Here is a 57671-nt window from a genome sequence, read left to right as displayed (position 1 = left end):
CGACAGATCGAGATTGACCCACTTCTTGGTGTCACCGGTCTTTATGGCGCCCACGGTTCCGACGGCTACACCCGCGGGTCCGGACAGGGCACGGCCCGGCTCCAGGCGGAGCTTGGGGAGCGGGAAATCCAGACGCGCGGCCTCGTCCTTGATCGCCTTCGCGCACTCCCGGGCATAGTCGTCCGCAGTAGGAGCGCTGTTGTCGTCCATCTGTGAGTTGGGGCCCGTTCCGTACCACTTGCCGAAGGTCCAGCCGCCGCCAATGTCGATGGTGGGTGCCACCCAGCCCGTTTCATCACGTATATGCCCGGCCCAGGTGATCATCTCGCCGGCCATCACCGCGAAGTCGTTCGCAACGTTGGACATGCGACTCAGGTGGAAGTGGATCTCCACCAGCTTCATGTTCGACATGGATTGCGCGCGCTTCACAATCTCGACCGTCTGTTCGCGGGTCATGCCCCATTTCGTGGAGTCGCTCTGCTCCTTCATCGTTCCCGGTCCATGCATGGCGACGCCCTGGCGTTCGGCGAGGGGGTCGAGATCGAGCGCGAGGCGGATCCCAATGTCCACGTCCTTACCGAGCCGTTTAGCGACCGCGTCGATCCGGTCGAGCTCGTCCATCGCATCGATGTTGATGCACAGCCCGTTGGCAATCGCCATCTCCAACTCTTCGTCTTCTTTGTTCGAGCCGTTGAGGACGAGCGTCTTCGGGTCCGTTCCGGCCAGGAGAGCGAGATACATCTCGGTGTTCCCAAAACAGTCCCCCCCCGCCCCTTCCTGATTCATGATGTGGCGGATGGCCAACCCGTTGTTGGACTTGTTCGCGAACAGGATCTCAGAATTGGGATAGTGCTCGCGGAAGGCGTCGCGGAACGATCGATAGGTGTACCGAAGCTGATTCTCCGACATGATGAACAGCGGGCTGCCGAAGCGCTCAACCAGCTCCGCGACGTCACACCCGTCGACCCACAGGTTGCCGTTCGGGCCGATGCCGATGAACTCGCCGAAACTGGTCTCATATTCGCGCGGATCCAGCTGCGGCGCGCGCCCTGCCCTTGGAAGAGTGGGTGCACTCATCGTTGAACTCCTACGTGCTTGGGTAGTGTGATTTGGTCGTCTGATTTCATAGAAGGCCGTGGGCGGCCAGGCCTCGCTCCAGGCCCTTGAGCGGCTCGCCAGCCAACGGCTGTAACGGCGCCCGTGGACGCCCACCCCCGGGCAGTCCCTGCAGGTCCATCGCGGCCTTTGTCGCGGGGTAGAGAGTCCGCCCGCCGGTCGTGCAGAGGTCGGTGAGCTTGCGACCGCGCGCCTGGACCTCGCCGGACCTCTTCTGGTCGCCTCGGGCTGGTGCATGGAAGAGGTCGAGCGCGTCTACCCACATGTTCGGGAAGCAGTCGATGACGCCGTCCGCTCCCATCTCCACGGCAGGTACGCCGTAGATCGAGGACGGACCGCAGAAGACCCGGAGTCTCTCGTGGACTTCCAGGTACGTCGAGTAGTAGTTGTTCCAGTCGCCCGAGCTCTCCTTGATGGCCACCACGCGTTCCAGCTCCGCCAGGCGGCCTGCCAGGGATGGAGACAGCGCGTTGACGGCATTTCCGGGGATGTTGTACAGAACGATCGGAATCCCGACCGCGTCCGACACGGCCGCGTAGTGCGCAAAGATCTCGTCGTCGGTCAATTGCACGAAATAGGGCGGCAGGATCAGGACGCCATCGCAGCCCGCTTCTTCCGCTTCCCGGGTAAGCACCACGGTTTCGTCTCGCGTTATCGCTCCGGTACCCACGATGAGGGTCCCGGTACTCCCGACCGCTTCCTTTGCCAGGTGGGACAGATGTTTGCGCTCCTCATGGCTCAGCGCCCAGAACTCACCTGTGCAGCCGCCGACCACGACTCCGGTCGCGCCGCTTCCCAGCAGGCGCTCGACGTTCGACTGAAACGACTTCTCATCGATGTCGCCGTCGGCTTGAAACGGGGTTGTGACAGCCGGCATGGGGCCGGCCCAATCGACACTCGTTCGATCCATGATCCTCTAGCAGGCTGAGTACTTAGAAATGGTGTGTCACAGAATATCCTCCGGTCCGTTTCCGAGCGACCCGGGGCGGAGCTGCCCCGTCACCCGGTCTGCATACCGCCCAGCAAGAACCCTCCGTCAACAGGCAGCACGACACCCGTGATGTAGTCGGCCTCTTCAGATACCAGAAAGAGCACCGCGTGCGAAATGTCGAGAGGGGACCCGACCCTGCCCAGCGGAATTCCCTTTGCAATCCGTTCGGCTTGCTCCGGATCGGCGAGAGAATGATGCGTGCTGAGCCCGTTCTTTATGACGCCGGGGGCTACTGCATTTACCGTGATCTCGTGCGGCGCAAGCTCCAGAGCCATTTGTCTTGTCAGTACATGAACGGCTCCCTTGGATGCCGCGTAGTGTGACTCTTTTCTCGGTGGCATGATGCCCGCTATGGAGCCGATGTTCACCATCTTCCCGCCTCGCCCTTCAGCGATCATCGCACGTGCCACGATCTGACTGCACAGAAACACCCCCTTGAGATTCGTGTCGAGCGTCCGGTCCCACTCCTCTTCGGGAATTTCGAGTAGCGGCGTGATCTCCTCGACTCCCGCGTTGTTGATCAGGATGTCGACAGGACCAAGCTGCATCGTTTGTTCGACCAGAGCCTCGATGTCCGACTTTCGAGTGACGTCCGTGCGGACTGCCGCAGCCCTGCTGCCGAGCGCCTGGATTTGGGCAGCGACGGCCTGTGCGGCGGCCTCGTCGGTGTCCCCGATGACGACGTCGGCTCCCTCCTCGGCAAGACGGAGGGCGATTGCCTTGCCGATTCCGGCGCCTCCCCCCGTCACGATGGCCAGTTTTCCTTCGAGCCTCATGAGTTCTCCGTATCCGCGTTCAGGCGGCGGCCGGTGGCAGAATCGAAGACGTGGAGCCGTTCGCCCCTGAGCGAAAAACGGACCGTCTCACCTGCTTCGATCGGCGTATCTCCAGGTGCGCGCATGATCAACGGCGTGCCCTGGGCATCCAGCCGGACGATGCTCTCATGGCCCGTCCGCTCCACGAGCCCCACTGCCGCCGTGTGGTCTCCACTCCCCAGGAGAATATCCTCTGGGCGGATACCAAGCGAGATCGGGCCCGGTGCAGCCGACCGATTGAGCAGACCGGCCGGAAGCGCCACGTCCAGAGCGCCGCAGTGAACCCGGAACCGCCCGTCCCCATCAGATCCATCCGAGCCCGGACCCGTCAACTCACCGTCGACCAAAGACATGGCCGGGGAACCGATGAACCCGGCGACGAATACGTTGGCCGGGCGGTGGAAGATGTCGGCGGGCGTGGCGAATTGCTGAAGCACGCCAGCGTTCATGACGGCAATCCGCGTGGACATCGTCATCGCTTCGAGCTGGTCGTGCGTGACGTAGATCATCGTGCGCCCGATGCGTCGGTGCACTTCGATGAGCTCCGCACGCATGTGGGCCCGAAGCCGCGCATCGAGGTTGGACAGCGGCTCGTCCAACAGAAACACCTGGGGCTCGCGCACCATCGCGCGGCCGAGTGCCACACGTTGTTGCTGTCCTCCGGACAACTGCGCCGGTTTGCGGTCCAGCAGTGTCTCCAACTCCAGAAGACGTGCGGTGGCCATGACCCGCTCGGAGCGCTCCGGCTCACGAATGCCTCGTTTCTTCAACGGATAGGCGATGTTCTTCCCCACCGTCATGTGCGGATACAGCGCATAGGACTGAAAAACCATCGCGATATCGCGCTGCGCCGGCGGGACGCTGTTCACCACGCGATCGCCGATGCGGATGGTCCCTCCGCTGGGCTCTTCCAGACCCGCCAGCATTCTGAGCGTCGTGGTCTTGCCGCAGCCCGAAGGCCCGAGCAGGCTGACGAACTCGCCCTCCTCGATCGTGAGATCGAGTTCATTGACCGCGATCGTGGAACCGAACGTCTTGCGGACCTTCTCGAAAACGACCTCAGCCATGTATCACCCCTTCACCGCGCCGGCGCCGAAACCCTTGGTGAGCGTGCCCTGCAGGAAGGTGAAGATCACGATGAGCGGCAGGCTCATCATGACGGAGGCGGCCATGAGTAGTGACCAGTCGATGTTGAACGACGTGATCAGCATGTTCATGGTGCCGGCCGTCAGCGGACGTACACTGTCGGAATTCACGAGCACCAGCGCGAAGAGATACTCGTTCCAACAGAGAATGAACGTGAACAGCGCCGTCGAGACGATGCCCGGCAGAGCCTGCGGGAGGATGACATCGACGAAGGCCCCCATTCGGTCGGCGCCGTCCACGAGCGCCGCGGATTCCAGATCCACGGGGATGCTCGACATGAAGGAGCGCAGCAACCAGAGGGCATACGGCAGCGCGAATGTGGTATAGGCGATCACCAGACTCGCGAGCGTGTTGGCCAGTCCCAGCTTCGCCATCATCAGATACAGCGGGACGACCAGCACCACGGAGGGCATCAGGTAGGTGAACAGGACCAGCGTCGCGAGGGTCTCGCGCCCGCGGTACTTGAAGCGTACCAGGCTGTAGGCGCCCAGCGTACCGAGCACGACGACTACAACGGTCGTCGTCACCGCCAGGATCATCGAATTGCGGAAATACTGGAGGAAGGGCGTATCGGTCAGCAGCCGCCAGTAGTGCTCGAACGTGACAGTCTCGGGCATCAGAGTCGGCGGAATACTGAACAGCTCGGACTGCGGCTTGACCGAGGTGACGATCATCCAGATCAACGGAAAGACGACCGCGAGCACGATCGTCCAGGTGACGACGCTCCAGATCATCCTAGCGCGTGACGCGTTCATCAACCCTCCTCGATCCGGTTGGTCTGCCTGAGGTAGACCAGCGTAAACCCGAGCAGCACCAGCATCATGGCTACGGCGTAGGTAGACGCCATCCCCATGCGGTTCAGCCTGAACGCCTCCTCATAGACGAGGAGCGACAACGTCTGGGTCGCCCTCACGGGTCCGCCCCCGGTCATCAGGTAGATCAAGTCGAACTCCTTGAAGTCCCAGATCGCACGTAGGAGAACGACCACCACGAGCACGTCGCGCAATTGCGGGAGCGTGATATCGGTAAACCGCTGGAAGGGACCGGCGCCATCGATGGTGGCCGCTTCGTACAGTTGCTCCGGGATGGACTGGAGGCGCGCCAACACAACGATCACGACGAACGGGAAGTACTTCCACGCTCCGACGAGAATGATCGAGATCATGGCGTTGGGCATCTGACCCAGCCAGTTGACGGGCGCGTCGATCAATCCTGCGATCAGCAGAACGTGGTTCAGGATCCCGTAGAGGTCGTTGAAGAGCCACCGCCACACGAGGACGGCCACGACCGTCGACAGGAAGTAGGGGAAGAGGACCAAGCTCCGGGCCAACGACCGGAAAACGATGGATTGGTTGAGCAGGAGCGCCATCGCGACACCGAAGACGAGCTGCAGCATCAGCGTCCCGACTGTCCAGATCAGGGTGTTGCGTGCGGCGTTCCAGAAGTCTCCACTGGCAAGAAGGGCGGTGTAGTTGTCCACCCCTACCCACTCCCCGGCCAACGTCGGGGTGTAGATCGAAAAGAGGGAAAGATAGATCGCCGAAATGAGCGGATACAGAATGACGGCGCAGAACACCAACACCGTCGGGGCGATGAGCACCACGCCAATCCGGGCGTAACGCTTCTCGAGCGACGGTGGCGGGTCGGAGTGCATCAAGCTCAGGAACGCATGATTTCTTCCAGGCGCGTGACGGTATTGCCGACGGCGACCTGGGGATCTTCATCATTCAAGACGACCCGCTGCACCATCTCGGCAATCGCGTTCGAGGCGATGATTTCGCCCGCCTTGGTATTGGGTTGGTGGGCCGTCGTCTCGAATCCGAGGTTGTACCCCTGCGCCGCGGCGGAGGCCATGAGGTCGATTTCCTGCGGATACCTGTCGATGATCTCGTTGTCCCGGTAGGCCGGGTTCTCTGCGACCGTCTCGAGCACGGGGAGCACGTGTCCGGGGGCGGCATGTAGCTGTGGGATGTATCCAGCAGGATCGAAAAGAGACGCTGCAAACAGCTTGGCCTCCGCCTTGTTCGAGGCGGCCGAGGGGATGCACACGCAGGGGAAGTCGTTGTACGTCCAAGCCGGTATGTCCCGCGACATCCGTGGATAGAGCGCGCAGGTGATCGAATCCGCGATCTGGGGGTTCTGCGCCGCGACATTGGCCAGTACCCGGCCAGCATAAAGCCCCGTGGCCGTGGCGCCGCTCACGAAGGAAGTGACCATCTCGCCCCAGGAATACCCGGTGGCGCCCGGAGGGCAGAGCTCCAACATGGATCGGTAGAACTCAAGGGCATCGTAGGTCGCCTGCTGGTCCAGGGCGATCTCCAGATCGGGAGTGAAGACCGAGCCGCCCGCACGATGGATGAAGCCGATGAATGTCAGCGAGTTGGCCGAGTTCAAGCCATAGGGAAGAGGGGCACCATAGATGCCCCCGCCCTGCATCGCGCGACACGCTGCACGTAGCTCGTCCCAAGTTTCGGGAATCGCCTCGATCTCGGCTCGTTCCATCAGGTCACGGCGAATCCACAGCATGTCGGCTGCGGTATTTCCAATGGAGGTGCCGACATATCGGCCGTCGGCGGCGCGATAGACGTCGTTTGCCCGCGGGTAAAACTCGTCCGCGCCGATCGCTTCGATGACATCGTCGAACGGCTCGATCAGCCCGTGGGCGTAGTAACCCTGGACCGCGAACGAAGGCATGTGAGTGATGAGGTGCGGTACGTCGCCTGATGCGAAGGCGGCGGCGAGCTGGGTTGCGTACCCCTCGTCCGACATGGCCTCGAAGACGACCTTCACACCGGGGTGCGCCGCTTCGAACAGGTCGATCTGCGCCCGATAGGCCGCCCGCTGAGCGGGAGCCCCTTGGGTCGACCACCATCGTAGTGTGATGGTCCCGTCCTCGTCCGTCCCACCGCACCCTCCCACCGCGGTCGCGAGCCCGGCCGCTACGAGATGCTTGAGCGCATCACGCCTCGTAATTCTTCGACCTTCCGTGCTTAGCCAATCCGTCATGGGCAATCCGTTATGGGATGTATCCCTGCGCTACCGAAATCGACTCGGGGAGAACGGCGCCAAGTCCTCCGTAGGTCTCCGGCCGAGCACCGCGTCCGCAACCAACCGGGCAGAGAGCGGGCCAAGAGTGTACCCCGCCTCCCCCGGAATCGCCAAGAACGCGTTAGGTGCGCCGTGAATCGGGCCAAGGATGCCGGGACCGCCGGTCGGGGTGTTGATGCCCGCCCAGCTTCGGATGATCCGTAATCCGCCGATCGCCGGCACGATGTGCTGCGCGAGCGAAGTGTTTCCGATAATGCTGGACAGTCGGACCACAGCGTAGTCCTCCGAGGGGGACAAATCCGCTGGCCAACCGCCCCCGATCACCACATGACCGCTCGAGAGCTGTTTGACCGTGATCATTCGATCCGCGTGCTGCACGAGATGACCCATGAACAAATCGGTCGGTTCCGTGATGTTCATGTGCAAGGGCTCGGACTCCACCGGGAGCGTCAGGCCGAACGGCTCGGCCAGAGCAAGTGACCCTGGCCCTGCGGCGATGACGAGGGTGGCCGCCCTGACGGTACCCCGAGATGTGTCGAGCTTGAACCGCTCACCGTCACGACTCACTCGATCGACCGATGTCTCGCCAGTGACCATGACCCCGACCCTGCGGACCCACCGCCGCAGAGCCATGTTGGCCTTGAGCGCATCGAGCCGGCCCTCGGCGGCGCACAGTTCCGCGCCGACTACCGCGGGACCGAGGTAGGGAGCGATCTGACTGAGCTCGTCCCGGTCGAGGATCTTGGAGTCGAGCCCCAGACTTCGCTCGCGCTCGGCCTTCTTGGCCAGGAAGTCGAGCTGCTCCCGGCTCTCGGCCACCATCAGCCCACCGGACGCTTTGAGCCCGAAGTCGGCGTCGAGATGTCGCTGCAATTCGAACCAGAACTCGACCGCCTTCGGGTAGAGGTGGAGGCCCGATTCCAGAGCCGGTACCTGGTCGAGGTGCATTCGCATGAAGCGGCTCTGCATCTGCACGTGAAGGCTGCCGGCGTTGGTCGTCGTGCCTTCCGGACGGCCTGCGTCGATGATCGCGACCTCGCGACCCTCTTCAGCGAGAAAGCCGGCCACGCACTGTCCGAGGATCCCGCCGCCCACCACGACCGTCTGGATCTCGCGCGGGAGTGTGCCGCTCGTGTTGGGCGAGTGCACTATGCCCCGGCCGGGCTCGAGAGATCATCGACCGAAACCGGCTTGACCGGCACTCTGGGGGCGAACCCCGACGTTTCGTCCTGCGAGCGGCCGGTCTGCTCAGCTAGGAAGGTCTCGAGCGCCGGCCCACAGTACCGCGCCTGGCAAAGCCCCATCCCGAGTCGGGTCTCCTGCTTGATCTCACCCGGTGAGGTCGCTCCCTCGGCCAGCGCCGCCTCGACCTGGCCGTAGGTGACCTCCTCGCACCGGCACATCACGGTATCGCCGGTGGGCCGCACCCGCAGAGACTCATCCATTCGATACATCTGCCACAGCGCCCTCTGAAAGCGACGGTGACGGGCGGCATCAGCCGCAGCCTGCGCCTCGAGGCGGACGGCCTCGGCCGAAAGCGCGCAGCCAATAGTTCGCGCGGCAGCGAAGCCCACAAGGGTCCCCTCCGCCTGCCCAACGCGCGCACCCCCCAGGGTGGTGCAGTCGCCGAGGGCCCAGACGCCGTCCACGCTGGCCTTCCCCCGCGTGTCGCGTACCGTAACGAGCCGGCCCTGCTCGGGATCGAACGCATGCTCACATCCGAGCGCCCGCAACAGCTCGTTCGAGGGATGGAACCCGTAGCCCACACACACGACATCAACATCGAACGTGGCGGCTTCGCGCCCCGCGATCGTCGCCCGTAGACCGCCCGAGTGCGGCGTCACCGACGTCAGCACGGATCCGTTGATCAGGCGCACGCCGGCCCGGCGGCAGGTAGAGATGTAGCGCACTCCGTCCGCCACGAGACGGGGCGCATTGGCCAGCATAGCTGCGATCTCCCTCACTCGGCGCACCCCCACGGCGGGTGCCGCCTCGACAACGGCCACGACGTCGGCCCCGCCGGCGACGAGTTCCACCGCGAGCTGCAGGTTGAGCGGCCCGTTGCCAGCAATCAACACGCGTTTACCGGGTAGGCGGCGAGCCGTACGCCACAGGGTCTGGGCTGCCCCAGTCGTCATGACTCCCGGAAGGGTCCACCCGGGTACTGGCCAGCCCCGGTCGAACGCTCCGGTAGCGATGATCGCCTGCTCGGGCTGAACGAGAAAACTGCCCCCAGGCTTCGTCGCCGCGAACTCCAGCGGCCTGAAGGCTCCCCAGACCGACACATTCGACCGCACGGTCACCCCAGAACCGAGAACGTCGTCGATGAGGCGCCTGCCCTCTTGGTGTTGCGCATCGGGCGAAGCGACGTCCGCGGCGGAGCACTGCTTGAAGTACTGGCCACCCGGGGCCGATCCCTCGTCGAGCACAAGCACTTCCGCACCGGCGAGACGTGCGGCATAGGCGGCGGCCAACCCGCCCGGTCCCGCGCCAACCACCAGAACCTGCGGGCGCTCGACGGGAATCTCCTCAATGGTGATCGGAGGTCGCCCGGCCGCCGGACCTGATGCTGCAAGAGCTCGCCCGCTCCCCTCGCGTCGGACCTTCATGGGTCGGTCGACTTTCACTGTGCAGGCGCGTTGGTTCGGCTTTCCGTCGACTTCAACCAAACAGTCCTGGCACACTCCCATGCCGCAAAAAACTCCGCGTTCGGCGCCGCGTTCGGTTGTGCGAAACGAACGAATACCTTGCGCTGTGAGCGTTGCCGCGAGACTCTCGCCGGGGCGCGCCTCGAGGGCCTCGCCCTCGAACTCGATCTTCAAACTCAGATGTCCTTGCGCAGGATGGTGGCGATCGGAAGGTTCCGCAGACCAACGTCACCGCACGTCGGATGAACGGCAATGCAGCGCCAGGAGCTCGCCCATGTCTACACTGTCAGAACTTGATCGGCGGTACCTCTTCCACCCGATGACCGCGCTCGCCACACATGAGCGAAGCGGGCCGGCTCCGGTCATCGTCAAGGGCCAGGGAGTGTGGCTGGAGGATGCCGATGGCCAGCGATATATCGACGCCATGGCGGGTCTCTGGTGCGTCAACGTCGGCTACGGACGAAGGGAGATTGCGGAGGCCTTGGAGCAGCAAGCGAGCAAGCTGTCGTACTGCCACACCTTTTCCGGAGTGTCGTCCGACAAGGCGATCCTGCTCGCCCAGCGCCTCATCGAGATGGCACCTGTACCGATGTCCAAGGTGTTCTTCGGCAACTCGGGCTCGGATGCGAACGACAGCGCCGTCAAGTTGGTCTGGTACTACCAAAATGTCCGCGGTAGGCCGGAGAAGAAGAAGATCATCAGCCGCGAACGCAGCTATCATGGCGTCACGATCGTCTCGGGAAGCCTGACCGGCCTGCATGGCCCGCACGCGGGGTTCGACCTCCCGCTGCCCTTTGTGAAACACACCACGGCACCACGCCCACTGTGGGAAGGCGCGGGCCTGACCGATGCGGAGTTCGTCGCCCGACTGGTGGACGACCTGGAGCAGCTCATCCAAGCCGAGGGTCCGGAGACGATCGGCGCCATGGTCGCCGAACCGGTCATGGGCGCGGGTGGGGTAATCGTACCCCCGGAAGGGTACTTCCCGGCGATCAAAGAGGTCCTCACCCGTCACGACATCCTTCTGATCGCCGACGAGGTGATCACCGGATTCGGGCGGCTGGGTCGCCCATTCGGGACAGAGATCTTCGGGATCGAGCCCGACCTGATCGTGGTTGCAAAGGGTGTCACGTCCGGGTACACACCGCTGTCCGGCCTCATGGTGTCGGAAGAGGTTTGGAGAACCGTCGTCTCCGGGGAGGAGCGTTTCGGTGTATTCGGTCACGGGTTCACCTACACGGCCCATCCCGGTCCCGCGGCCGCCGCGCTCGCGAACCTCGACGTGATCGAGAAGGACCAACTCGTCGCCCAGGTCGCATCCCGCGGCTCCTACCTGAAAGAACGCCTCTTAGCCGCCTTCACGGACCACCCGCTCGTGGGCGACGTAAGGGGCATGGGGCTCATGTGGGGAGTGGAGTTCGTTGCCGGGCGCAACCCGGCCGTCGCGTTCGACCCATCCCTGAAAGTGGCGGGGCGCGTAGTGAGGGAGGCGTTCGCGCAGGGCGTGATCGGGCGGGCCCTGCCCCAGACCGACACCATCGCATTCTCGCCGCCGTTCATCATCTCCGAGGGAGAGATCGACACGGTGGTGAAGGCCTTCAGGGAGGCGACGGACGTCGTGGCGCAGCAGCTCCTGGACGAGGGCGTCTGGCGGCCCGAGGCGTGACGGAGACGACCCAGTGATCGACAAAGAGGTAGCGACCGTAGCGGAGGCAGTCGCCGACATTTTCGACGGTGCCACAGTGATGGTCGGAGGCTTCGGCGAGGCGGGCAGCCCGATCGAACTCATCCATGCGCTCATCGACCACGGAGCCACCGACCTGACCGTCGTAAACAACAACACCGGCACCGGCGAGGTCGGTCTGGCCGCCCTGCTCAAGGCCGGGCAGGTGTCGAAGATGATCTGTTCGCACCCGCGCTCTACGAATTCGACGGTTTTCCCCCGCCTGTACCGCAGTGGGCACACGGCGCTGGAGCTAGTGCCGCAGGGCACGCTGGCCGAGCGGATTCGGGCTGGAGGCGCCGGCATTCCGGCCTTCTACACGGCGACCGCCGTGGGCACTCCCCTGGAGGAAGGCCTGGAGCGCCGAACCTTCGACGGTCAGGACTACCTATTGGCGCACGGGCTGAAGGCCGACTTCGCGCTGATCAAGGCACGGACGGCGGATCGTCACGGGAACCTCGTCTATAACAAGACCGCCCGGAACTTCGGCCCCCTCATGGCCATGGCGGCGAAAACGACCATCGTTCAGGTCTCCTCCGTCGTTCCAGTCGGTGACATCGACCCGGAGGTCGTCATCACGCCAGGAATCTTTGTGAACCGTGTGGTGGCGGTCACCGATCCGGCGCACGAGTCCGTACTCGTGAATGAAGGGGTGTCGTACCCTTGAGCGAGCGGAGCTCTGGCGTCGGCCTCACGCGAGACGAGATGGCGAAACGCTGCGCGCTCGACATCCCCGACGGCGCGTACGTCAATCTCGGGATCGGCATCCCCGAGAGGGTCGGCGCGCACCTGTCCGAGGGGCGCGATGTGATCTTCCACGCGGAGAACGGGCTGCTCGGAATGGGGCCCCCAGCACAGGCGGGTACCGGCGACCCGGAGCTGATCAACGCAGGTAAGCGCCAGGTGACGGCGAATCCGGGGGCGGCATATTTCCACCATGCGGACAGCTTCGCGATGGTCCGCGGCGGACACCTCGACTTGTGTGTCCTCGGCGCAATGCAGGTCTCTGCGTCAGGCGACCTGGCGAACTGGTCGACTGCGGCACCGGATGCCATCCCCGCCGTCGGTGGCGCCATGGACCTCGTGGCAGGCGTAAAGACCGTCTACGTCATCACCCAGCACACCACGCATGAGGGTGAGGCCAAGCTCGTCGATTTGTGCAGTTATCCGCTCACCGGAGTCGGAGTCGTCGATCGTATCTATACCGATCTCGCCGTGATCGACGTGGTGGATGAGGGGTTTCGGATCGTCGAGCTGAGTCCAGGGGTGAGCTTCCAGTACGTGCAGGAGCGGACGGGTGCGAAGCTGTTTGGCGGAAGCGGGACGCCCTCCTAGGACGACCGACTCGCGCCCACCTTTACACTCGTGGGACGACCTTCAGGCAGGAAGCACTCGCCGGAAGCAACCGCCCAACGACGGTCTGTGGGTGCACGCGTTCTGCTCGAGGCGACCTCAAAGCGGACAGCCTGGCGGCCGTGGCGGCCCGTGATTCAAACTGTGCCAAGAACTGCGTCGACGCCCACCGGCGCCAGACAGTCGCTCCCAAAGCAGGTGCGCTACCGGACTGCGCCACGCCCGGAAGGGCCCGGAAAGGCGAGGAAAATAAAGACTATTCAGGGGTTGGGGTGCCCACATCTCCTCGCTACACCGGAACAAGGAAGGCCGCCGCCCTCATCGGGCGACGGCCTCCTTGATTACAGATAGAATGGAGCGCGGTAAGGCCAGCAGATCAGCGAATCCGCTCCGCTCGCACGTCCCGGCTCCGGGTCATGTCCAAATAGATCGCCGACACGACTCCATGGCGATCGCGCTCGAAGTCGAGGGTCAGCCCACCGGCGCTGAAGGTATCTGCCTGCGTGGCTGCAAGGCGCATCTCGCCCATGCGTAACTGACGAAACTCGAGGTACGGCTCAGCCTCTTCGCCCTCCTCCGGGTGCACGAGGACCACGTCGTAGAAGGTCTCGACCTCTTCGCTGAAGTATCGGCCCACGAAGGCCTCGAGATCCGCCACCGTCGGCTCCCACGTCTCAGGCGTCTCCTCAGACTCGTCCTCCTCGACGCGCGTGGCATGAACCTCCTGGCCGTTCTGGTACAACGTCATCCCCGGCGCGGGCTCGCCATCCTCGAATACCAGGGTGGCAGCCACTTCAATGAACTCGAAGCTGTTTCGCCCGGTGGGGCGTATCTCCAGGGCCTGCTGTCCGGTGAGCTGCCCGTAGTAGGTGCCGTCCTCGTACCAGACCCGAGCCACCATCTGGGGTGCTGGATCGAGGGTATAGGAACCTGAGAGCCGCTCGAAGTCGGCCGGATCGTAGCTCTCGAGATCGAACTCGCCCTCAGCCTCTGGAACGTCCGCTTCTTCGGCGGGCTCCATCTCGTCCCCGAAGTAGGCCGCGCCGAGGCTGAAGGCAGTACCGCCACTGTTGAACGTCGACGCATTCGACTGGACGGTCAGGCCGGCGTTGAGCTCGGGGTAGTAGACGATCATGGACCGGTGGGACACGTCGGCCCCGCCGTGGTGGACCCGACGGAGTCCTCGCTGCTCATCGATGAAGAGGCCCAGCCCGTATCCGCTGCCCTCGCCATCGGTAAGCGTGAACTCGGTCATCATGGCTTCGACCATCTCAAGGGTCCCGACACGGGGCTCGAGCAGGTTCTGGCCCCACCGCTCGAGGTCTTCCATGGAGGCATAGATGCCGCCTGCGCCTACGGCCCCACCGAGGTCACCCGGCGCGGTCCAGCCCTCACCGCCCGGCGTGTATCCGTCTGAGCGTCCAGGAATGATCGTCTCCGGCGTCATTCGGACGTAGGAATCGTTCATGCCTAGTGGCTGGAAGATCTCTTCCCGCACGTAATCGTCGAAGTCCTGCCCCGACGTCTGCTCGACGATCTGGGCGGCCAGCGAGAAGGCGGTGTTGTTGTAGTTGAACTCCGCCCCCGGCGAGTTCTGGAGGGCCGGCTGGCGCTCTACTGCCCGGAGTACGTCATCACGCGTGAGCACGCGTGTGTCCGCGCCCGTCATGGCGTAGAGGTTCAGGAACTCCCGCAGGCCGGATGTGTGGTTCAACAAGTTACGGATGGTGATCGTCTCGCCGAAGTCGGGGAAATCGGAGTCGGGCAAGTGGTCTCGGAAGTCGTCGTCCAGACTCAGGCGCCCGGCTTCTTGTTCCAGCATTACGGCGAAGGCGGTGAACTGCTTGGACGTCGATCCGATGTTGGTGGGCGTGCTGGCCTCGAATTCGATGCCGTGCGTCAGGTCCGCAAGACCGTATGTGCGAGACAAGAGCGTGCGCCCGTCGCGCCACACGCGGACCGCGCCCCCGGGGGCGCCCGGCCGGTCGTACGCGAACATGAGCTGGTCCGCGAGCCGTCCGGGGTTGTCCGACTTCTTCTCGAGTTGGAGGATCTCGACGGTGAAGTCACCCTCCTCGTCTTCGAAGGGTGCGATCCGGAGCGTGTAGGACCCCTCCCCCTGAAGCGCCCGAGAGAACGCTTCGGCGCCTCGGCCCGGGCCATCCCACTGCTGGATCTGTTGCCCTTCTGCGTTGACGAGAGAGACAACCACATCGACCGAGATCTGGTTGGCCTCACCGTAGAGCAGGAAGTCATCTTCAGCCTCGAACGTGTACTCCAGCGTGTCTCCGGTGCTCAGTGAGCCGGCCTGCATCTGTCCGGCGCGGATCGGCGTCTGCGCGAACAGAATGGAGGGAACGAGCACGAAGGTGGAGAGCAGTGGAATCGAAAGGCGCATGAGCCTTTTCATTGGAACTCCTCAGTCGAAACGGTGATGTCGGAAGAGTCGGGGACAGCCTGGATGAGCAGTCCCCGGACCTGCCTACGGTCGCACGAGCAGAAATGTTCTGGCGCAAGACAGCGGCACAGATAATCGTTGTCCCAACCGCTTCAAGAGAGCCCATCGAGGCTGACTAACGCGGGGGCCTCGAGAGCCCAACGATCCCAGCGCCCACCGGCGCTAGAACGGCATTCCCAAAGCAGGTGCGCTAGGGGACTGCGCCACGCCCCGAAGGCCCGGAAAATAAGGACTTTTCGGGGCGTGTGGTAGCCAGTCAGGGTGCCGTGTGCACAACTGTGCCATTTCGCGTCGCCCTCGAGTGCCGCCGATCGCCCAACTCGAACTCACGGTCGCGGGACCCGTCCCCACCGGCACGATCGCCGGGGGCGTTCAGCCGGGAAGTGACAGTCGTTCGACGGCGCCGCCGTATGATGCACCGCCCACGTCCAAGAACAACTGGCTGTCGGTCACCGAGAGCGCCCACTCAATGCGGCGGTCGAGACTGTCGACGAGAGAGGCCAAGAAGTCCCGGTCGATCGCGTAGATCTCGACTTCCTCCGCCTTGTGTATGCGCTGGCCCTCGTAGCTACGCATCAAGATTCGTGGCTCCTTATGTGTGTATAGCGCAACGCGCGGACTCGCCTTGCTCGCCTGGTGGAGGCGCGCAGCATTGGGGGCTCCGATCTCGACCCAACTCTTCCACGCTCCGGTGAGATCCTTGATCATGAGCGGCGGATCGTCGGGATCTGAGACGCCGCCCTTGGAGAACGTGATCCCCTCAACGAATTCGAGGCAGTAGGCGAGTAGCCGCGTCAGAAAATACTCCTCGGTCTCCGAGGGATGGCGGGCTGCCTTGAGGCTCACCTGCTCGTACACTCCACGGTCCATGTGGCTGAGGGAGACTTCGATGGTGTGCACAGTCGAGGGGAGGGCCATGTCAATCTCAGTTGGATGTCGGCGACTCCATCCATTGGGAGGATGGGGCCGTGGTCAACTTAATGGCCTCCGTCGTGGCGCCGCGTCGAGACGGGTGATGGGGTCGGGAGAGTTCACGCGGACGAGATGCGGCTCCGCTCAGGACGGCGCGAGTCCGACGATCCAAACTGTGCCAAGAACTGCGTCGACACCCACCGACACCATAAAGTCGCCCCCAAAGCAGGTGCGCTACCGGACTGCGTCACGCCCCGAAGTTGTTTTACTGCAATGCGTTACCGACTCACTACCGCCAGCCATCTTACCAAAGCGTGCCAGAATCTAATACTCCGCGGGAATACTCAAAGGAGCCCACCGCTCCTCCCCTGTAGGACCGTTCCTGAACGCTGGCAGCTCCTTGGCACGGGCTCTGAGGCCTTGCGATCCGAGTAGCGGGCTAGGGTTGGTGCGCCAGGACAGCCCCACTGGGGGAACTTCAATGGGCTCCGGCAGGTCGGGTCCAGTTCACAGTTCAACAAAGCGACCATGCCGCCGACTCACCCCACAGCACGTCAGACGCCTGACTCAGCAGCTGCGGTGGGCCAACGGACCTTGCGATCCGCGTTGCGATTCTGAGGCGAGGCCAGACCAGATCAGACCAAAAAACAATACTCCGCCCTAGAGTCGCACGACAGCGTAATTGGAAAACCGACGGAGGCACCACATCTAGGGCGTGGGGCGTCAGCCCACGTTTTCCACGCCCACCAGGTCCACGATGGCCATAGCCAGCACCCGGGTAGCGTTCACTAAGTCCTCGATGGAGCACCACTCGTCTGGCTGGTGCGCCAACTCCAGGATGCCGGGGCCGTAGGCCACGCAGTTCTCCACACCTGCGATGCGGGCCACGTGCTTGTGGTCGTAGGTGCCCGGGCTGGCCACCAGCGTGGCATCCCGACCCAATACACGGGAGATGGCAGTGCCCAGCGCTTTGACCACCGAAGCGTCGTCGGGCGTGCGCGTGGGATGCACCACCATGAGGTCCTTCAGGTTCCACTTGAACTCGGGGATCTCGTCCTTGATGCCATCCAGGAGCGAGACGATTTCGCCCCGGACGTCCTCGAACCCTTCCTCAATAAGAAACCGCCGATCGAAGACGGCGGTGCAGCGGTCCGCCACACAGGGAGACTGGATGTCACCCAGGGGCTGCCCGCCGTGCAACGCATTGATGTTCAGGGTGGCCTGGCGGGCCCCAGGGGGAACCACCGGCGCTGCCGTGGTGCGTTGGGCGAAGGTGGGAAGGAGCTCCCTGCGCATGGTGTCGATGACCGCACCCATGTGCTCGATGGCGCTGGTCCCGAGGAAGGGCATACTCCCATGTCCGATGTGGCCCATAGCTTCGATCTCGAACCAATACACACCGCGATGGCCGATGCAGATGCGGTCCACGTTCAGAGGCTCGGGGATGATCACCGCGTCGGTGCGGCCCTTGGCCAGTCGGCCCTTCTTGGCCAGGTGGGCCATACCGGCCCAACCGCCGCTTTCCTCGTCCACGGTGCCCGAGACCTCCACCGTGCCCAGGAGGCGAACCCCTGCTCGGCGGATGGCTTCCACCGCGTAGACCGCTGCCGCGATGCCGGCCTTCATGTCGGCCACGCCCCTTCCGTAGATACGCCCGTCCTTCACCTCGCCCCCAAAGGGGTCCACGGTCCAGCCATCCCCGACGGGGACCACGTCGAAGTGCCCGTTGAGATGGACCAACGGGTTCGGACGGCTCCCGTGGAGCGTGCCCACCACGTTGACCCGGGGGTGCTCCTTGGTGTGTTCCGGGCGTTCCTCAGCGGTGTGGTATTCCACCTCGAAACCGAACTGATCCAGTCGCGCGCCAATGGCCCGGGCACAGTCCTCGTACACGTCACCGGGCGGATTGACCGTGGGGATTCGGACGAGTTCGGAGGTGAAGTCCACCACCTCGTCCGTAACAGAATCGACGGCCTTGAGGATTCGGTCGACAACAGGGGCGGGCACGGAGTCCGGTGTGTTCATCAGGTACTCTCGGCGGTTCCGGATCTACGAAGGAATAGAGGGAGGATCAAATTAGCCCAATACAGAGCGGGAGTGCTTTGGTTCATCCGTCTCCGCCTGGAAGACGCGGAGCCCCCCGTCCATGCTACCGGCCGCATACCCGCGGAGAGCCGTTGCCCTCTGTGTACAGTTCTTGTTAAGCTATTCGTGTAATATACCTATTCAACTGGTGTACAATGACGAATCAATCTAGACTCCGCAGAGCCAAGGCTCTGTTCCTAACCGCCGCATTCATCTCCCTCATCCTTTCCGTGACCTTGTGGTTCACCGGAGAAACGGAGCAGGGACTCTTCGTGGGTATCTGGGTCCCGTCCATCTGTTCGGCAGGAGCCCTACTGCTGGCTGGGGGCCAAGATGCCTGAGATTACACTCTTCGCGATCGGGTGCGGCGTGACCTTTCTCTTTCTCGCGGGCGCCTACCTTGTTGTCATGAACGACTTAGGGACGAAGGAGCCCTGACTGGCCCGGCAGCCGGGGTTCGGTCACGCTACGCCCGGACGCTGAGCAGTGGACCGCCTCCTTCTGTTCGGTCAGATCCTCCAGGAACTCCCGAGTCACGTTGAAGCTTCGACCGCCGATGACCACTTCGGCGGGTCCTCGGGCCCTGATCTCATCCAGCGAACTCTGGAAGAGATGAGTGACATGCTCCGGGTCGAACGGAGCGCGCTGAGGCATTCACCCAAGGCTCCGACAAAGGCAATGTGTTCGTTCTTCATCGGGATCGATCCCCCAGGATCTGCTCCGCAGCCAGCTTCCCGGGCCCACCCGTGACACACCCACCCGGATGCGTCCCCGAGCCACATTGGTAGTACCCCGCAATCGGCGTCCTGTACTGATTCCAACCCGGTGCCGGCCGATTCAAGAACAGCTGAGATTCAAAGAGTTCGCCCGCGAAGATGTTGCCTTCGCTCAGGCCGACAATCTTCTCGATGTCGAGTGGAGTGACGATTTCGCGGTGCAAGATCAAATCGCTGAATCCCGGAAAGAACTCCTCGATTGTCTGCTGCACGGTGTCACCCAAGTTTTCTCTCTCGCTGTCCCAATCGCTCTCCGCCAAGTGATAGGGTGCGTACATGACAAAACACGACATGATGTGTTTTCCCGGAGGGCTCATGTCGGGGTCCAGTGTGGACTGAACGCAGCAATCCAGAAAAGGCCGCCGGCTGAACCGTCCGGCCTTACAGTCGGCAAACGCTTCTTCCAGGTAATCGATGGACGGGCCCAGGTTGGTGAAGCCCATGAACAGATCCTCCCGGCCCTCGAGCCCCGGAAATTCGGGGACTCCTGAGAGGGCAAAATTCACCTTGGCCGCGGTGCCCTGGAACTTGTAGTCCGATACGTGCTGCACGAGGTCTTCAGGAAGATCCGCTGGATCGACCAATCGAGTGAACGTCTGCCGGGGATCAAGAGCACTCACCACGAGATCCGCTTCGATCGTAGATCCGTCCGCTAAAGAAACGCCAACGGCGCGCCCGTCCTCGTGCAACACACGCTCCACTCCTGCATGGGTCCGAATGCTCCCACCAAAGGCCTCTAGGGCCCGCGCCAAGACCTGCGTGAAGCCGCCGTTGCCGCCCTTGTGGAAGCCCCAGTGACCCGGCTCACCGTCGTAGTCGCCCATCTTGTGGAAGAGCCAGACAAGGCCGGATTCTTTGTCCCGCGGCCCACACTTGCTGCCGATGATCCCACTCGACGCATATAGGGACTTCACAAGGTCGTTCTCGAAGTACTCGTCCAAGATTTCCGCAGCGCTGCAGTCGTAGAATTTCTGCATCAAGCCCCGCACCTCGGGGTCGAGTCCGTCCATGTAGTCGCGAAGCTCGGCGAGCTGGGCGATGTCCGCGGGATCCGAACTGCGGCTGTTGGGCGGGATACGATCCATCCATGGCTTTAGAGCCCTGGCCAGACGAGCGATCAGATGATCGAGGTCGCGAGACGCCTCTGCGTCCTCGATCGAGATCCGCGCGATCTCGTGGTAGTTCGCATCCGAGTCAGCGCCCAGGAAGAGATACTCTCCGTCCAGGCCCGGCTGGAACGTGTTGATAAGCGGCAGCACCATCATGCCGTGCTTCACGAGTTCCAAGTCCTGGACGATCTCCGGGCGCATCAGGCTGATGGCATACGAGAACGTGGTGAACTTGAAGCCCGGAATCAGCTCTTCGGTAATCGCGGCTCCCCCTACGAGGTGCCGACGCTCGAGAACCAGCGTATTCAGGCCAGCTCGAGCGAGATATCCCGCATTGACCAGTCCGTTGTGGCCACCACCGATGACGATCGCGTCATAACGCTCTGCGTTCGGCATCAGACGCCTCCCTCACTCATCAGCGCAGTCTTCCTCGACGGATTAAAGAACGGCATGCGTTCGACTCGAGCGAGAACGTTCTTCGGCTGGCGGATCACCGAGACCTCGAGATCGACCTCGGACCCTGCGGTGCACAGATCCAGGGGAAGCTTGGCGAGCGCGATCGGCTTTCTCAGCAGCGACGACGACAAAAAGCTGCTGGCATATCCGGCGTAGTCCCACTCCTTCCCTCCCCGCCGGTAGATGCTCATGGTCGATTCGGAGTAGAGCTCGTGCCGTGGAGGGACGATTCCGGCCGCGGTGTAGACGCGTTCGTAGTCGTGCCAATCGACCCCCAAACCGACGGTTTTCCACCGGCTGGTGCCGCCAGCGATCTCGGCTTCGATAGCCGAACGACCAATGAAGTCGCGGTCGTCCTGGGCCAGCTTGCTGAACATCCACCCCCACCCCAACTCGTGAGGCGTCTCACGTTCGGCATCGACCCACGCAAACCTGGAGGTGTGGAAGTCAGCACCCATCAGGAGCAGTCCCGCCTCCACTCGAACCATCTTGAGCGCCGTCGTCCCGATGGGCGTGATGTTGTGTCCCTTGCCCGCCACCATCAGCGCGTCCCAGACCGTCAACGCGTCCGCAGAGGGAATCCACAATTCGTACCCCAGGTCACCGGTGTAGCCGGTGCGAGACACCGTTACCGGGCACCCCGCGATCGTCGCCTGGGCGACTCCGAAGTACTTGAGTGGATCAGCTGCGTCGGTGAGTTGGCTGATGACGTGATGCGCCTCGGGCCCCTGAACCGCGAGAATCCCGAAGTCATTCGAAACGTCTTCAACGCTGACGTCGGCGAGCCCCATTTCGCGGCCGATGTTTCGGAAGTGTCGGAGCGAGGGTTCAGCTGCGGTAAGCCAGTACTCGCCCGCGGCCACCTGCATAACCACACCGTCTTGCAGGACGTATCCACGGGTGTCACACCAACACGTGTACTGTGCTCTCCCGACCCCACAGCCGCCGATGTCGCGCGCCATCGCCCGTCCGAGCAGCGCGCCAGCATCTGCGCCGGCGAACCGGTACTTGAACAGCGGTGACGTATCTAACACCGACACGGCGTTGCGCACGGAGTAGTACTCAGCGTTCAAGGAATACTGGTACTGTGGGGCGACCAAGTATCCGGACCAGTGCTTCCAGACGCCTGTGTGGTTCAGCGGTTCCAGGCGGGGCTGAAACGGGGTCATGCGAGGCATGTAAGATCTCGTGTGGTGTGCAGTGCGGTGCGGCGCAACTCTGTGCACTATTGTTGCCTTGGAACGTCGGACATAATAGGTGCGCCGGAACGCGGCGCGAGGATTTCGGGTTAACTCAGTAGCAGAGCTCAACTCCAGAACGATGATCACGAGACGATGAGAAGACTACTTCTCCTATTGTTCGCCATAACCGCTACTGCGGCAATCGAGGAACACACCCCACGTGACGTGGCGAATCACATCGCGCACGATGGGATTATTGCGGCTATCTCGGACAGCGTCGCACCGCTCCCTCGCCCCCTTCCCTTCTTCTACGACCTGTATTCGTTCCGGGGCGACGAAGGCAATACGACCGTGGTCGCCGCCTTCGCGGTCCCAGTCAGGCGGCTCGGCCGCGAGTGGCACGAACGACAGGCTCGGTACCGGTTCGATGTGGCGCTCGTCCTCGCGGACACAGCACGCCACACCGTGACACGTACCGACGACTCCGTATACGTCAGCGTGCCCCAGCAGCTGTCCGGGGACCACCTGCTCTACACCCACGTAGAGGTCCAGACGCTGCCCTCCAATGGAACGGTCCAACGCGTGACCATGTCTGACGCGGCACGTCCCGGGACCGGCCAGCTCTACTCGACCGAATACGTCATCCCCGATTATTCCGGGACTCACCTCATGATTTCCGACGTGGCCATGGGGCAGCCCAACCCGCGAGCGGGATGGACGCGGGACGACGTGACGCTCGCGTTGTTGCCCACCAGTCAGTTCCCGGGGAGCTCATTTGAGTTGTTCTACGAGATCTACAACCTTCCCGCAGGATCGATCTACACGACTCGAGTCGCGATCGCGCCGGTGGATGAGGGTGGCTCCTTGGTGGTCGGTGCGGACGGCGTGGTAGACGCCAGTTTCTCCGCAACTTCTGAGGCTGAGGACGGCGCCGCACAAGCGGAATTCAGAACCGTAGACGCCCGCATCCAGAAGGGCACGTATCGCATCACGATCGAGATCACGGACGAGGGAAGCGGCGAGTCTGCCACCCAGTTCAAGAACTTCGAGGTTCGGGGTCCCGGTCGGGGCGCGACCATGGTACCTGCGCTACCGTCGGAACGGTCGCGAGGCAACGGGCGACCGACTCCGAACTGACGACCTTCAGCGTGCGCGGAACTCGAAGTCGCCGTTGGCTACGCGCCCGTCTCGGTGTCCCAGAGCCCGCGCAGATACTCGAAGGTGTAGATACCGGTCGAGTGACTGTCACTCCACACGAGTTGAATCGCATACCGACCCACGTAATGGATCGCGGTCGGATACACGCTGTCGTCGATGTGCTCTGGTAGCAGGGTGCGAATCCCAGTCATTTCGTCGACACATCCCGCGCAGGGGCACAAGCGCCGGAGGGCCGGCGGCACAAAGTGAGAGACAACTCCGTCTTTCCACGAGATGCGGAGTTGGGATCCGTCATCACTCGGACCGATCTCGAGCGGATCGAAGTGGGGCTGGAGCATGCTAGCCTTCTCTCTTACCAAGACGTTGGGCCAGTTCGCGGAACGCCTTTCCGCGGTGACTCCGTTCGTTCTTGTCCCTCGCAGTCAACTCCGCAAAGCTACACCCGAGGCCGGCATCGAAGAAATACGGATCGTAGCCGAAGCCGCCATGACCTTGGGGTTCACTCAGTATGAGTCCCTCAGCCTCGCCGCGAATCGTGATCGGGTCTTGGTCCAACCCGACCAAGACAGCTGCGCACACATACCGACCTGTGCGTTTCGCCGGCTCTAAGTCACCCAGGCGTTCCACGAGATGATCGTTGTTCGCCCCATCTAGCGCCTTGCCCTTCAGGCCACGATCAGGCGCGAAGCGCTTCGAGCGTACACCCGGAGCTCCGCCCAACGCGTCTACTTCCAGACCACTGTCATCCGCAACAGTCGGGATGCCCACCTTCGCGTAGAAGTACTCAGCCTTGGCTCGAGCATTCTCCTCGAAGGTGTCGTAGATCTCGATGCCTTCTTCGTCGTCACTCTCAGGAATGCCGGCCGAATCCAGATCGATGACTTTGAGCCCCGCCACATCGCCTAAGATGCGGCGTATCTCGACCATCTTGTCTTGGCTTCGGGTGGAGACGAGCAACTCCACCTCAGTCTCCCTTCAGCGCCCTGCTCTGAGCCGCGAAAAGGCGCTCCAGCCCTGACGTGGCCAGGTCGATCAGGGCGTCGAGTTCTGCCCGTGAGAACGGGTCACCCTCGGCTGTTCCCTGAACCTCGACGAGACCGCCGCCTTCGGTGCCGACCACGTTCATGTCTACCTGAGCACTCGAGTCTTCGGGATAGTCGAGATCAAGACAAGGGACCCCGTCCACGATGCCGACGCTGACCGCCGCCACACGCTCTCGGAGTGGGCTTCGCACCGCGATTCCTTCGTTTAGCATCCATTCACCGGCCAGAGCCAACGCCACGCAAGCTCCGGTGATGGACGCAGTTCGCGTTCCACCATCTGCCTGGAGGACGTCGCAGTCGACGGTGACCGTGTTCTGCCCCATGCCTTTCATGTCCGTCACGGACCTTAAGGACCGGCCAATGAGCCGCTGAATCTCCTGCGTACGCCCCTTGGGCCCGTTGCGTTCACGTCTAGACCGCGTGTGGGTCGCTCGGGGAAGCATCGCGTACTCCGCCGTCACCCAACCGTCCCCGCTCCGCTCACGCCACGACGGAACGCCCTCGACGACCGAAGCCGTGCACAGAACGCGGGTCTGGCCGGTCGCGATGATGCACGAGCCCTCTGCATACGGGGCGACTCCGGTCTCGATGGAGATGGATCGCGGATCGTCCGGACGCCGCCCTTCACTGCGAGTAGTCACGATTGAGTGCCTTGAATTCGATGTACGAGTTCCGTTGTCGAGTAGCCCTCGACGAACGGGATCAGTTCCACACGGCCACCAGCCGCTTCAACCTCATCACGGCCGACGACCAAATGGGGAGCGTAGTCGCCCCCCTTTACCAACACATCTGGCAGAAGTCCTGACAGAAGCTCGCGGGGAGTGTCCTCGGCAAAGAGACACACTGCATCTACAGACGACAGCGCCGCGAGCACGAGAGCACGATCCCCTTCCGGAACGAGCGGGCGCCCCACTCCTTTCCCAAGTCGGCGAACCGAATCGTCGGTATTAACCGCGACAACAAGCGCGTCACCCAACGCCCGAGCCGCTGCCAAGTAGTGTACGTGTCCCGGGTGCATGAGATCGAAGCAGCCGTTCGTGAAGACGAGCGTGTTCGCCCGAGGCCGCCTATAGCGCTCCAACAACTCGGAACGCGACAGGACTTTGTCGGCTAGCCCCACGTTGCTCACGAGACCGATCCAGAAAGTACCGTAGTGAGCCCGCGCTCAATCATCTGATGGGCCACAGCCTCGGCCAGGCCCTTGGGGTCATCCAACACACCGGTCAGATCGGACCGAGTCATCGCCGAGCCGTCCTCACTCGCCGCGGCCGCCCACAGGCGGATCCAGCGACCCGTCGGCTGAGCGAGAGCGCCCAGCGCGGACCCCGCAGGCACAGACAACGCATCCACAAGCGCGAGTTCGGTTTCAAGCGCGATTCGACTGGTCTCGTGATCGACCGCGTCCAGACCTGGGAGCTTCGCGAGGTCGTGCCCACCGATCAACGCCAACGCCCCCTGCCCTGGAGCGGGAAGCCATGCCTTGGGATCGAGCACCTCCGCACCAAGCGCACCCAAACCTGCTTGGCGAGCTTCCGCGACGCCCAGGATGGCCGCGTCGGCGAGTCCAGACTCGAGGACCACTGCGGGGCTCGTCCCATTCGTGAGTGAAACCGCAACCAAGTCAGGTCTGTGCGCACGTAGAAAGGCCCTTCGACGTCCGCCCGAGACTCCGACTTTCACCCCTGGGGCAAGGGTCCGAAGCGAAGTAGGTGCGCCATCCGGCGTGACGAGCATGTCGCGCGGCTCCACTCGTATGAGCACAGCCAGAATCGGGAGTCCTTCGCGTTTCCGGAAGCGCAGCCGGGTGCCGGCCACAAGTGCCAGGTGTGCGTCGCCACGCCCGAAAGCATCCAGCGGATCTCCGGAACCGTTGGCCACGAGCGAGACGTGAACCTGTGTCCCAGCCTCGGCGAGACGATCTCGGACCCAATGGGCCTGAGTGATCGTGTCGGGAGTCGTCGCCAGCCGGTACGTCACATCGATACCTGCCCCGCCGTGGCGAGAGCGATCAGAGGTAGAAGACCAGGTAAGCGGCCAGAAGGATCGCCACCCACAAGACCATGCTGCCGGTAGGCCACGACCGCGCCAACGGACCTTCACTTCCGTGCCAACGATTTGCCGACCGCAGGACCGACCCAACGAACTCCATCACCGACGCCCGCACGTACGTGTCGACTCGCGCGACGGCGCCACCAATTGAACGCACCAGCCACGGGCCCAGTTTCCTGTAAAGCACTTCCCCGTCGATGTGCACGGCACGTTTTTCGTCCGGATAGATGCCCGTCTTCATGAGCATCACGAATCCAATCGCACCAAAACACAGCAGCTGGAGCTGCACAAGCACATGTGTGGTGTCGTAGGGATGGTAGTCCATCTCATATGGCAGCAGCGTGTAGAACTGCATCGGGAACATGCCGATCAGCACACACAACACGGCCCCGATGGACATGGCGATGAGCATGTTCTTCGGCGGCTCTTTCGTGCGAATACCCGAGTCGTGCGCGAAGAAAGCGAAGTACGGGATCTTGATGCCCGCATGCTCGAGTACACCCGCGGACGCGAAGAGCATAAACAACCAAACGATGTAGTGATGCTCCTCGATCGCAGCCACCATGATCATGGACTTCGTAACGAAGGCGCTGAACAGAGGGAACGCCGAGATCGCGGCGGCACCGAAGATGCATAACGTGGCCGTGATGGGCATCGTCTTGTAGAGACCACCCAAGTCGGTCCCCTTCGAGCGACCCGTCATCGTCAGCACGGCACCCATCGACATGAAGAGCAGGCCCTTGAAGATGACATCCGCAAAGGCGTGCGCGACGGCTCCGTTCACGGCCAACGCCGTGCCGATCCCAATACCGGCAATCATGAAGCCGATCTGGTTGACCATGGAGTAGCCGAGCACCCGCCGCAGGTCGTTCTCCAGGACCGCATAGAAGATCGGGAAGAACGTCATCGCTGTCCCTACGATCACCAACACGTCCGCGCCCGCGAAACTCCGAGCGAGTGCGTAGACCGCCACCTTCGTCGTGAAGGCACTAAGGAACACGGTTCCGGTCGGCGTGCTCTCAGGGTACGCCTCGGTGATCCAGTTGTGGGCCAACGGGAAGCCGGCCTTGATTCCGAACGCCAAGAGCAGGACCCATCCCGCGGCGCCCGCACTCTCGAGATCGATGTGCTCAAAGGCAATCGACCCCGTCGAGTGCGCAATCATTAACGCTGCGGAGAGCAGCATGACACCCGACACCACATGGATGATCAGGTATCGGAATCCAGTGGCGAACGAACGGTCTGAATCACGCGCCCAGATCAGGAATGCCGACGTGATCGCCAGGAGTTCCCAGAAAATGAAGAGCGTGATCAGATCGCCGGCGAATACCGCACCAATCGCGGATCCGGCATACAGCATCGCCGAGACGTGCTGCAGTCCGGCGCTCTTATTCCCGACAATGTCGGTTTCGCCCACCTCGTCTGCGACGGAACCGTCCGGCGTCCCGTCTCCAAGGTGGAGGGCATAAATGAAGCCGAGGAACGCCGCGAGGTGGAACAGATACCCGAACAGCAGGCTCAGCTTGTCCGCTCTGAACGGGGTGAGCGTGTACCCCATGAGCTCGAACTGGAGGTGCACACCCGGCTCTACGCCAAACCACAGGTTGAGGCCCCCAATGAGCGGGATGGCGAGCACCAGGGCCTTCCTGACAGACCCTTTGGTGAACGCGACGAGCAAAGCCCCGACGAAGAACAGTACGAACGGTGGGAGGTTATTCAGCATCTGAGTCCTCCTCGTAGCGTCCGCCGCCTTCGTAGTAGTCCTCTGAGCGGATCAGCAGCTTCCGCATGGGCCGGGCGAGCAGCACCAAGAACCAGAACGATGCGAACCCGTAGACCGCGTAGAAGAGCGGCATGCCCTCCCATGGGTGGGGGTGAGCGTTCTCGCGACCCAAAACGAACTCGGCGACGAGCAAGATCCCGGCGAGCACATACAAGACCGTGAAGAGACGCTTCACCAAGTCAGGCTTATCCATCCACCCGATCGGCTCTTTGAGCGACCCGTGGTCGTCGTGGCTCATTGCACGCCTCCCGGAATCACCATCGCCATCAGATTGAACGCCAAGTCTGGTCTTACGAAGAGTCCTACCGTCATGATCGCCGTGATGATGATGGCGATCAGGCTCGCCGTGGGAGCCTCGTGAATGCCCTCACGATGGTGGGCGTCCTCCAGCGGCTTGAAGAAGAACGCCTTCACGGGCACCTCAAGCAGATAGTACAAACCGAGAAGTGAGCTGAGCATGAGGACCATGAGCAGGCCGACCTGCCCGGCCTCGAGCGTACCCATGGCGAGGAACCACTTGCTCCAGCTTCCGCCAGCCGGGGGCAGACCAATAATGGAAAGCGACCCGACGAAGAACGCTCCAAAGGTGATCGGCATCGTGCGCCCGAGCCCATGCATACGGCTGATCTTTTTCTCGTGCGCCGCGACCATGACAGCCCCCGCAGCAAAGAAGAGCGTGATCTTCCCGAACGCATGCATCGCGATGTGCATCCCCCCACCGATGATGCCCCACTCGTTCGCCAGCAGCGCGCCGAGCACGATATAGGAGAGCTGACTGATGGTCGAGTAGGCGAGTCGCGCCTTGAGATTGTCCTTCGTGAACGCGACGAGCGACCCGAGGATGATCGTCATGGCAGCGACCCAAGCGAGCCACGGTGTGGCCGCGAGCGTCCCGAGCAGATCGATGCCGAAGACGTACACCGAGACCTTGAGCACCGTGAAGACACCGGCCTTCACGACTGCGACGGCGTGAAGCAATGCGGAAACAGGCGTAGGCGCCACCATGGCAGCCGGGAGCCACCTGTGGAACGGCATCACCGCGGCCTTACCGACACCAAAGACAAACAGCACCAAGATGGCGCTCAGCACCCCCGTTCCAGCGGTACCTGCCAGGATTCCACCGTCCGTGAAGTCCACCGTTCCCGCGAGCTGCCACGTCCAGATGATGGCAAGCAGCTGGAAGCCCACGGATGTGGTCAGCAAGATGCCAAGATAGATCCGGCCTGCCTTCTTCGCCTCCTCCGTCTGGTGATGTGTCACCAAAGGGAAGGTGCAGAGCGTCAGTACCTCATAGAACGCGAAGAGTGTGAAGAGATTCGCACTAAAGGCGACGCCCAAAGCTCCGGCAATGGCCACGGCGAAGAAAAAGAAGAACCGACTTTGATTCTCCTCGTGGTGGCCTCGCATGTACCCGATCGCATAAAGCGACGTGATCGGCCAAAGGAATGCGGCAACCAGCGCGAAGAGCATTCCAAGCGGCTCGACCTCGAACGCGATCTGAACACCCGGAACGACTTCGAAGAGATCGAGTCGCGGCCGCTCGCCAGCCTGCACCATGGGAAGCAGCTGATAGACGTGCCAGAACGTGAGACCACCCGTGAGAAGCGTCACTGTCTCACGAGCGTTCGGGTGTTTGCCCAGCATCAGGACGATGAACCCACCCACGACTGGGAGGAGCATCGCAATCGCGATCAATGTTCCGCCGCTCATGGCATTACCCCCAGCAGCGCTTCCGCAGCCTTCGTCGCAATGTCAGACGTGGTCGTCGCGTCGATGCCGAAGTAGAAGCTGGCGGCGACAAGCGCCCAGGTCGGGATCAGCAGACTGAGCGGTGCCTCTTTGATGTCGTGGTCCGGATCCGCCGTCTGGAAGTATGCGACTTCGACAACCTTCCAGACGTAGACCACAGCCATCAGCGAGCCGACCATCACCACCGCGGCGATCGGCCACATGCCTTGCTCCAACGCGGCTTGCACCAGGTACCATTTGCTGATGAAGCCCACGGTGAACGGCACGCCGATGAGGCTGAGTCCACCTCCCACGAAGGCGGCCATCGTCCACGGCATTTTCTTGCCGAGACCAGCCATCTTGTCGATGCGGACAGAGCCGATGCTGTACATGATGCAGCCCATCGCCATGAACAGCGCGCCCTTCATGAGCGCGTGGTTGAACAGGTGAATAAGCCCTGCAGTCACACCGAGTACCGACGCAAAACTGATGCCGAGCACCATGTACCCGATCTGGGCCACCGACGAGTAGGCTAGGAGCCGCTTCACGTTGTCTTGGTAGATCGCAACAAGTGACATCGTCAGAATCGCGACGACCGCGAGTGGCATCAAGACCATCTCGAGGTGCATCTGACCGAACGAGAAGTCCGCGCCGAAGATCGTGAAGAAGAACCTCAGCAGCAGATAGACGGCGACCTTGGTCATGGTCGAGGCGATGAACGCCGTAACGGCCGAGGGGGCGTACGTGTACGCGTTTGGCAGCCACAAGTGCAGCGGAAACAACGCCAGCTTCAGCGTGATGCCCACCGTCAGGAAGGTGAACGCCACCGGAATCGTGCGATTGCTCGCGACCTCGGGAATGCGCTCCGCCAGGTCCGCCATGTTGAGCGTCCCGGTCATCACGTACAACAGACCGATACCAATCACAATGAACGTGGCACCCAAGCTGCCCATGATCAGGTACTGGAACGACGCCGTGAGCGCCCTTCGATCCTGCCCCATCGCGATGAGCGCATAGGCCGACAAGGACGACACCTCGAGGAAGACGAAGACGTTGAAGACGTCGCCAGTCACCGCGATGCCGAGGAGCCCTGTCATACACAGGATGAAGGCAGAGTAGAAAAGCGCTCCGCGGTCCTCGCTTACTTCGCGTTGAACGCTGGTCCGTGCGTACAAGATCGTGACAGCGGCAATGACCGACACGATAAGCGCGACGAATGCGCTGGCCAGGTCGACACGGTATTCGATGCCGTACGGTGCAGCCCAGCCACCCATTTCGTAGTTGAGCGCTCCTTGATCCAACACGATCCTGACAAGCGAGACCGAAGCGTAGAGCGCCCAAAACGCGGCCCCGACCGCGATCACCCATGCGGCCTTCCAACGGTTCACCAACGCCGCGATCGGCGCCAGGAGCAGCGGGATTACGACGAGCAATGCGGGGAGATGCTGGCTCACAGGCTGCTATCCCGGATCTCGTCTTCTTCAATGGTCCCGTACGCTTCTTTGATCCGGACAACGAGGCTCAGCCCCAATGCCAGAGTCGCCACACCGACCACGATCGCCGTCAGCATGAGCACATGTGGTATCGGGTTGGAATACACCGCGTCCTCACCATGCTCGAGCAGGATCGGCGCAGTCCCTCCCGTCACCTTTCCGAACGAGACGTACATCATGATGACGGACGTCTGAAACAGATTCAGTCCGATGAGCTTCTTCACCAGGTTGCCCCGCGCGATGAGCGTGTAGAAGCCCACCATCATCAGGACGATCACGGCCCAGTAGTTGAACAGTCCGAGCGCCCTCAAGGATCGATTCTCCGGCGACCAGCGAAGGCGTAGAAGAGCGCGACCATCACGCCGAACACCGTGATGAGAACGCCAAGCTCGACCAAAAGAATGCCCCAGTGCTGCCCATGAAGCGGGTCATGCGCCAACACATTGTAGTCCAGGTAGTTCCCGCCCTTGAACAAGCCTACGAGACCGACCGAGATGTAGAGAAGAACACCGGATGCCCCGCACACGTAGACGGCGTGCGGCGGCAGAACCTTCACTGCATTTCCGAGCCCGTAGACCAACGCGTAAAGGACAAACGCCGCGGCGAAGATGACTCCAGCCTGGAATCCGCCTCCCGGGCCGTAGTCCCCATGGAACTGGACGTACAGGGCAAACAGAAGAATAAACGGAATCAGGATCTTGGCCCCAACGCGAAGGATTAATCGGTCATCCATCTCCGTCCTCCTCGGCGGAAGTCCCAGGAGCGCCGGAAACGTCGCCCGAAGGGTCGTCCCCTTCACTGTCCGAATCAGACTCTAGGTCTTCCCTTTTGGTGCCGGGCCTCAGCGTCATCCATCGCCCCTCGTGGAACACGCGCCGAGGGAGCGGCCCACGCGAGAGGAGAAGCAAGACCCCTACCATCGCGGTGAAGATCACCGCGGTTTCGCCCATCGTGTCGTAGCTTCGGTAAGAGGCGAGGACCGACGTGACAACGTTCGGAATGTGCCCCACCTCGTGCTCGGACTCCTCGATGTAATGAGGTGCCACGTGCAGATGGGCCGGATTGTCGGCTGCGCCGAAAGGTGGCAGCTCGGACGTCCCGTAGACGAGGATCGCACCGGTCACCAGCACCACGAAGAGCGGTAGAATCGGCGTGTGCTTGGGCTTCTGCTCCTCGTGTCCAACAAGAGCGAGCGTGCCCAGAAGGAGTACGGTCGAGATACCCGCACCCACGGCCGCTTCGGTAAACGCTACATCCACGGCATCCATCACCATGAACAATCCGGCGGAAAGCAGGCTGTAGATACCGGCCAACATCACTGCTGCGAACAGGTTTCGCTGTCGAGCTACGGCAACACCAGTCGTGGCGAGTAGGATGAGGAGAACGATGTCGACGATTTCGATCATTCTTCGTCGCCCTCCGCCACGATCAAAGGCTCTACGCCAGTTGCAATCGCAGCCCGCGCGAGGGCATGGGTCGCGATGGGGCTCGTGAACATCAGGAACGCGTAGATGAGCACGAGGCGCACCAGCACCATCCAATAGCTCGTCTCCCCGTGGATCATGCTCAGAATCGTCTGGAGTGACATTCCGAGAATGAGAAGGCCGGCACCCATCGTGTCAGTCATCCCTGCAGCGTGCAGGCGGGTAAACACGTCAGGCAAACGCAAGATGCCGATCGTCCCCACGATCATGAAGAAGAGCCCACCCCCGATGGAGACCCAGCTGGCAACGTTGAAGGCCATATCCATCAGTCGCCCTCCTGCTCTGCACGTCGCGTGAGCCCCAGATCACCGAACTCGAAGAACTTCAGAACAGCGATGGTGCCGATGAAGTTGATGAGTGCGTATGCCAGCGCGACGTCCAAGAACTCAGGCCGCTCCGCGAGAAACCCGAGTACCGCGATCAGAAGCACCGTCTTGGTACCGAACGTGTTCACCGCCATTACGCGGTCATAAACCGTCGGGCCTAGCAGCGCGCGCACCAACGCCAGCGTCATGCTGATCAGAATGCCTGCCGTGGCGGCAACAAACATCATCCACCCTCCACGTGCCTGCACCGACGATCCATCTCTTTTTCTTCGTCTTCGGACTCCAAATCGGCCGAGCTCAGGGCATGGATTTGGAATTCTTGGCCTTCGACCCCAGTAGTGATCGTTCCCGGCGTCAGCGTGATCGAATTGGCGTAGATGAACTTCCCGAGGTCGCTCTTCTGAGAACCATGGAAGACGACCATACGCGGGCTGATCGGCAATCGGGGATCCAGGATGACCTTTGCGACCGCAATGTTCGCGATCACGATCTCCCACATGAGCCACGGGACGTACATCCAGAAGCGTCCACCGACTTGCAACGGCACACCCTCATGATCCACGACGTCCATGCGCACCGCGAGGTAAACCACGAGCACGGATGATCCCGCCCCCAAGCTATTGAGCAGGGGCGTGTAGTGGCCCGAAAGAGCAAGCCAAAAGCCGAAGAGGATTGCACCTAGTCCGAAGGCTCGGAGCAACGTTACACCTAGGCTGAGGTGGGAGTTCGGAGAGAGCTTGGAGGGCCTACCCGGAGGAAACGACGGCAAAACCTACCAGTTCGACTGGGCGCCGTCTACAATCTTCTGAATGAGCAATTCGATGGCCTCAGCTCGGCCCACCTCTTCGGTCTCTGAAGCTTCCAGAAACTGCCCTTGAGCGATGACGCTGCGGGATTCCCAGAGGATGATATTTTCGACGAGATCCACGATCTCCACGGCCACCGTGATGTTCACCTGACGCTGCAAAACCTGGGCAGCCTGGCCTTCGGCCGCGGCCCGATAGTTCGGTGCCACGACGTCGTATCGTGTGATGGAGCCGCGCACGATGGCATCCGCAACGTCGCCTCCGGCCGTCCGCACCCCAAGCGCCCGGGGCAGGTTACGCAGTAGTTCGTCGTAGACCTCACCGGCCAACTCGAACCGATTGGTCTCGTTGTCGAACGGCTGCACGGCGATCGTCTTCACATGCGCCGGCGGAAACGAGCCAGCGCGGAAGGAGTAGGCGCAGCTCGTCGTTGCGAGAAGCAGCGCAAAGACGACAAATCGGCTGGTTCGCATTTTCATCGGTTCAGAACTCCAACCTGCCAATAGGATCCCAGGTGTCAGGCGCGAAGGGCTCAACTCGAGTGAGGCTCTCGCGCGTGAGCTTCAATTCACGGAACTCGGCCAAATTACGATAGGTGGCCTGAACTGGGTATCGGCCATTCTCCTCGAGATCGACCTCGACCCACTGAACGACGTCTCCGCGATCAATCAGGTCGAGACGCTTGAGGACTCCGTCCTGGACCCCATAGTGAAGCTCGGTTCCATCCGTGTAGCGGTATCTGAGCCGAGTCATTCCTCCGTCGAGTTCGTCCCCTCCAAGAAGCTCGATCCCATACTCCGGGCGGAAAACACCAAGCACACCCCACATGAGATCTAACGGAGGAAGGATGTCATCGGGCATACCGGGAGGTAGGATCATCTTCCCATTGACTAGCGCCGCCTGAAGAACCGTTTCACCGCTACCCAAGAACAGGTCGAGCCGGGCCTTGTACGGGGGCTCGATTCGGGCGACACCCCGCCCGAAGACTCGGACACCCTGCTCGTTGAGTTCCCAATCGAAGACGATGCGGAGGGGGTATTCAAGACTCGTGTGGTCCTCGAGCGCCAGCGCACGCTGCTCCGCGTCCATGGCTGGAGCTACCACCACGACACGGCGGGACGCACAACTGCTCATGGCGAGCGTCGCGGCGAGCGAGAGCAGCGCTCTCTGACGGCGTTTGTGTGTGTCGAACATGAGCATTGGGCCAAAGGTAGTCGGGCGATCCAGGCACTCCTACCCCTTCCGGGCCGCCGCTGTTCGTTGATCTTTCGCGGGTGAACTTCACCGACCCCGACAAGACCGTCCTCGTCGCCTCCGACGTCCATCTCGGCTCCATCTCGGCCGAGCAACAAGGCGCCTTCCTGTCCTGGCTCAAGCAGGCCAGCGAAGTCACGTCTCACATCGTCCTGAACGGTGATCTCTTCGACTTCTGGTTCGAGTACATCTGGGGGCACACCGCGGGGCACGACGAACCCCTCGCACTGCTGAAGTCGATCGTTAACGACGGTGTGCGCATCACTCTCATGGGGGGCAATCACGACTGGTGGGGAGGACGTTATCTCCGGGACGAAATCGGGCTGGAATACAATCAGGCGCCGATCGTCCAGAGGCTTGCGGGCTTAAACACCTTGGTCGCCCATGGGGACGGGCTCGGTAAGGGTGATCTCGGCTATCGGATGCTCAAGTTGGTGCTTCACGGCCGCCTCACGCGCTGGGCCTTCGCCTCGTTGCCCCCGGTCGTGGGCGACCTAGTGGCTCGAGGGGTCTCTGAGACGGAGCACCGTTGGACCGCACCCGGCCCGATGGAACTGAGCCGGGCGGCAGCACTACGAGAATGGGCCGTTGGTGAAATGGGCCGCCGGTCGGAACTTGATCTGGTATTGCTGGGTCATACGCACCTGCCCGAGCTTGTGCCTGTCGCCGAAGGTCGGTGGTATATGAACTCGGGGGACTGGGTGTATCACCGGAGTTACATCGTACTTCGCGAAGGCCAAGAGCCTCGACTCGAAGAGTGGGACGGAACCATCAAGTGATCGCGAGACTGCCAATCCATCGACTGGGCTCAGTGACCCTGTGCGCCTTGGCGATCGCGCTATTGAGCGTGGCCGAGGTCTCCGCCCAGAACATGGATTCCCCCGCGGCCCCAGACTCGGCTGCTGTGCGTGTGGGTGTCAGTCCAACCGGCGCCTTCCTCCGTGCAGTCTTGGTTCCTGGCTGGGGGCACGCCTCCATTGGGGCGCGTACCAGGGCCGGGTTCTACTTCGTTCTTGAGGCCACGAGTGGCTACGGGATTCTGCGGACGCGCAGGCGCATCAGCGAAGCTCGCAATCGCGCCGACTTCCGGGAGTCAGTGATACGCGCCGAGCTGGCCGACCAAGGCATCGTCGAAGTGGATGCCATTCAAGAAGTCCTCGATGCTGACCCGACGCTCGAGGACCTGACCGCACTGACCGAGTCTCGTCTGCAGCAGCAGGAGGACTGGGCTGCTTTGGGAATCTTCTTGCTCTTTTTGAGCGGTGCAGATGCGTACGTCTCGTCGCACCTAAAGGACTTCCCGGCCCCGATCGAGTTCGAGGCGAGTCCGGTCGGAAACGGCCGGATGGACGTGGGATTCAAGATCCCGGTCGGGAACTAGAGGCGCGGGGCCAAGCGGCCATAGGCTCTATCCACCGTCGTTTGACGGGAACGTGTGGGAATCGAACCCACCTACCCGGGTTCTAGCCGGGCTGCACGGTTTTGAAGACCGCCGAAGACACCAGTCTCCCTCCGCCCCCTTAGCCGCGTCCTTCACGCTGTCTGAGGACAGCTTCGCGGGGCCGGACGATAGGGCGACGCGTGCAGATCGCCAAGAGCCCGAGCTCGTTACGGACCGTCGCTCAAAGCGCCATCTACGGCAGTCTGGATCGGTTCGACAGACGTCCCGAAGCCCTACCTCGCCTAGATGACCATCCCGTCCTGTCCAATCACCACTCTGTATGGCAGTCCGCGATATCCGTAGCTGTCGCGCAGTCGATCCAGTCCCGCAGCGAGCGGATAACCCACCCCTCCGATTTCGTCCAGAAAGGCGAGAGCATCGTCGGGTGGCAGGTCCTCGTTCAACCCCAGAGCCACTACGTCATCGCCAGAGTAAGCGTCGGCCATATCTGCGAGCAGTGGCTTCTCCCTCATCACCCAAACGAATCGCAGCGCGAGGCACCTGCGCTCCTTGTGGGTGAATCCCCGATCGGGGCCCCTGGTTTCCTAGTCCGAAGCACCCTGCGAAGCGGCGGCAGCGAGACGATCCGCATTCCACGCCTGTGCCAGTTCGTCAAGTTCCTCCGCCACGTCACGCCTCAACTCAGACAAGCGGTCGCGTCCACGCGGGCTTCGAACCGCCCTACGGAAGGCTCGCAGATCTTCGCGGACCTGAGTCTGGCGATCTCTCCATGTGATCGCAGCGAGACCAACGGTCGGCATGCCGACGGTCAGAATACCAGCCGCGGTCAGGCCCCACCCGAGCCAGACACCCGCGGTCACCATCCCCCACCACAACGGAAAAGCCAAGATGCCGATCGCAATCTTGTACGTGGCGACTTGGTCGATCGCCGGTCGAAAACGTGGCGCGAGGTAGCGCGTGGCAACGAAGGGAGGCAACCAGGCGAACATCCCCACGAGCGCAACGGGGAGTACGAAGCCCAGCAGCAAGGCCTGACGAAGCGCATACACGAGCACCACCCCCATGCGATAGGTCGGAGGAATGTCACCTTCACTCGCGCCGAACAACGTCAGCAGCCTTAGATAACGACGGACCCGGGCCCGTAATGCACGGAAGCGCACAGGATCCGTCGCTCGGAGCCACCGGATACCGTCGGCGAAACGGCGAAGCCGAGGCATCCGCTCTGTCATGCTGTCCCGCTCTCTAAAGCGGGCGAACTTCTTCTCCCTCGCATACAGCCGCTCGGCAGCTTCGACGAGATCGCGGTCTTCTGGGTGATCGAAATTCAACGTCACGGCCTCGAGCCCTGCTCTGATTCGATCCGTGAGCGCGCGCACCGTCGCCCTCTCGTCCTCCACGTACGCATCACGGTACTCCCCCACGGGAAACGACTCCCCGAACATCGCAACGACCCTGCCCCTAAAGAGGTGTTTCCGTGTGTACGTCAGACCAACGGGCTGGACGTGTAGGCCGAGCTTCCAATCACGTCGCTCCTCAGCGAGCAAAGCAATACGTGCTGCGCCAGTCCGGATTGGAGTCAGAGACGGCTCAGAATGACTCTGTCCCTCAGGGTAGATCTGCACGGCCTCACCGTTGTGGAGTGCACCGATCGCAGCATCGAACGTGGTGTCGTTCAGGTGCGCCTGGCCCGGAAAGTCCTTACGTCGATAAACCGGAAGGCCACCCAGGCCGCGCAGCATCGCACCGACCAGCCACTGCTCGAAGAGAGCCGCCTTCGCCAATGTACGCGCAGGACGCCCACCCGTCCGGAAGATCACGAGGGGATCCACAAGCGCGTTCGGGTGATTCCCGGCGATGAGCACGGGACCCTCCGGCATAACGGGTCCGGTCCGTTCCACATCGTAAAATACGGACACGACCCAGCCGACGAACTTCGTGATAATCCGTGTTAACAAAACCGCCTCCGATGGGTCGCGCCGCTCCCTGGCCCCAACATGACCCCTCACAGTCGAATAGGGAAAGGACATCGGCTGTCATCGGGAAACACGCCGAGGTACCTTTGAAGCCTCAGAAAACCCTGCATCAAGACTCGTGAAGACCTCAGAATCATCCACGCGTGATCGCTCAGCGACGTACGCTTCACAAGGGGGTACGCTGCGCCCAGTCGATATGCACGAGGGCGCCCGCAATCCGGGCGCGCGCCTCGACATGGACTGGGTGAGCACCCTCCGGGTGAATCGTAGTGCGGTCGAACGTCGCGCCGCTACGCTCGGCACACGTCGCAGTGTCAAGAAGGAGTGGCAGGCGGCTTGGCTCCTCAAGGCCATTACCCTGATGGATCTGACTACCCTCGCGGGTGATGACACGGAGGAAAGAGTCCGTCGCCTGTGCGCCAAAGCTCGTCAGCCTGTCCGCCGGGATCTCTTGGAGGCGATGGGAATGCCCTCCGACGCGATTAGGGTCGGAGCTGTCTGCGTCTACCATCAAATGGTACCCGCAGCCGTCTCAGCGCTTGCGGGATCCGGAATCCGGGTCGCGGCTGTGTCGACCGGATTTCCACATGGACTGAGTCCCATCCCACAACGCATCGCCGAGATCAAAGCATCTGTGGCGGCTGGGGCCAGGGAGATCGATATCGTCGTGACTCGGGGGCACGTCCTGACCGGGAACTGGCAGGCGTTGTATGACGAAGTGCGGTCCTGCCGCGAAGCGTGCGGCGATGCACATATCAAGACGATCCTCGCGACCGGCGAACTCGCGATGCTTCGAAACGTCGCCAAAGCGAGTCTGGTGTGTATGATGGCCGGCGCTGACTTCGTAAAGACGTCCACAGGCAAGGAACGTGTGAACGCGACGCTCCCGGTAGGACTCACGATGGCCCGCACGGTGCGTGCTTATGCTGAGCGGACCGGGTATGCGGTCGGATTCAAGCCTGCTGGTGGAATCCGAACCGCGAAGGAGGCCCTCCTCTGGCTCCTCCTGATGAAAGAGGAGCTCGGCACCGGGTGGATGCAGCCTGAACTGTTCCGTTTCGGCGCATCGTCGCTCCTCGGCGATATCGAACGTCAACTCGAGCACCACGTGACCGGGCGCTACTCCGCCCACAACCGGCACCCCCTGGCATGAGCAAGGTCGCAGAGGTCTTCGATTCGCTGGAGTACGGCCCAGCCCCGGAAGCAATCGGTCAAGCGAACACGTGGCTGGACGACCACGGGCGAGCCTTCGGTCACTTCATAAAAGGGGAATGGACGGACGCGTCGGCGGGACCCTCATTCGACGTGGCCAATCCGGCAACGCGTGAGACCATCGCCAGAGTGGGACAAGCCAGCGACGCTCTGGTCGCCGAAGCTGTGGCAGCGGCACGGGCTGCGCAGGCGGGTTGGTGGGCGCTCGGCCCCCATGGGCGCGCTCGGTACCTGCACGCAATCGCTCGACGCATCCAGAAGCATGCCCGGCTATTCGCCGTCCTCGAAACCATGGACAACGGGAAGCCGATCCGTGAATCCCGCGACCTCGATATTCCGCTCGTAGCCCGGCATTTTTACCACCATGCTGGGTGGGCTCAACTCATGCCGGACGAGTTCCCAAACTCAGAACCGGTGGGGGTGATCGGACAGATCATTCCTTGGAACTTCCCGCTGCTGATGATGGCCTGGAAGATCGCTCCGGCCCTAGCGATGGGTAACACACTCGTTCTCAAGCCGGCCGAATTCACTCCGCTGTCTGCCCTGCTCTTCGCGCAGCTGTGTGAGGAAGTCGGTCTTCCAAGGGGAGTGGTGAACATCATCACTGGAGATGGCGCGACCGGTGCAGCCATCGTGGCCCACGACGATGTGGACAAAATCGCGTTCACGGGCTCGACGGATGTGGGGCGCATCATTCGAGAAGCCACCGCTGGCAGCGGAAAACGGCTCTCTCTCGAACTCGGCGGCAAGTCGCCGTTCTTGGTGTTCGAGGACGCGGATCTGGACTCAGTGGTCGAAGGTGTAGTCGACGCGATCTGGTTCAATCAGGGCCAAGTCTGCTGTGCGGGCTCCCGTATCCTGATCCAAGAAGGCGTCGCCGCGGAGTTGGAGCGCAAGCTGAGGGCGCGCATGGAGACGCTTCGTATGGGGAACCCGCTCGACAAGGCCGTCGACATGGGGGCCATCGTAGCCCCTGTCCAACTGGCGCGAATCGAGAGTCTCGTCGAACAGGGGCGCTCCGAGGGCGCCCAGGTGTGGCAGCCGTCTTGGAGCCCACCCCGCGAAGGCTGGTTCTACCCACCGACGCTGTGCACCAATGTGGCCCCTTCGAGCACGCTCGCTCAGATCGAGGTCTTCGGCCCCGTTGCAGTCCTGATGACGTTCCGAACGCCCGCCGAGGCCGTTGAACTGGCCAATGACACGCGGTACGGCCTCGCGGCCTCCCTGTGGTCCGAGAATATCAATCTTGCTCTCGATGTGGCCCCGAAGATCAAAGCGGGCACCGTGTGGGTGAATTGCACGAACCTCTTCGACGCGGCTGCCGGATTCGGTGGATACCGAGAGAGCGGCTACGGGCGGGAAGGCGGTGAGGAAGGGCTCCATGAGTACATGATGCCGACCTGGGAGCGCGACGCGCCGGAGTTGCAGAGCCTGCCCCCGACAGACGGGAGCCCCGCCGCGGCGGTCGAGGGAATACCTCCTGTCGATCGCACCGCGAAGCTGTACGTGGGAGGGAAACAGAGCCGGCCCGACGGAGACTCCAGCGTCGCGGTATACGGGCATGACGGGTCCTTCCTAGGAGAGGTCGGACGGGGGAACAGGAAGGACGTCCGGAACGCTGTGGAAGCCGCGAGCGAAGCGCAGGCGGGCTGGGCGAGTCGCACCGCCCACAACCGAGCTCAAGTGCTGTACTACTTCGCCGAGAACCTCCAAGTGCGCCGCGCCGAGTTCATCGACGGACTCGCAGCGTTCTCCGGGGACACCGACGATGCGTCAGCCGAATTCGATGCATCCATCGAGCGGCTCTTCGTGTACGCCGCTTGGGCAGACAAATGGGAAGGACGCGTGCACCACACGCCGCTCCGGAACGTGACGCTGGCCATGAAAGAGCCGATGGGCGTCATAGGGATCACGGCCCCTGCTGAGCGTCCCTTGCTCGGGTTGATCTCGGGGATCGCTCCAGCCATCGCCGTTGGGAACTCTGTCGTCGTGCTGCCGTCGGAACGGGCGTCGTTGGTCGCGACGGACCTGTATCAGGTCATGGACACATCCGACGTCCCCGCCGGAGTGATCAACATCGTGACAGGTCCACACGCGGAGACCCTCCCGACGCTCGCCGCTCACGACACGGTCGACTGCATGTGGCACTTCGGCAGCCAAGAAGACTCCAAGACCGTCGAGGCCGCTTCCACCGGCAACTTGAAACGGACCTGGGTGAGCTACGGACGCGCCCGGGACTGGTTCGACGCGCACCAAGGCTACGGAGAGGAATTTCTGCGTGAGGCGACCCAGGTGAAGAACATCTGGGTTCCCTATGGAGCGTAGCTAGCGACGCCTCAAGTAGGCGTTGCGCGGCTCACTTGGGATCATCAGGTAGATCTGCTCCCCGGGCGAGACATCCACCCTGTTGGTCTCATAATCAGCGCCGGCTAGAAACTCCATCCGTACTCGGATCTCGTCGAGTCCTCTCCAATCGACCTGGAAGGTCCGCTGAGCATTCCCGCCAACCTGACCGAGCAGCATTCTGCCTCGGGTCGTGAGCGAAAAGAGCCGAACATCGTTGAAATTCTGGTTGTCGACGTTGATTCGAATCTGGGAGGGAGCTGAGCGTTGTCCATTGAACGGATCTTCACTCGAGCGGGAACCACACCCGCTCAAGACCGCAAGCACAATCAGAACGGCGCCCCGAAAGGTCAAACGTCCGGTGGTGGTAAAGCTCCGCTGCATACAACCCCGCAAGGAAGTGTCTCGGTTCAGATTCATTTACGGTGCCATCCACTCCTCATTCCGGCAACCGTAACCATAGGACGACAAAGAGGGGGCGACGCACACAGCGCCGCCCCCTCGTCGTTGCCGTCGGGTCGGACTACGCGATCAGCTTGCTCGCGTCGATCGGCTCCATACCCAGCTCCCGCAACAACGCGTTGAGTCGGGCCAAGTCCTGCTGAATGACAAGTGTCATTTGCCCGATCTCTACGTCCAACAAGTCCGAAAGTGTGTCGAACACTTCAACGGACTGATCCGTCGGACGATTCTCCGCACCCTCAACGTGGTTCAGAAGTGCGGCGATTTTGTTGTTCAGCTTGATCGGATAGTTGAGCGGATCCTGACCCGAGCGATTCTGGATCTGGTAGATCTCACCCTCAACGCTCGTCAATCGCTCAGCAACCGTACCTGCCAACGAGGCCAGTTCTGCGTTGTCGTTCTCTTCGGTACGATCGTCAATCTGTGTCTTGATCGAGCGCATTTGCAGAACCGCCTCATTGGCCTGCGTCACACGATCCCGAATCATGATGGCGAGATCATGTCGCGCCTGGAGATCCGCCACAGTGACACCTTCGGCGAGCACCCGCGGGTTCATCTTGATCTCGAACTCTCGGCTCTGGGTTTCGCCGTCCACCGTCATGTTGACCTGATACTGACCCGGGACTACGGCCGGGCCCACAGGGCCAGCCGCCCAGAAGATGCGACCTTCGAAGTCGGTCCAGCTAGGAAGCCGCTGGTTCCACCGGAACGTTTTCGAACCGGCTGAACGAGAAGGTCGAATGGTCCCGGAGAAGCCACCGCGGCCACCCCCACGACCACCTGCCGCCGCTTCCACCGGCTCGTCATCGTCGCCACCGGCGGTTGATGTGAAGATGATGTCACCGTCGGAATCCATGATTTCTACGGTGATCTCATCCGCTGCTTCCGGCAGGTAGTACTGAACGGTGGTGGCGTTGTCGAAACCGCGCACCGGGTCCTTCGGATCGAAGAGCCACCAGTCGGAGGTGACGACCTCAGGTGTCATCTGGCGAAGAATTCCGATGTCCCGCATCACCCAGAACGACCGTCCGTGTGTCCCGATCACGAGGTCGTTGTCCTCGACCACGAGGTCCGAGACCTGCACGACGGGAAGGTTCTGGCTCAAAGGCTGCCAGTTCTCTCCGTCGTTCCATGAGACGTATACAGTCCTCTCGGTCCCCGCATACAGCATTCCGGGCCGTACGATGTCTTCCCGAGTCGCGCGCACGAAGTCGTCGTCCGGGATCCCGTTCGTGATCTTGGTCCAGTTCTGTCCGTAGTCCTCGGTCTTCCAGACATACGGGCTCCTGTCGTTATCCACCAAGTACCGAATACCAGACACATAAGCCTTGCCCGGTGTGTGCGGCGACGCCTCGATCGTGTTTATACGAACGAAGTCCGGGGCGTCCGGCGGAGTGACGTTCTCCCACGTCGGAGCGTCGCTCTGGGCGTTCCGGGTCACGGAAACGTACCCATCATCCGAGCCTGCCCAGATCACGTTCTGATCATGGTGTGACGGAGCGATCGCGAAGACGGTCGCGTACGTCTCTACACCGGTCTGATCCAGCGTGATCGGTCCACCCGACGGCCCAATGGTCATCGGATCCGCACGGGTCAGGTCACCACTAATGGCATCCCAGCTTTGACCGTCCGTAGAGGACCGCCAGACCTTCTGCGTCGCCGTGTACACGATCCCGGAGTCGTGATTGTCGAAGACGATCGGGAAGGTCCACTGGACGCGCTCCGTGATGTCTTCCGCGGACTGACCCATGGGGTTGTCAGGCCAAACGTTGATGGCCCGGGTGATGCCGGTTCGGTAGTCGAACCGGGAGAGCGCACCACCGTACGAACCCGCGTAGTAGACATCGGGGTCATCCGGATCAGACGCGATGTATCCACTCTCACCACCGCCGACCGCGAAGAAATGGCCACCGCCCCCACGGCCACCGGCCGCGGAAAGGTGGTTCCACCCACTCGACGGCATACATGCCGTCGAGTTGTCCTGCTGGGCACCGCAGATGTAGTAGGGCTCGTGGTTCGTGGTGGTGACCCGATAGAACTGCGATGTCATGAACTGCTGGTCCGTCCAACTCTGTCCACCATTAAAGGAGACGTTTCCGCCACCATCGTTGGCGTTGATCATCCGGTCCGTATCCGACGGAGCAATCCACACGTCGTGGTTGTCTCCGTGCGGCACGCTGATCGAACGGGGGAAGGTCGCTCCGCCATCTTCCGACTTGTAGAAGCCGGTGTTCACGGCATATACGACGTCTTCGTCCTGAGGGTCCGCATAGATGCGGCTGTAGTAGAAGGCACGCTGCCTGAGCTTCCGCTCGTCGTTCATGTACTCCCACGATTCACCACCGTCGTCGGAACGGTAGACACCACCGGCTTCCTTGTGCTCGATGATCGCCCACACGCGATCAGAATTCGCACCTGAAACGGCGAGGCCAATCTTGCCGATCGGCGCGTCGCCGAGCCCAACATTCGCAGTGATGTCAGTCCAGTTGTCGCCGCCGTCGGTGGACTTCCAGATTCCGGAATCCATACCGCCTGAGCTCATCCCCCAGCTCTTGCGCCAAGCTTCCCAAATCCCCGCGTACAGGACATCGGGGTTGTTGGGATCGACGACTAGGTCGTTCGCCCCGGCCTTCTCGCTCTTGAACAGCGTGTGGTCCCACGACTCACCACCGTCGCTGGTCTTGAACACCCCGCGCTCCGGATTGTCCGCGGAGTGAACGCCCCAACCTGCAACCCAAGCGACGTCGCAGTTGTCCGGATGGATCCGAATTCGCGCGATGTTCTGCGTTTCGCGAAGACCGATATGCGTCCACGTGCGACCTGCATCGGTCGACTTGTACGCGCCATCACCCTGCTGGATGTTTCCACGAATCTGCGTCTCACCCGTGCCGATATATACGACATCGGGGTCCGACTCACAGACGGCTACCGCACCAACAGACGAACTCGTGATCTGCCCGTCTGTGACGGCACGCCAGTTGTTTCCACCGTCCGTGGTCTTCCAAAGTCCACCACCGGTCGCGCCGAAGTAGTACTCCATGGGGCGAGCATCGCTACCCGCCACAGCTGTGGAACGTCCACCGCGAGCGATGCCGACGTTTGTCCACCGAAGGCCGTCGTAGATCTCTTCTGGGAATTCCTGTGCGTCCGCGGGCACGATCCAAGTCGGGAGCACGACCGCAAGGCCGAGCACTGTGCGCGCGAGGAGCCGAACGTATCTGCTCATCGTTTTGATGCCTGATTTGTGGGTGTTCGAGGGGGGGGCGTCGGTCCGGGAACGTCAGCGTAGAACAGCTGACAAAAGGAAGCAAGACAAGCGGGCCATAACAACCCAAGGAGACCAATAGCCGGCGGTGAACCTCCCGTCAGCGTCCGATCAGCTTCCAGACCAAGCCCACAAGCGAGGAACTGATGACGACCGCACCCTCCGGCATCGTCCCGTCCCCGACACTATCGTCACCCGCCTTACCATCGTCGATCGCGAGAGCCGAAATCGCGAGTGAAACGGCCGCGCTGGTGATGACGAGGCCTAGTGCGATGCTCTTGCCCGGGGAGGACTCACGCAACTCCACAGAGACCGCGCCGTCCCGTGCCACACGGAAGGTGTCGAACTGGATCATCCGGCTGAACGCGGTCAAGTCGCGACGCGTGGTCGAGGCCAAGACGATGGTATCCCCCGCTTCGAGGACGACTCCCTCGACCAGGACCGTCTGCGCCGCAGCGTTGCGATCAGCGACCGCAGATTGAAGCGGCACGGTGACCCGAGCCACCGTTCCCGGCTCGGGAGTTTCAACCGGTGTGTAGGTATAGCAACCCGCGAGGACGATTGCTGCCGTTAGAACCATCAAGGTGGAAGTCGACATTAAATCTCGACCTCGATAATGCGGGTGAGTTGACGGTTGAACATGTAGACGAACGACCATGGGGTGCCGGCGAAGACGCCGCCCGACTCGGAGACCAGGCTCCTGTTATCGACATCCACACGGACGTTGAGCTCGTATGCCCCCTCCTCCGGAGGCAAAATCAGCACCAACCACTGCCGGTCGATCGCGATGTTGAACACCGTATCGATAGGCAGTGTGTGTCGGACGGTGTCCGAAACGAAGACCGTCACGCCAGTTACGGCGTACTCATCCACTCCAGCAACGAACTGCGTGGAGTAGATGACATTCACCTCGGTTCCGGTTTCCCCATCCACTTGGAAAAAAATGTGATTCGGGGTGGGATCTTCGAACGCTCCGCATCCGAAGGCCACAACGAGCGCCACGAAACCGAGCGCGACGAGAGCTTTGTGTTTCATCATCTGATATCTGCAGGTCAGTGACTGAAAAAGACGAGGCGCACCCGCACACAAGGTACGGATGCGCCCGCCTTTCTCTACCCCTTAGCGGGGATCAACCACCGCAGCCGAGGCCGTTCAGGTGGCAGTTGGCCCGAATCTCGATGATTGAGATCGGAAGCATCTCGCCCGGACCGGACGATGTAACAGCCAAGTTAGACCAATCCGACGCTTGGATACCGAAGCGGTACATGTCCCCGAGCCGGAGCCCCTGGAGCATGACGTTCACACGACGCGTGTGCTTCAGCATATCCATGTTCGAGATCTGGCCGCTGAACAAGGTCGACCCGTCCATGGAACGGATGTGGTTGATGTGCTCTGTGAATCCAGCGTTGTTGCCGCCGGCGAGCGCATTTTCAGCCAAAATCAGATGCATCAACCGAGTGGAGGACACCGTCATGGGCTCATAAACGCCACCCTTTGACAGATAGTTTCCACCCTTCCACTGGTTGAGAATCCTGATCACCGCAGGATCCGCGACGTTGTCGATCGGATCCATGAGAGCGATGCCGTTGATGTCGTTCGCGGCATTAACCGTCACGATCGAAAGATCGATCTGGTTCTCTTTCCGGTCGTTCACCCAGCTCGCCATCGAGTTGCTGACCGTGCCGCTGGAGTACGTAAGGTTGTACGTCCAGTCAGCCGTCGCGCCACCCGCAGCGGCAATCACTGCGTTAGCGTCAGCCGCGGCAGCTGCCGCGTTGACGAGTCCGTTGCCCGAAGGCGACGGGTTGATGGCGTCCCAGATCGCACGCGACTGATGCGCGCGCGCACGTATCGCCATCGCCCTCATAGCGAGGTCAGCGTCACCGACGGCATTCGCACCGGACACCGCAGCGTCCAGGCGCGAGATCGCACCGTCGAGAACCTGGAACATGTTGGCCGGGCCAACCGGCGGCCCGTCTTCGGTCTTGTCGGAGAACGCAAAATCCTCCTGCGTCTCACCGATCAACATGTACTGAATGCCGGAGTACAAGTTGGCACGGGCCAAATCGTAAGTCATGGCCGTACTCGGGCTCTCCGCGACATGCCCGGCGAGAATCTCAACAGCCTCGTCACTCATCCACCGGGCCTGCCCCAAAGCTGGGAACGGACCGTCGATGAACTCATTGAGAGGATCGTCTACAAATCCCTGGTCCAGCGAGCCCCACGCATCGCGTGAGCCGATCCAGTACAACTCGTCAGATGCGACGAGGTACGGCTGCCAGGACTGGGAAATCGACGATGATACTAAAGCCAGTGACCCGTTCACCACGGCAGATGCTGCGGCTTCGTTACGAATCGAAGCCTCCACCAGGTTGTTGGGATTGCTGACGTCCAGCAGATCACAGCCGGTGAGGGCCACGGTCGCTGCAAGCATCACCGCGGGAGCTTTCAATTGCTTAATCATTAGTCGTCCCCCTTAGAACGTGACGCGAGTGGAAAGTGTCAGCCGACGTGGGATCGGGATCCCCCACCCTTCGGTCGAATCGAGGAAGTTACAGTTGAGTCCGCCGTTGCAGCGGCCGAGGACGTTGCCCTCGGGATCCATGCCCGTGTAATCACCAAGCATGAACATCTTCAAGTTCCGCGCACCGAGGTTGACGGTGGCGGTGGACAGTCCCCAGCCCGAAACGATGTCGGCCGGTACCCGGTACGTGAGCGACACCTCACGCAACTGGATCCAGCTGGCATCGAAGACGCCGTTCATGCCTGACATCGGCGACAGACCTTCAACTTCACGAGCCCACGAAACAGCCGCGTCGAGACGGGCCTGCGCGGACGATGCCGGGTTCTTCATGATCGACTCGAGCTCAGCCGAGCGCGGCGTGTTGCGGCCGATCACGGAGTTTGACCGACGGAACATACCCGACAGATCCTGCACCTGGTGACCAAACTTGTACTCGAACAAGGTGCTTAATTCGAAGTTGCCTGCGAAGGACATGTTGAAGCCGGCAGAACCAGCCCAAGAAGGCGACGGCTTGCCGAGATACGACTCGAGCAGGCCCTCTCCGCAGTTATTTGAAGCGAACTGACCGTTCGGATCACCGAACGTGTTGTTGGATCCGTCGTTACCGATCGCGAGCGGCTTGAAACTGCTCGGGTTGACCGGGCCCGCAAAGTACGCGAGCGCCTGGGCCAGCGACGGCTCCGTGCAGGAACCATCGAGGTTCAACGGAATCGCCACGTCCGCAATCTTGGCACCGAAGAACGCACCTGGTGTGGAACCTTCGACGAGGTAGTTGCGGTAGCGCGGGTACGAACCACCGGTCTTAAGAGCCGGTGCTCCACCCATGCTGGTGATCGTTTCCTGCAGGTACGCCGTGTTCGCAAACACGTTGAGGGACAGGCTCTCACTCTGGATCAGCGCACCACGCAGGCTGATCTCGACGCCCGAAGCCTGCATCTCACCAATGTTATCCAGCTGCGTCGACGTGAACCCACCCGTTACCGGGAACTGACGGGCTACGAGAGCGTCTGTCACCTTGCGGTTCCAGTACGTCATGTCGACCGACCACTTGTCGTTAAAGAGGCCGATCTCGGCACCCACTTCCCACTCTGTCGAAACCTCAGGCCTCAGGGCGGAGTTACCCAAGTTGCTGGGACGAACGCCAGGACCCTCAGCCGACGGCTGCGGCGAAAACGTGGTGAACTTATCAAAGGCGCCCGGCTGGAGGCCGGACTTACCCAGCGCGGAACGGATACGGAACGTCGAGACGGTCTCGCTCGTCCAATCCAGTCCCTGGCTGGGAACGATTGAGACGGAAACCTTCGGGTAGAAGGCCGTCTCAAAGTCTTCACCGAACGCGGAGTTGGCATCCCAACGTCCACCGACGGTCAAGAATACCCAGTCGTCCCAACCAAGCTGATCCTGCAGGTAACCACCAATCTGCGTCACACGGAGCCAGCTCTCACTGGAACTCTCCGACGCGAGAGCGGACAACGTCTCCAGGCCGGGGCCCGGGAAGTCGCGGCCACCACCACCAGCGCTCTGGCGCTGACGGATGAAGCCCTGTCCCCCGAAGAGAAGCGTGTTCTCCCACATGTTGGTTTGGAAGGTGTGAGAACCCTTCAGGTCCGTTGTGATCTCGCGGCTACGATTCTCCCGCACGGTCCGGCTACCATCCGGTGTAGAGCCACTGAAGCCATCGACGTTCCACGCGTACGGACGGAACGAGACAGCATCATCCGACGTGAAGTCGATACCGAACGTTCCGTCGAGACGGAAGTTGTCGGTCGGCGTGAAGCCAATGTTCGTCGAGCCCGCAAAGTGCTGCGAGTTCACGAAGTTCAGCTGGTACATGTTCTCACGACCCGTCGCAAACGCCGGGTTACCGTAGTAATTGTCGGGGGTCGCGAGGCGCAACTGCGTCATGAGCTGCGAGGAGAACACACCGTAAATGTTGTTCGAGTTGTCCGGCGTGTGGTGCTCCATGTCCGAGAAGAGCGTCGAGACGCCGATCCGGATTTTGCTGTTCGGGATGATCGTGAAGTTCGAGGTGACCGAGGCTCGACGATTCGAATCCGTCTCCGGCTCAATACCTTCCACGACCGGGAAGTTCTTCGCAGCGTCGAACGGACCATCTTCATCCGTCAGGCGACCCGACACGAAGTACTGGAAGGCATTCGAACCACCCGACACGGAGGCCGAGTAGATCTGGCCAAAACCGGCGCCGAGCATGTCAGGAATGATGTCTTCCTGGAACGGCTCGAAGAGCTGAACGTTACGACCCCAACGCGCGGCAATCCGCGCCTGGTCTGCCGCGCTCTCTGCAAAGTCAGCAACAGGGAGGATGCGGTTCGTCGGTGCGACGATGTTCGACCAGTCGGCCTGAGCCGTGAAGCGAGGCGCACCTGCGCGGCCACGCTTCGTGAAGATCTGGATCACGCCGTTAGATGCTTCCGTGCCGTACAACGTGGCAGCAGCAGCACCCTTTAGGATCTCGACCCGCTCGATCGACTCGGGCGGAATGTCGTCCAGACGGGAGGGCGAACCCTGTCCGTTGAACGACTGCACCGCCGAGCGATCCACGCGGATACCGTCCACATAGATGATCGGCTCGTTGAGCTGCGAGAGCGACGCGGAACCACGGATGCGGATACGCGCACCCTCACCGGTATAACCGGACGAAGGAAGCGACACTACACCAGGCTCACGACCCGCGATCATCTGACTGAAGTTCGCGATCGGAGCGTTATCCAGGGCGGAAGCGTCGATCGTGGCAATCGTGTTACCGAGCTTACGCTTCTCGGTAGCCACTCCAGCACCTGTAACGACGATCTCGTTGAGCGTGATGGCGGTCTGGCTTAGACCAAAATCGGCTACCGAAGACTGCCCAGCGGTCACCGTGACCGTCAAAGCACCTGAGCGATACCCTACGAGGTCAGCTGCAAGCGCATGCTCGCCGGCTGGCACATTGAGAAGCAAAAAGCGGCCTGCGGCATTCGTGAGGGCACCAATTCCGGTGCCCCCGATGTATACCTGGACCGCCTCGAGCGGACGCTGCGAAGCAGCATCTTTCACCACTCCGACAAGCGTACCCGTTGTTTGGGCAGCTACCGGAGCTGGTGACCATCCGACGAGCGCTGCAACCGCGAGCGCTACACCGAAGGTAAGGCGTGCTGACGTTGGACGCGTCATTAGTTTGTCCTCCCTTCTTGAGGTTGGGACTTAGCGAATCACCCTTACTTCTATTCTATGTACAACAGGAGCGCGTCCACGCTCCTCAGGGTGCAGTGTTACTTCTTTCTCCTACCAAACACAAAACACCACGGACGTAACAGCCCCGTGACGCATATGTTCACATAACAGTAGGCTGACATCGGCGAAGGAGCAACGCTTTGAGGCACAAAATCGTCCAATCGACTTTGGGGCCTTCAGGGCGTGGTTACGGCGTCAGTCCTCCACGCGAGCGACGCACTCGATCTCTACATCGCAGAATTTGGGCAGGGCTGCGGCCTGCACCGCGGCCCGCGCCGGGCGATGGTCGCCAAAGTGTTTTGCGTAGACCTCGTTCATCTCCGCAAAAGTGTTCATGTCGGAGAGAAATACCGTCGTTTTTACGACGCTATTGATGGAAGCACCGGCGGCCTTGAGTACATGCTCAAGATTCCTGAGGCACAAGTCGGTCTGATCTGCGACAGACCCAGTGTTCTGCTCTCCGGTCTCCGGGTCCAGCGGGATCTGACCGGAACAGAAAACCCATCCGTCAGAGACGATCGCCTGGGAATATGGACCGATGGCGGCGGGGGCGTGCTCAGTATGGACTCGCTTGAGTTCCGGCATTAATGGCTCCGTGATACGTGGGATGAATCAGATTTAGGTGATGGCGCGGGCCGCAAGCTGGCTCCGCAATTCGTTGGGCGAGACCGTAGCAACGCCCGGCTTTCCTACCTCGATCGCTGCTGCGTGGTTGGCGAGGCACGCCGCTTCCTCAATAGAACCGCCGAAGGCGAGGACGAGGGCAGTCAGAGCGGTAACCGTGTCCCCTGCTCCAGAGACGTCATACACGCCTCGCGCGACCGCTGGGACTCGTAAGGACTCCCCCTCCGCCGTCTGGAGGGCCATGCCCCGCTCCCCCATGGTGAGAAGGAGGTTCTGGCATTCCAGCCGGCTTCGGACGTCCTCCATCCATGCTGGGTCATCCGGATGAATGAATTCTCCGAGCGCGTCTTGGAGTTCATGAGCGTTCGGCTTGAGCACCGTCGCCCCCTGAAATCGAAAGAAATTTCTACGCTTGGGGTCGACGATCCAGGGAATACCGCGCACCGCCGCGACCTGCCGCACCGACTCGATCACAGCTGGAACGAGAACTCCCTTGTTGTAGTCCTCGACCACGATCGCATTAACGCCCCGCGCCAAATCGGTGATTCTGAGAACCAATTCTGACGCGACTTCCGCGCTGACGTCGTCGTGCGATTCGACATCAAAGCGGACGATCTGATGCTGACCTGCGAGGATACGAGTCTTTTCGGTGGTCGGCCGGTCACCGTCCCGGACTACGCCGTCCACACCTACCTGAAGAGCCGTTAGCGCCCCACCGAGAAGATCAGCAGCGGGATCTTCACCCACACAGCCGACGACGCTGCAGCGTGCACCGAGCGCGGTGATGTTAGCCGCGACATTGCCGGCTCCCCCGACGGCCGACTCGGACGTATCCACCCGGACAACGGGAACCGGCGCCTCCGGAGAGACCCGATTCACGTGGCCCGATACGTAGCGATCCAGCATCAGGTCGCCTACGACTAGGACCTCGATGTCGGGGGCGGCCGAAAGGAGCGCCTCTAAGCGGTCCGGACTCACCCCTCCCAGCGCCCGCGTCCGCGGCCCTCAAGTGTGAGCATCGAGTAGGTATTACCGTCAACCGCGAGTAACGCGTCCTGCAGGTTCACCGAAACGCATACGTGGTTGGGAACAATCCGGACCCTGTCTCCCACACTCGGGACCCAATCTGTCCGTGAGAGATCCAGAACACCGTGCTCTTCTGATAGACCTGCTACCCGAACCTCGGGCCGATCCAAGAGTTGGCCGTAGCCGTCACCGACCCGGCCTTCTTTCGCCAGTGCCTTGGAACCGGCATCAACGACTGCGTGCCCGGCGACCGCGGTGCTCACCACCGTAGCCAACACGGTGTAAGCAATGTCGTCTGGGCCGGCACACCCAATGTCGAGTCCTTCGCGATCATAGTAGATGCACGACCCGGATCGAACCTCGGTGAGGTGGGGCATGTCGTGGCTTCGATACAATGTCGGCGTTGAGCCGCCGCTCACGATCTCCGGCGACAAGCCCCCTTCTTCGAGAGCCCGGACCGTCTCAGAGAGAAGCGCAGATACCTCTGCGATGGGCACACCCTGGTCCGCCTCAGTCATGCGGATCTGGCCCGGATAGAACATGATGCCTCGAAATTCGACCCCGTCCAGTTCAGATGCGAGACGGGCGACTTCGAGAACCTGCGTTGAGGACTGAAGTCCCACTCTACCCATGCCCACGTCACGCTCGACCAGAACGCCCACAGTTCGGCCGGCTGCAGCTGCGGCCGACGCGAGACCTCGCAGAACCTCCTCAGAGTCGAGGGCCACCTTGAGATCGAGAGATGGACTGAGCTGAACGAGCCGGCGAAGTTTCTCGTCTCCGACCGGCGGGTAGGCGAGAAGTATGTCGTCGGTGAGCGTGGACATCACTTCGGCTTCTCGCAGTGTAGCGACCGTTAGGCCTCGAGCGCCTGATTCTAGCTGGATCCCGGCAATCTGAAGTGACTTGTGCGTCTTGACGTGCGGACGCCACCCCAAGCCGTGCCCCGCCGCGTATTCAGCCGCCCGAGCAGCGTTTGCCCGGACCCTCTGAAGGTCTACATACCCTACCGGAGTTTCGATGCGCTCTGGATCTATCAGACTCAATTCAGAGCGTCCTCAATGGCCTGAAAGAAGGCGGTGTCCGTCTCACTCACCGGGCCATACTTCATCCAAACCAGCGTGCCTTCCCGATCCAACAAGAACGTCGCAGGCAGTCCCAGGATCTGGTAAACCTCCATGCCGCGCATCTGCGAATCGTGGAGGATGGTGTACGACACACCGTACTCCTCTACGAACATCGCCACCTGGTCCGCGGCGTCCCCCGTGTCCATCGACACACCGACGATCTCGAATCCCCGTTCGTCGTATTCCTCGAACAGTTCCTGGAGAAAAGGAGTCTCGAACCGACACGGTCCACACCACGTGGCCCAGAAGTTCAGCAGCACCACCTCGCCCCGCAGAGACTCGAGCGAGACTGCCTCGCCGGCGAGCGTCGTCGCAGCATACGCCGGCGCCAGGTTCCCCATCTGAGGCATTGCCGGCATCTCGGACGCGGCGCACGCCGCAGTCGCGAGCACAGCACCGACCATCATGATCCTCTTCAGCCCCATCATCGTCTAATGCTCCAAGACCAGTCGCGTGAGTCGAACCATTGGTGTCTCGGCAGACGCGTCTGTCCATGCGACCACTAGGCTACCATCGGGTGCTTCGGCCATTCTCGGGAAACCGCTGGCTCGGGCAGACGTCGAGTTCGACACGACGACGGGATCTCCCTGCGCACCGTTTCGATCGTACCGACGGAGTCGGACTTCCGCGGCCTCTCCCCCGGTCCGCTCCAACCACGTTACGAACAGGCTCCCGTCAGGCCTGCCCAGGACGTGTACTCTCCCGGCCGGATTTCCGTCATCGACCACGAACGGCTCCCCAAAGGTCGCCCCATCATCATCGGAGAACGCGACCTTCACATGTGGGACATCGTCAGCGGCGGTAAACCAAGCGACCGCTAGATCCGAACCTGCCATGGTCGCTGCGGGACCATTCACTGGACAACCGGCGATGTTCCAACCATCCGAGTGGACCGGCATTCCATCGGTCCACGCCCCATCGATGTTCCTCGTCACGTAAATGTCCCGGATCTCGTCTTCGCTTCGGTCACGGTAGACGACGATGGGGCCCGAGGGTGTCAGCGCTGCGCTCGTCTGGCAGCAATCGCAGACCCGCGCGTCGAGGAGCGTCTCTGGGCCCCGGGTGCCGTCGGCATTCGCCGTGCGCCAACGCACAGTCATTTCCTTGGTCGCTAGGCTTCCGTCCGGACCTTCCACGGACTGGCGACCGTCGAGCCAAGAGAATCCGATCGAACCGTCCATTGCGATCGCGCTCACAAACCCGTGTTCCGTGGGCGTACCGTCTTCGTGCGGCGTCCAAGGCGCAGACCACGTTTCGCCGCCATCTCGTGAGTTCACGATGCGGACCCCATAGTCATAACCGCCCGCTTCCCCTCTCTGCAGCCAATGCGCCCACAGGGTGCCTTCGGAGTCCGGGGTCACGGAGGGGAAGTCGGCCCAATTCACAAAGAAGCCATCGCTCTCGGCGACCACAGAAGGCTCACTCCAGTCGTCTCCCACGAGTTGGGCGAACATCAGCGCGTTCGACCCTTCACTGGTTGGCTCCAGCCAACTCATGAACACCCCGTCCTCTGACGCGGACAGAAATGGCTCGCCGCTGCCATCACCAGCGGGCGATGGGAACTCTACACCGGCGTCCTCCGGCATGGCCCGCGACACATCCGCGCAGGACGCTAGGGCACATATGATGGCCGTAAAAGAAAGGGCTTTGTTCATGACAGCGTACCTAAACAAGAGGGTCTAACCGGTAGGGATTACAAAGTAAGGCACGGTGCCTGCTTGCATACCACTCCGGAAGTGGGGAGAATCTGGATCAGGTTCCCCCTGCAGGTCAACGAGAGTGGAACGGCCGGGGTACTCTGAGGGTTTACGGACGAAGGCTTAAGTAATGGACTGGTGGGTTCGAAACTCTACATGTGTGATTCGGCCGACGCCGATCGTCTAAGTGATCGGGTGGTGGCAATTCTATACAAGGCGATGATGACGATGGACTTGACGAAGCTCGCGGGGAATGTGTCTCGGGCGATACTCGGCGCCACGCTGGCACTGGTGGTCGTTGGCGCTCTGCCCCAACCGGGAAGTGCTCAGTACTTCGGACGAAACAAAGTCCAATTCGATGATTTCGACTTCAAAGTCTTGAAGACGGAGCACTTCGACTACCACTACTACGACATCGAAGAAGAGGCGGTGCTCGACGCGGCCCGCATGGGTGAGCGGTGGTATGAGCGACTCGCTCGGTCGTTTCAACACGAGTTCGAACAGTCGAAGCCTGTCATCTTCTACGCCGACCACCCCGATTTCCAGCAGACCAATACGCTCTCCGGTTCGATCGGCGAGGGGACGGGTGGTGTTACGGAGTCGCTGAAGAATCGAGTGATCATGCCCATGACCGGATCCTACTGGGATACCGATCACGTTTTGGGCCATGAACTCGTCCACGCCTTCCAGTACAACATCGCTCAGTCGCGTCGTGGCGGAGGCATTCAAGGCCTCATGTCGCTGCCGCTCTGGTTGATCGAAGGCATGGCAGAATACCTCTCGGTGGGTCGAGACGACCCACTCACGGCCATGTGGATCCGAGACGCTATTCGGCGGGACGAGCTCCCGACAATCCGCCAGATGACCCGAGAGTCGCGCTTCTTCCCCTACCGGTTCGGTCAGGCCTTGTGGGCCTACATCGGCGGAACGTACGGGGACGACGCGGTCATTCAGATCTATCGCCGGTCCCTCCGTGTTGGCTTCGAGGGCGCGATCGAACAGGTGTTGGGCCTCTCAACTGACACACTATCCGTTCGCTGGACGGAAAAGGTCGCCGAGGAATACCTGCCGATCATGGAGGGGCGGAACGCTCCCGCGGATGACGGCAACTTGATTCTCGCGCCGAGTACCGGTTCGGGTACCACCAATATTTCCCCGTCAATTAGCCCCGATGGCCGCTACGTCGCCTTCCTATCCGAGAAGGACCTCTTCTCGGTCGATCTGTATATGGCGGAAGTCGCGACGGGCCGGGTCATTCGAAAGCTCTCCAGCGCGAGTTCGGACCCGCACATTGAGGCTCTTCGTTACATCGATTCGTCAGGCACTTGGTCGCCCGACTCTCGACAGTTCGCCTATGTAGTCTCGGCCGAGGGCGACAACCAGATCGTGATCACGAACACCGACAACGGTCAGGTACAACGTCGGATCGCCTTCGATCAAATCGGAGCAGTGTCGAATCCAGCATGGTCACCGGACGGCCGGTATCTGGCGTTCTCCGGCTCTGTCGGCGGCATCAGCGACATCTTCATGTACGACCTTGAGTCCGACGAGATGATCCAGCTCACGAACGACAAGTTCGCGGACCTGCAGCCCACGTGGTCTCCGGACGGAACGACGATCGCGTTCACGAGTGATCGTGGGCCCGAGACCAGCTTCGAGCGGCTGACGTACAGCGCCTTTCAGCTTGCACTACTGGAAGTCGCCACGGGCCAGGTCCGAATTCTGCCGGTCTTCGGGAACGTGAAGCACATCAATCCGGTCTACGGTGCCGGTGGTGAGAGTCTCTACTTCATCTCCGACCAAGACGGCGTCTCCGACGTCTATGAACTGAGTTTTGATAACGG

55 protein-coding genes and 1 tRNA gene (2 of these 56 running past the window's edge) are annotated in these 57671 nt (G+C 61.7%); 10 read left to right on the top strand and 46 right to left on the bottom strand.

Features of this window, described 5'->3' with window-relative positions; all coding sequences use genetic code 11:
- The 9 genes from P8L30_00835 to P8L30_00795 all read right to left on the bottom strand — a co-directional run.
- A protein-coding gene (locus tag P8L30_00835) for a hypothetical protein (protein ID MDG2238750.1) crosses the window boundary here: on the bottom strand, positions 1-1077 show its 5' portion. The gene continues 369 nt to the left of window position 1, outside the view; 1077 of the gene's 1446 nt are visible here — the first part of the coding sequence; the start codon lies at positions 1075-1077; the stop codon falls past the left edge of the window.
- A gap of 46 nt (positions 1078-1123) precedes the next feature.
- Positions 1124-2026 (bottom strand): dihydrodipicolinate synthase family protein, encoded by a 903-nt coding sequence (locus P8L30_00830; GenBank protein ID MDG2238749.1) that lies wholly within the window; start codon positions 2024-2026, stop codon positions 1124-1126.
- 89 nt (positions 2027-2115) lie between these two features.
- Positions 2116-2883, bottom strand: a complete 768-nt coding sequence (locus tag P8L30_00825) for an SDR family oxidoreductase (protein MDG2238748.1) — start codon at positions 2881-2883, stop codon at positions 2116-2118.
- Positions 2880-3989: an ABC transporter ATP-binding protein gene (locus P8L30_00820; GenBank protein MDG2238747.1), complete on the bottom strand. Its 1110-nt coding sequence runs from the start codon at positions 3987-3989 to the stop codon at positions 2880-2882. The genes P8L30_00825 and P8L30_00820 overlap by 4 nt, the downstream gene beginning before the upstream one ends.
- 3 nt (positions 3990-3992) lie before the next feature.
- Positions 3993-4823, bottom strand: a complete 831-nt coding sequence (locus P8L30_00815) for a carbohydrate ABC transporter permease (GenBank protein ID MDG2238746.1) — start codon at positions 4821-4823, stop codon at positions 3993-3995.
- Complete coding sequence (locus tag P8L30_00810) at positions 4823-5722, bottom strand: sugar ABC transporter permease (protein MDG2238745.1); 900 nt, start codon at positions 5720-5722, stop codon at positions 4823-4825. Before P8L30_00810 ends, P8L30_00815 begins: the two co-directional genes overlap by 1 nt.
- Before the next feature lie 5 nt (positions 5723-5727).
- Positions 5728-7074 carry an extracellular solute-binding protein gene (locus tag P8L30_00805; GenBank protein ID MDG2238744.1) on the bottom strand — a complete coding sequence of 449 codons (1347 nt, stop codon included), beginning with the start codon at positions 7072-7074 and terminating at the stop codon, positions 5728-5730.
- Positions 7075-7104: 30 nt separating this feature from the next.
- Positions 7105-8265 carry an FAD-binding oxidoreductase gene (locus P8L30_00800; protein ID MDG2238743.1) on the bottom strand — a complete coding sequence of 387 codons (1161 nt, stop codon included), beginning with the start codon at positions 8263-8265 and terminating at the stop codon, positions 7105-7107.
- Complete coding sequence (locus P8L30_00795) at positions 8265-9938, bottom strand: FAD-dependent oxidoreductase (protein ID MDG2238742.1); 1674 nt, start codon at positions 9936-9938, stop codon at positions 8265-8267. Before P8L30_00795 ends, P8L30_00800 begins: the two co-directional genes overlap by 1 nt.
- A gap of 100 nt (positions 9939-10038) precedes the next feature.
- Here P8L30_00795 and P8L30_00790 point away from each other — a divergent pair, with 100 nt between their 5' ends.
- The 3 genes from P8L30_00790 to P8L30_00780 are packed head-to-tail and all read left to right on the top strand — an operon-like array spanning position 10039 to position 12822.
- Positions 10039-11430 carry an aminotransferase gene (locus P8L30_00790; protein ID MDG2238741.1) on the top strand — a complete coding sequence of 464 codons (1392 nt, stop codon included), beginning with the start codon at positions 10039-10041 and terminating at the stop codon, positions 11428-11430.
- Between the two features lie 13 nt (positions 11431-11443).
- Positions 11444-12154, top strand: a complete 711-nt coding sequence (locus P8L30_00785) for a 3-oxoacid CoA-transferase subunit A (protein MDG2238740.1) — start codon at positions 11444-11446, stop codon at positions 12152-12154.
- A gap of 38 nt (positions 12155-12192) precedes the next feature.
- Positions 12193-12822 (top strand): 3-oxoacid CoA-transferase subunit B, encoded by a 630-nt coding sequence (locus P8L30_00780; protein ID MDG2238739.1) that lies wholly within the window; start codon positions 12193-12195, stop codon positions 12820-12822.
- 394 nt (positions 12823-13216) lie between these two features.
- On the opposite strand, the gene P8L30_00775 is transcribed toward P8L30_00780, so the two are convergent.
- The 3 genes from P8L30_00775 to P8L30_00765 all read right to left on the bottom strand — a co-directional run bounded on the left by P8L30_00775 (position 13217) and on the right by P8L30_00765 (position 18235).
- Positions 13217-15250: a serine hydrolase gene (locus P8L30_00775; protein MDG2238738.1), complete on the bottom strand. Its 2034-nt coding sequence runs from the start codon at positions 15248-15250 to the stop codon at positions 13217-13219.
- 420 nt (positions 15251-15670) lie between these two features.
- On the bottom strand, positions 15671-16216 hold the full coding sequence (locus tag P8L30_00770; protein MDG2238737.1) for a YaeQ family protein: 546 nt from the start codon (positions 16214-16216) through the stop codon (positions 15671-15673).
- A 717-nt stretch (positions 16217-16933) separates the two neighbouring features.
- Positions 16934-18235 (bottom strand): acetylornithine deacetylase/succinyl-diaminopimelate desuccinylase family protein, encoded by a 1302-nt coding sequence (locus P8L30_00765; protein MDG2238736.1) that lies wholly within the window; start codon positions 18233-18235, stop codon positions 16934-16936.
- 215 nt (positions 18236-18450) lie between these two features.
- On the opposite strand from P8L30_00765, the gene P8L30_00760 reads away from it, so the two are divergent.
- Positions 18451-18636, top strand: a complete 186-nt coding sequence (locus tag P8L30_00760) for a hypothetical protein (protein MDG2238735.1) — start codon at positions 18451-18453, stop codon at positions 18634-18636.
- A gap of 76 nt (positions 18637-18712) precedes the next feature.
- On the opposite strand, the gene P8L30_00755 is transcribed toward P8L30_00760, so the two are convergent.
- The 3 genes from P8L30_00755 to P8L30_00745 are packed head-to-tail and all read right to left on the bottom strand — an operon-like array spanning position 18713 to position 21805.
- Positions 18713-18949: a hypothetical protein gene (locus P8L30_00755; GenBank protein MDG2238734.1), complete on the bottom strand. Its 237-nt coding sequence runs from the start codon at positions 18947-18949 to the stop codon at positions 18713-18715.
- Between the two features lie 37 nt (positions 18950-18986).
- Positions 18987-20576, bottom strand: a complete 1590-nt coding sequence (locus P8L30_00750; GenBank protein ID MDG2238733.1) for an NAD(P)/FAD-dependent oxidoreductase — start codon at positions 20574-20576, stop codon at positions 18987-18989.
- Entirely contained in the window at positions 20576-21805 is a 1230-nt protein-coding gene (locus P8L30_00745; GenBank protein MDG2238732.1) for an aminomethyltransferase family protein, read from the bottom strand. Before P8L30_00745 ends, P8L30_00750 begins: the two co-directional genes overlap by 1 nt.
- Before the next feature lie 165 nt (positions 21806-21970).
- On the opposite strand from P8L30_00745, the gene P8L30_00740 reads away from it, so the two are divergent.
- Positions 21971-22954 (top strand): hypothetical protein, encoded by a 984-nt coding sequence (locus P8L30_00740; GenBank protein ID MDG2238731.1) that lies wholly within the window; start codon positions 21971-21973, stop codon positions 22952-22954.
- A gap of 38 nt (positions 22955-22992) precedes the next feature.
- Here P8L30_00740 and P8L30_00735 read toward each other — a convergent pair whose 3' ends face one another.
- The 17 genes from P8L30_00735 to P8L30_00655 all read right to left on the bottom strand — a co-directional run bounded on the left by P8L30_00735 (position 22993) and on the right by P8L30_00655 (position 34881).
- Positions 22993-23313, bottom strand: coding sequence for a DUF971 domain-containing protein (locus tag P8L30_00735; GenBank protein MDG2238730.1), 321 nt, complete (start codon positions 23311-23313; stop codon positions 22993-22995).
- A 1-nt stretch (position 23314) separates the two neighbouring features.
- On the bottom strand, positions 23315-23938 hold the full coding sequence (locus tag P8L30_00730; GenBank protein ID MDG2238729.1) for a non-canonical purine NTP pyrophosphatase: 624 nt from the start codon (positions 23936-23938) through the stop codon (positions 23315-23317).
- 1 nt (position 23939) lies between these two features.
- Positions 23940-24659 carry a ribonuclease PH gene (gene rph / locus P8L30_00725; GenBank protein MDG2238728.1) on the bottom strand — a complete coding sequence of 240 codons (720 nt, stop codon included), beginning with the start codon at positions 24657-24659 and terminating at the stop codon, positions 23940-23942.
- Entirely contained in the window at positions 24656-25147 is a 492-nt protein-coding gene (gene rfaE2 / locus P8L30_00720) for a D-glycero-beta-D-manno-heptose 1-phosphate adenylyltransferase (protein MDG2238727.1), read from the bottom strand. The genes rph and rfaE2 overlap by 4 nt, the downstream gene beginning before the upstream one ends.
- Complete coding sequence (locus tag P8L30_00715; protein ID MDG2238726.1) at positions 25144-25995, bottom strand: hypothetical protein; 852 nt, start codon at positions 25993-25995, stop codon at positions 25144-25146. Before P8L30_00715 ends, rfaE2 begins: the two co-directional genes overlap by 4 nt.
- A gap of 31 nt (positions 25996-26026) precedes the next feature.
- Positions 26027-27790, bottom strand: a complete 1764-nt coding sequence (locus P8L30_00710; protein ID MDG2238725.1) for a Na(+)/H(+) antiporter subunit D — start codon at positions 27788-27790, stop codon at positions 26027-26029.
- Complete coding sequence (locus P8L30_00705; GenBank protein MDG2238724.1) at positions 27780-28088, bottom strand: hypothetical protein; 309 nt, start codon at positions 28086-28088, stop codon at positions 27780-27782. The genes P8L30_00710 and P8L30_00705 overlap by 11 nt, the downstream gene beginning before the upstream one ends.
- Positions 28085-29560 (bottom strand): proton-conducting transporter membrane subunit, encoded by a 1476-nt coding sequence (locus P8L30_00700; GenBank protein ID MDG2238723.1) that lies wholly within the window; start codon positions 29558-29560, stop codon positions 28085-28087. The genes P8L30_00705 and P8L30_00700 overlap by 4 nt, the downstream gene beginning before the upstream one ends.
- Entirely contained in the window at positions 29557-31032 is a 1476-nt protein-coding gene (locus P8L30_00695; protein MDG2238722.1) for a monovalent cation/H+ antiporter subunit D family protein, read from the bottom strand. The genes P8L30_00700 and P8L30_00695 overlap by 4 nt, the downstream gene beginning before the upstream one ends.
- On the bottom strand, positions 31029-31382 hold the full coding sequence (locus P8L30_00690) for a cation:proton antiporter subunit C (GenBank protein MDG2238721.1): 354 nt from the start codon (positions 31380-31382) through the stop codon (positions 31029-31031). The genes P8L30_00695 and P8L30_00690 overlap by 4 nt, the downstream gene beginning before the upstream one ends.
- Positions 31379-31804, bottom strand: a complete 426-nt coding sequence (locus P8L30_00685; protein MDG2238720.1) for a Na(+)/H(+) antiporter subunit B — start codon at positions 31802-31804, stop codon at positions 31379-31381. The genes P8L30_00690 and P8L30_00685 overlap by 4 nt, the downstream gene beginning before the upstream one ends.
- Complete coding sequence (locus P8L30_00680) at positions 31797-32477, bottom strand: DUF4040 domain-containing protein (protein MDG2238719.1); 681 nt, start codon at positions 32475-32477, stop codon at positions 31797-31799. Before P8L30_00680 ends, P8L30_00685 begins: the two co-directional genes overlap by 8 nt.
- Positions 32474-32821 carry a monovalent cation/H(+) antiporter subunit G gene (gene mnhG, locus P8L30_00675; GenBank protein MDG2238718.1) on the bottom strand — a complete coding sequence of 116 codons (348 nt, stop codon included), beginning with the start codon at positions 32819-32821 and terminating at the stop codon, positions 32474-32476. Before mnhG ends, P8L30_00680 begins: the two co-directional genes overlap by 4 nt.
- Positions 32821-33108, bottom strand: a complete 288-nt coding sequence (locus P8L30_00670) for a monovalent cation/H+ antiporter complex subunit F (protein ID MDG2238717.1) — start codon at positions 33106-33108, stop codon at positions 32821-32823. The genes mnhG and P8L30_00670 overlap by 1 nt, the downstream gene beginning before the upstream one ends.
- Entirely contained in the window at positions 33105-33581 is a 477-nt protein-coding gene (locus tag P8L30_00665) for a Na+/H+ antiporter subunit E (protein MDG2238716.1), read from the bottom strand. The genes P8L30_00670 and P8L30_00665 overlap by 4 nt, the downstream gene beginning before the upstream one ends.
- A gap of 72 nt (positions 33582-33653) precedes the next feature.
- On the bottom strand, positions 33654-34166 hold the full coding sequence (locus P8L30_00660; protein ID MDG2238715.1) for an LptE family protein: 513 nt from the start codon (positions 34164-34166) through the stop codon (positions 33654-33656).
- A 4-nt stretch (positions 34167-34170) separates the two neighbouring features.
- Positions 34171-34881 carry a hypothetical protein gene (locus P8L30_00655; GenBank protein ID MDG2238714.1) on the bottom strand — a complete coding sequence of 237 codons (711 nt, stop codon included), beginning with the start codon at positions 34879-34881 and terminating at the stop codon, positions 34171-34173.
- An 80-nt stretch (positions 34882-34961) separates the two neighbouring features.
- On the opposite strand from P8L30_00655, the gene P8L30_00650 reads away from it, so the two are divergent.
- A complete protein-coding gene (locus tag P8L30_00650) occupies positions 34962-35720 on the top strand; it encodes a UDP-2,3-diacylglucosamine diphosphatase (protein ID MDG2238713.1) in 759 nt (252 codons plus the stop codon).
- Positions 35717-36322, top strand: a complete 606-nt coding sequence (locus P8L30_00645; protein ID MDG2238712.1) for a hypothetical protein — start codon at positions 35717-35719, stop codon at positions 36320-36322. Before P8L30_00650 ends, P8L30_00645 begins: the two co-directional genes overlap by 4 nt.
- A gap of 45 nt (positions 36323-36367) precedes the next feature.
- Here P8L30_00645 and P8L30_00640 read toward each other — a convergent pair.
- From P8L30_00640 to P8L30_00630, 3 genes are all read right to left on the bottom strand, one after another.
- Positions 36368-36461: transfer RNA gene (locus tag P8L30_00640), tRNA-Sec, on the bottom strand.
- Positions 36462-36624: 163 nt separating this feature from the next.
- Entirely contained in the window at positions 36625-36855 is a 231-nt protein-coding gene (locus P8L30_00635) for a hypothetical protein (protein MDG2238711.1), read from the bottom strand.
- Between the two features lie 72 nt (positions 36856-36927).
- Positions 36928-38298, bottom strand: a complete 1371-nt coding sequence (locus P8L30_00630; protein MDG2238710.1) for a 1-acyl-sn-glycerol-3-phosphate acyltransferase — start codon at positions 38296-38298, stop codon at positions 36928-36930.
- A gap of 136 nt (positions 38299-38434) precedes the next feature.
- Between P8L30_00630 and deoC the strand changes: the two genes are divergently transcribed.
- Both deoC and P8L30_00620 read left to right on the top strand, forming a co-directional pair.
- A complete protein-coding gene (gene deoC / locus P8L30_00625; GenBank protein MDG2238709.1) occupies positions 38435-39469 on the top strand; it encodes a deoxyribose-phosphate aldolase in 1035 nt (344 codons plus the stop codon).
- Positions 39466-41853 (top strand): aldehyde dehydrogenase family protein, encoded by a 2388-nt coding sequence (locus tag P8L30_00620; GenBank protein MDG2238708.1) that lies wholly within the window; start codon positions 39466-39468, stop codon positions 41851-41853. The genes deoC and P8L30_00620 overlap by 4 nt, the downstream gene beginning before the upstream one ends.
- On the opposite strand, the gene P8L30_00615 is transcribed toward P8L30_00620, so the two are convergent.
- The 11 genes from P8L30_00615 to P8L30_00565 form a co-directional block, all read right to left on the bottom strand.
- Complete coding sequence (locus tag P8L30_00615) at positions 41854-42291, bottom strand: hypothetical protein (protein MDG2238707.1); 438 nt, start codon at positions 42289-42291, stop codon at positions 41854-41856.
- Between the two features lie 103 nt (positions 42292-42394).
- Complete coding sequence (locus tag P8L30_00610) at positions 42395-45559, bottom strand: hypothetical protein (GenBank protein ID MDG2238706.1); 3165 nt, start codon at positions 45557-45559, stop codon at positions 42395-42397.
- A 139-nt stretch (positions 45560-45698) separates the two neighbouring features.
- The gene (locus P8L30_00605) at positions 45699-46196 is read right to left on the bottom strand and encodes a hypothetical protein (GenBank protein MDG2238705.1); all 498 of its coding nucleotides are present in this window, start codon (positions 46194-46196) and stop codon (positions 45699-45701) included.
- Positions 46196-46636 carry a hypothetical protein gene (locus tag P8L30_00600; GenBank protein ID MDG2238704.1) on the bottom strand — a complete coding sequence of 147 codons (441 nt, stop codon included), beginning with the start codon at positions 46634-46636 and terminating at the stop codon, positions 46196-46198. Before P8L30_00600 ends, P8L30_00605 begins: the two co-directional genes overlap by 1 nt.
- Positions 46637-46727: 91 nt before the next feature.
- Positions 46728-48062 carry a hypothetical protein gene (locus P8L30_00595; protein MDG2238703.1) on the bottom strand — a complete coding sequence of 445 codons (1335 nt, stop codon included), beginning with the start codon at positions 48060-48062 and terminating at the stop codon, positions 46728-46730.
- Positions 48063-48074: 12 nt separating this feature from the next.
- Complete coding sequence (locus P8L30_00590; GenBank protein ID MDG2238702.1) at positions 48075-51293, bottom strand: SusC/RagA family TonB-linked outer membrane protein; 3219 nt, start codon at positions 51291-51293, stop codon at positions 48075-48077.
- 255 nt (positions 51294-51548) lie between these two features.
- Positions 51549-51938 carry a Rid family detoxifying hydrolase gene (locus P8L30_00585; GenBank protein MDG2238701.1) on the bottom strand — a complete coding sequence of 130 codons (390 nt, stop codon included), beginning with the start codon at positions 51936-51938 and terminating at the stop codon, positions 51549-51551.
- A gap of 33 nt (positions 51939-51971) precedes the next feature.
- On the bottom strand, positions 51972-52955 hold the full coding sequence (locus P8L30_00580) for a PfkB family carbohydrate kinase (GenBank protein ID MDG2238700.1): 984 nt from the start codon (positions 52953-52955) through the stop codon (positions 51972-51974).
- Positions 52952-54049 carry an alanine racemase gene (locus tag P8L30_00575; protein ID MDG2238699.1) on the bottom strand — a complete coding sequence of 366 codons (1098 nt, stop codon included), beginning with the start codon at positions 54047-54049 and terminating at the stop codon, positions 52952-52954. Before P8L30_00575 ends, P8L30_00580 begins: the two co-directional genes overlap by 4 nt.
- Positions 54046-54558: a TlpA disulfide reductase family protein gene (locus P8L30_00570; protein MDG2238698.1), complete on the bottom strand. Its 513-nt coding sequence runs from the start codon at positions 54556-54558 to the stop codon at positions 54046-54048. Before P8L30_00570 ends, P8L30_00575 begins: the two co-directional genes overlap by 4 nt.
- A gap of 3 nt (positions 54559-54561) precedes the next feature.
- Entirely contained in the window at positions 54562-55785 is a 1224-nt protein-coding gene (locus P8L30_00565; GenBank protein ID MDG2238697.1) for a sialidase family protein, read from the bottom strand.
- A 180-nt stretch (positions 55786-55965) separates the two neighbouring features.
- Here P8L30_00565 and P8L30_00560 point away from each other — a divergent pair, with 180 nt between their 5' ends.
- Positions 55966-57671, top strand: partial view of a BamA/TamA family outer membrane protein gene (locus tag P8L30_00560; GenBank protein MDG2238696.1) — the 5' portion only. Its footprint extends 1573 nt past the window's final position; only the first 1706 of its 3279 coding nucleotides appear in the window; its start codon is at positions 55966-55968; the stop codon falls past the right edge of the window.

This window comes from Longimicrobiales bacterium, assembly GCA_029245345.1.
Taxonomy (GTDB): Bacteria; Gemmatimonadota; Gemmatimonadetes; order Longimicrobiales; family Gaopeijiaceae; genus CALFPJ01.
This window is presented reverse-complemented; position numbering and strand designations above follow the sequence as displayed.

Coding starts and splice junctions, on each gene's coding strand:
- P8L30_00830 (MDG2238749.1), bottom strand. CDS start 2,026: ATGGATCGAACGAGTGTCGATTGGGCCGGCCCCATGCCGGCTGTCACA.
- P8L30_00825 (MDG2238748.1), bottom strand. CDS start 2,883: ATGAGGCTCGAAGGAAAACTGGCCATCGTGACGGGGGGAGGCGCCGGA.
- P8L30_00820 (MDG2238747.1), bottom strand. CDS start 3,989: ATGGCTGAGGTCGTTTTCGAGAAGGTCCGCAAGACGTTCGGTTCCACG.
- P8L30_00815 (MDG2238746.1), bottom strand. CDS start 4,823: ATGAACGCGTCACGCGCTAGGATGATCTGGAGCGTCGTCACCTGGACG.
- P8L30_00810 (MDG2238745.1), bottom strand. CDS start 5,722: ATGCACTCCGACCCGCCACCGTCGCTCGAGAAGCGTTACGCCCGGATT.
- P8L30_00805 (MDG2238744.1), bottom strand. CDS start 7,074: ATGACGGATTGGCTAAGCACGGAAGGTCGAAGAATTACGAGGCGTGAT.
- P8L30_00790 (MDG2238741.1), top strand. CDS start 10,039: ATGTCTACACTGTCAGAACTTGATCGGCGGTACCTCTTCCACCCGATG.
- P8L30_00780 (MDG2238739.1), top strand. CDS start 12,193: ATGGCGAAACGCTGCGCGCTCGACATCCCCGACGGCGCGTACGTCAAT.
- P8L30_00775 (MDG2238738.1), bottom strand. CDS start 15,250: ATGAAAAGGCTCATGCGCCTTTCGATTCCACTGCTCTCCACCTTCGTG.
- P8L30_00770 (MDG2238737.1), bottom strand. CDS start 16,216: ATGGCCCTCCCCTCGACTGTGCACACCATCGAAGTCTCCCTCAGCCAC.
- P8L30_00765 (MDG2238736.1), bottom strand. CDS start 18,235: ATGAACACACCGGACTCCGTGCCCGCCCCTGTTGTCGACCGAATCCTC.
- P8L30_00760 (MDG2238735.1), top strand. CDS start 18,451: ATGACGAATCAATCTAGACTCCGCAGAGCCAAGGCTCTGTTCCTAACC.
- P8L30_00755 (MDG2238734.1), bottom strand. CDS start 18,949: ATGCCTCAGCGCGCTCCGTTCGACCCGGAGCATGTCACTCATCTCTTC.
- P8L30_00750 (MDG2238733.1), bottom strand. CDS start 20,576: ATGCCGAACGCAGAGCGTTATGACGCGATCGTCATCGGTGGTGGCCAC.
- P8L30_00745 (MDG2238732.1), bottom strand. CDS start 21,805: ATGACCCCGTTTCAGCCCCGCCTGGAACCGCTGAACCACACAGGCGTC.
- P8L30_00740 (MDG2238731.1), top strand. CDS start 21,971: ATGAGAAGACTACTTCTCCTATTGTTCGCCATAACCGCTACTGCGGCA.
- P8L30_00735 (MDG2238730.1), bottom strand. CDS start 23,313: ATGCTCCAGCCCCACTTCGATCCGCTCGAGATCGGTCCGAGTGATGAC.
- P8L30_00710 (MDG2238725.1), bottom strand. CDS start 27,790: ATGCTGAATAACCTCCCACCGTTCGTACTGTTCTTCGTCGGGGCTTTG.
- P8L30_00705 (MDG2238724.1), bottom strand. CDS start 28,088: ATGAGCCACGACGACCACGGGTCGCTCAAAGAGCCGATCGGGTGGATG.
- P8L30_00700 (MDG2238723.1), bottom strand. CDS start 29,560: ATGAGCGGCGGAACATTGATCGCGATTGCGATGCTCCTCCCAGTCGTG.
- P8L30_00685 (MDG2238720.1), bottom strand. CDS start 31,804: ATGGATGACCGATTAATCCTTCGCGTTGGGGCCAAGATCCTGATTCCG.
- P8L30_00680 (MDG2238719.1), bottom strand. CDS start 32,477: ATGATCGAAATCGTCGACATCGTTCTCCTCATCCTACTCGCCACGACT.
- mnhG (MDG2238718.1), bottom strand. CDS start 32,821: ATGGATATGGCCTTCAACGTTGCCAGCTGGGTCTCCATCGGGGGTGGG.
- P8L30_00670 (MDG2238717.1), bottom strand. CDS start 33,108: ATGATGTTTGTTGCCGCCACGGCAGGCATTCTGATCAGCATGACGCTG.
- P8L30_00660 (MDG2238715.1), bottom strand. CDS start 34,166: ATGAAAATGCGAACCAGCCGATTTGTCGTCTTTGCGCTGCTTCTCGCA.
- P8L30_00655 (MDG2238714.1), bottom strand. CDS start 34,881: ATGTTCGACACACACAAACGCCGTCAGAGAGCGCTGCTCTCGCTCGCC.
- P8L30_00635 (MDG2238711.1), bottom strand. CDS start 36,855: ATGAGGGAGAAGCCACTGCTCGCAGATATGGCCGACGCTTACTCTGGC.
- P8L30_00620 (MDG2238708.1), top strand. CDS start 39,466: ATGAGCAAGGTCGCAGAGGTCTTCGATTCGCTGGAGTACGGCCCAGCC.
- P8L30_00615 (MDG2238707.1), bottom strand. CDS start 42,291: ATGAATCTGAACCGAGACACTTCCTTGCGGGGTTGTATGCAGCGGAGC.
- P8L30_00610 (MDG2238706.1), bottom strand. CDS start 45,559: ATGAGCAGATACGTTCGGCTCCTCGCGCGCACAGTGCTCGGCCTTGCG.
- P8L30_00605 (MDG2238705.1), bottom strand. CDS start 46,196: ATGTCGACTTCCACCTTGATGGTTCTAACGGCAGCAATCGTCCTCGCG.
- P8L30_00600 (MDG2238704.1), bottom strand. CDS start 46,636: ATGATGAAACACAAAGCTCTCGTCGCGCTCGGTTTCGTGGCGCTCGTT.
- P8L30_00595 (MDG2238703.1), bottom strand. CDS start 48,062: ATGATTAAGCAATTGAAAGCTCCCGCGGTGATGCTTGCAGCGACCGTG.
- P8L30_00590 (MDG2238702.1), bottom strand. CDS start 51,293: ATGACGCGTCCAACGTCAGCACGCCTTACCTTCGGTGTAGCGCTCGCG.
- P8L30_00585 (MDG2238701.1), bottom strand. CDS start 51,938: ATGCCGGAACTCAAGCGAGTCCATACTGAGCACGCCCCCGCCGCCATC.
- P8L30_00570 (MDG2238698.1), bottom strand. CDS start 54,558: ATGATGGGGCTGAAGAGGATCATGATGGTCGGTGCTGTGCTCGCGACT.
- P8L30_00565 (MDG2238697.1), bottom strand. CDS start 55,785: ATGAACAAAGCCCTTTCTTTTACGGCCATCATATGTGCCCTAGCGTCC.